This is a genomic window from Streptomyces sp. NPDC020807 (assembly GCF_040641575.1).
In the GTDB taxonomy this organism is placed as follows: domain Bacteria; phylum Actinomycetota; class Actinomycetes; order Streptomycetales; family Streptomycetaceae; genus Streptomyces.
The window spans coordinates 1-55,800 of record NZ_JBFADU010000032.1 but is presented as its reverse complement, the minus strand read 5'-3'; the positions used below and the strand labels follow the sequence as shown (position 1 = coordinate 55,800).

52 protein-coding genes and 1 pseudogene (1 of these 53 only partly in view) are annotated in these 55,800 nt (G+C 73.6%); 28 read left to right on the top strand and 25 right to left on the bottom strand.

Annotated elements, in window-relative coordinates; genetic code table 11:
* Positions 1-245: the 5' portion of an Lrp/AsnC family transcriptional regulator gene (locus tag AB0G79_RS30395; protein ID WP_360812095.1), read on the bottom strand. It extends 220 nt beyond the left edge of the window; only the first 245 of its 465 coding nucleotides appear in the window; its start codon is at positions 243-245; its stop codon lies beyond the left edge, outside the window.
* A gap of 116 nt (positions 246-361) precedes the next feature.
* Here AB0G79_RS30395 and AB0G79_RS30390 point away from each other — a divergent pair, with 116 nt between their 5' ends.
* The 5 genes from AB0G79_RS30390 to AB0G79_RS30370 all read left to right on the top strand — a co-directional run bounded on the left by AB0G79_RS30390 (position 362) and on the right by AB0G79_RS30370 (position 7,172).
* Positions 362-1,438: an asparaginase gene (locus tag AB0G79_RS30390; RefSeq protein WP_360812133.1), complete on the top strand. Its 1,077-nt coding sequence runs from the start codon at positions 362-364 to the stop codon at positions 1,436-1,438.
* A gap of 314 nt (positions 1,439-1,752) precedes the next feature.
* Entirely contained in the window at positions 1,753-3,186 is a 1,434-nt protein-coding gene (aspA, locus tag AB0G79_RS30385; protein WP_360812093.1) for an aspartate ammonia-lyase, read from the top strand.
* Between the two features lie 207 nt (positions 3,187-3,393).
* On the top strand, positions 3,394-5,043 hold the full coding sequence (locus AB0G79_RS30380; RefSeq protein WP_360812091.1) for a GMC oxidoreductase: 1,650 nt from the start codon (positions 3,394-3,396) through the stop codon (positions 5,041-5,043).
* Between the two features lie 89 nt (positions 5,044-5,132).
* Entirely contained in the window at positions 5,133-6,269 is a 1,137-nt protein-coding gene (locus tag AB0G79_RS30375; protein ID WP_360812090.1) for a hypothetical protein, read from the top strand.
* A 15-nt stretch (positions 6,270-6,284) separates the two neighbouring features.
* On the top strand, positions 6,285-7,172 hold the full coding sequence (locus AB0G79_RS30370) for a DUF3592 domain-containing protein (protein WP_360812088.1): 888 nt from the start codon (positions 6,285-6,287) through the stop codon (positions 7,170-7,172).
* Between the two features lie 54 nt (positions 7,173-7,226).
* Here the strand turns inward: AB0G79_RS30370 and AB0G79_RS30365 are convergent, their stop codons facing one another.
* From AB0G79_RS30365 to AB0G79_RS30355, 3 genes are all read right to left on the bottom strand, one after another.
* On the bottom strand, positions 7,227-7,715 hold the full coding sequence (locus AB0G79_RS30365) for a carboxymuconolactone decarboxylase family protein (RefSeq protein WP_360812086.1): 489 nt from the start codon (positions 7,713-7,715) through the stop codon (positions 7,227-7,229).
* On the bottom strand, positions 7,712-8,791 hold the full coding sequence (locus tag AB0G79_RS30360) for a dihydrodipicolinate reductase (protein WP_360812084.1): 1,080 nt from the start codon (positions 8,789-8,791) through the stop codon (positions 7,712-7,714). The genes AB0G79_RS30365 and AB0G79_RS30360 overlap by 4 nt, the downstream gene beginning before the upstream one ends.
* Before the next feature lie 64 nt (positions 8,792-8,855).
* Positions 8,856-9,104, bottom strand: coding sequence for a GNAT family N-acetyltransferase (locus AB0G79_RS30355; protein WP_360812082.1), 249 nt, complete (start codon positions 9,102-9,104; stop codon positions 8,856-8,858).
* Positions 9,105-9,292: 188 nt separating this feature from the next.
* On the opposite strand from AB0G79_RS30355, the gene AB0G79_RS30350 reads away from it, so the two are divergent.
* The gene (locus AB0G79_RS30350) at positions 9,293-10,051 is read left to right on the top strand and encodes a hypothetical protein (RefSeq protein ID WP_360812080.1); all 759 of its coding nucleotides are present in this window, start codon (positions 9,293-9,295) and stop codon (positions 10,049-10,051) included.
* Between the two features lie 61 nt (positions 10,052-10,112).
* Here AB0G79_RS30350 and AB0G79_RS30345 read toward each other — a convergent pair whose 3' ends face one another.
* On the bottom strand, positions 10,113-11,498 hold the full coding sequence (locus tag AB0G79_RS30345; RefSeq protein ID WP_360812078.1) for an NAD(P)/FAD-dependent oxidoreductase: 1,386 nt from the start codon (positions 11,496-11,498) through the stop codon (positions 10,113-10,115).
* Between the two features lie 87 nt (positions 11,499-11,585).
* Here AB0G79_RS30345 and AB0G79_RS30340 point away from each other — a divergent pair, with 87 nt between their 5' ends.
* From AB0G79_RS30340 to AB0G79_RS30320, 5 genes and pseudogenes are all read left to right on the top strand, one after another.
* A complete protein-coding gene (locus AB0G79_RS30340; RefSeq protein ID WP_360812076.1) occupies positions 11,586-13,166 on the top strand; it encodes a TrkA C-terminal domain-containing protein in 1,581 nt (526 codons plus the stop codon).
* 121 nt (positions 13,167-13,287) lie between these two features.
* Positions 13,288-13,998: a DUF2470 domain-containing protein gene (locus AB0G79_RS30335; RefSeq protein ID WP_360812074.1), complete on the top strand. Its 711-nt coding sequence runs from the start codon at positions 13,288-13,290 to the stop codon at positions 13,996-13,998.
* A gap of 110 nt (positions 13,999-14,108) precedes the next feature.
* The gene (locus tag AB0G79_RS30330; RefSeq protein ID WP_360812072.1) at positions 14,109-14,681 is read left to right on the top strand and encodes an NADPH-dependent FMN reductase; all 573 of its coding nucleotides are present in this window, start codon (positions 14,109-14,111) and stop codon (positions 14,679-14,681) included.
* 57 nt (positions 14,682-14,738) lie between these two features.
* Positions 14,739-15,122, top strand: a pseudogene (locus tag AB0G79_RS30325) (hypothetical protein); the annotation flags it as partial.
* Entirely contained in the window at positions 15,108-15,614 is a 507-nt protein-coding gene (locus tag AB0G79_RS30320; protein WP_360812131.1) for an NUDIX domain-containing protein, read from the top strand. The pseudogene AB0G79_RS30325 and the gene AB0G79_RS30320, both read left to right, overlap by 15 nt.
* 12 nt (positions 15,615-15,626) lie before the next feature.
* Here AB0G79_RS30320 and AB0G79_RS30315 read toward each other — a convergent pair whose 3' ends face one another.
* From AB0G79_RS30315 to AB0G79_RS30305, 3 genes are all read right to left on the bottom strand, one after another.
* Complete coding sequence (locus AB0G79_RS30315; protein WP_360812070.1) at positions 15,627-16,859, bottom strand: YncE family protein; 1,233 nt, start codon at positions 16,857-16,859, stop codon at positions 15,627-15,629.
* 182 nt (positions 16,860-17,041) lie between these two features.
* Positions 17,042-17,623 (bottom strand): dienelactone hydrolase family protein, encoded by a 582-nt coding sequence (locus AB0G79_RS30310; RefSeq protein WP_360812068.1) that lies wholly within the window; start codon positions 17,621-17,623, stop codon positions 17,042-17,044.
* A gap of 115 nt (positions 17,624-17,738) precedes the next feature.
* A complete protein-coding gene (locus AB0G79_RS30305; RefSeq protein ID WP_360812066.1) occupies positions 17,739-18,152 on the bottom strand; it encodes a hypothetical protein in 414 nt (137 codons plus the stop codon).
* A 168-nt stretch (positions 18,153-18,320) separates the two neighbouring features.
* On the opposite strand from AB0G79_RS30305, the gene AB0G79_RS30300 reads away from it, so the two are divergent.
* The 5 genes from AB0G79_RS30300 (at position 18,321) to AB0G79_RS30280 (ending at position 23,647) form a co-directional block, all read left to right on the top strand.
* Positions 18,321-19,529: an RNA ligase gene (locus AB0G79_RS30300; protein WP_360812064.1), complete on the top strand. Its 1,209-nt coding sequence runs from the start codon at positions 18,321-18,323 to the stop codon at positions 19,527-19,529.
* 2 nt (positions 19,530-19,531) lie between these two features.
* A complete protein-coding gene (locus tag AB0G79_RS30295) occupies positions 19,532-20,449 on the top strand; it encodes an AAA family ATPase (RefSeq protein WP_360812062.1) in 918 nt (305 codons plus the stop codon).
* 169 nt (positions 20,450-20,618) lie between these two features.
* Positions 20,619-21,341, top strand: a complete 723-nt coding sequence (locus AB0G79_RS30290; RefSeq protein ID WP_360812060.1) for a ribonuclease H — start codon at positions 20,619-20,621, stop codon at positions 21,339-21,341.
* A 284-nt stretch (positions 21,342-21,625) separates the two neighbouring features.
* Entirely contained in the window at positions 21,626-22,309 is a 684-nt protein-coding gene (locus tag AB0G79_RS30285) for a GNAT family protein (protein ID WP_360812058.1), read from the top strand.
* Positions 22,310-22,591: 282 nt separating this feature from the next.
* Complete coding sequence (locus tag AB0G79_RS30280) at positions 22,592-23,647, top strand: enoyl-CoA hydratase/isomerase family protein (protein WP_360812056.1); 1,056 nt, start codon at positions 22,592-22,594, stop codon at positions 23,645-23,647.
* A gap of 46 nt (positions 23,648-23,693) precedes the next feature.
* On the opposite strand, the gene AB0G79_RS30275 is transcribed toward AB0G79_RS30280, so the two are convergent.
* Entirely contained in the window at positions 23,694-24,422 is a 729-nt protein-coding gene (locus AB0G79_RS30275; RefSeq protein WP_360812054.1) for a lysophospholipid acyltransferase family protein, read from the bottom strand.
* Between the two features lie 222 nt (positions 24,423-24,644).
* Between AB0G79_RS30275 and AB0G79_RS30270 the strand changes: the two genes are divergently transcribed.
* Complete coding sequence (locus tag AB0G79_RS30270; protein ID WP_360812052.1) at positions 24,645-25,400, top strand: alpha/beta hydrolase; 756 nt, start codon at positions 24,645-24,647, stop codon at positions 25,398-25,400.
* Here AB0G79_RS30270 and AB0G79_RS30265 read toward each other — a convergent pair.
* The 4 genes from AB0G79_RS30265 to AB0G79_RS30250 all read right to left on the bottom strand — a co-directional run bounded on the left by AB0G79_RS30265 (position 25,389) and on the right by AB0G79_RS30250 (position 30,313).
* On the bottom strand, positions 25,389-26,072 hold the full coding sequence (locus AB0G79_RS30265; protein ID WP_360812050.1) for a dipeptide/oligopeptide/nickel ABC transporter ATP-binding protein: 684 nt from the start codon (positions 26,070-26,072) through the stop codon (positions 25,389-25,391). The genes AB0G79_RS30270 and AB0G79_RS30265 overlap by 12 nt on opposite strands.
* Positions 26,069-26,962, bottom strand: a complete 894-nt coding sequence (locus AB0G79_RS30260) for an ABC transporter ATP-binding protein (protein WP_360812048.1) — start codon at positions 26,960-26,962, stop codon at positions 26,069-26,071. The genes AB0G79_RS30265 and AB0G79_RS30260 overlap by 4 nt, the downstream gene beginning before the upstream one ends.
* Before the next feature lie 64 nt (positions 26,963-27,026).
* Positions 27,027-28,844 carry an ABC transporter permease subunit gene (locus AB0G79_RS30255; RefSeq protein ID WP_360812046.1) on the bottom strand — a complete coding sequence of 606 codons (1,818 nt, stop codon included), beginning with the start codon at positions 28,842-28,844 and terminating at the stop codon, positions 27,027-27,029.
* Complete coding sequence (locus AB0G79_RS30250) at positions 28,841-30,313, bottom strand: ABC transporter substrate-binding protein (RefSeq protein WP_360812044.1); 1,473 nt, start codon at positions 30,311-30,313, stop codon at positions 28,841-28,843. Before AB0G79_RS30250 ends, AB0G79_RS30255 begins: the two co-directional genes overlap by 4 nt.
* 245 nt (positions 30,314-30,558) lie before the next feature.
* Between AB0G79_RS30250 and AB0G79_RS30245 the strand changes: the two genes are divergently transcribed.
* Entirely contained in the window at positions 30,559-31,752 is a 1,194-nt protein-coding gene (locus AB0G79_RS30245) for an MFS transporter (protein ID WP_360812042.1), read from the top strand.
* Positions 31,753-31,807: 55 nt separating this feature from the next.
* Here the strand turns inward: AB0G79_RS30245 and AB0G79_RS30240 are convergent, their stop codons facing one another.
* From AB0G79_RS30240 to cpt, 3 genes are all read right to left on the bottom strand, one after another.
* Positions 31,808-33,430 carry a DUF4139 domain-containing protein gene (locus AB0G79_RS30240; RefSeq protein WP_360812040.1) on the bottom strand — a complete coding sequence of 541 codons (1,623 nt, stop codon included), beginning with the start codon at positions 33,428-33,430 and terminating at the stop codon, positions 31,808-31,810.
* 8 nt (positions 33,431-33,438) lie between these two features.
* The gene (locus tag AB0G79_RS30235) at positions 33,439-35,526 is read right to left on the bottom strand and encodes a DUF4139 domain-containing protein (RefSeq protein ID WP_360812038.1); all 2,088 of its coding nucleotides are present in this window, start codon (positions 35,524-35,526) and stop codon (positions 33,439-33,441) included.
* 114 nt (positions 35,527-35,640) lie between these two features.
* Positions 35,641-36,186 (bottom strand): chloramphenicol phosphotransferase CPT, encoded by a 546-nt coding sequence (gene cpt, locus AB0G79_RS30230; protein WP_360812036.1) that lies wholly within the window; start codon positions 36,184-36,186, stop codon positions 35,641-35,643.
* A gap of 111 nt (positions 36,187-36,297) precedes the next feature.
* Here cpt and AB0G79_RS30225 point away from each other — a divergent pair, with 111 nt between their 5' ends.
* A complete protein-coding gene (locus tag AB0G79_RS30225; RefSeq protein ID WP_360812034.1) occupies positions 36,298-36,858 on the top strand; it encodes a GNAT family N-acetyltransferase in 561 nt (186 codons plus the stop codon).
* Here AB0G79_RS30225 and AB0G79_RS30220 read toward each other — a convergent pair.
* The 3 genes from AB0G79_RS30220 to AB0G79_RS30210 form a co-directional block, all read right to left on the bottom strand.
* Positions 36,855-37,253 (bottom strand): VOC family protein, encoded by a 399-nt coding sequence (locus tag AB0G79_RS30220; RefSeq protein ID WP_360812032.1) that lies wholly within the window; start codon positions 37,251-37,253, stop codon positions 36,855-36,857. The two genes, AB0G79_RS30225 and AB0G79_RS30220, sit on opposite strands and share 4 nt — an antisense overlap.
* A 213-nt stretch (positions 37,254-37,466) precedes the next feature.
* Positions 37,467-37,922: a DUF3291 domain-containing protein gene (locus tag AB0G79_RS30215; protein ID WP_360812030.1), complete on the bottom strand. Its 456-nt coding sequence runs from the start codon at positions 37,920-37,922 to the stop codon at positions 37,467-37,469.
* Positions 37,923-37,954: 32 nt separating this feature from the next.
* Entirely contained in the window at positions 37,955-38,665 is a 711-nt protein-coding gene (locus tag AB0G79_RS30210; RefSeq protein ID WP_360812129.1) for a helix-turn-helix domain-containing protein, read from the bottom strand.
* 79 nt (positions 38,666-38,744) lie between these two features.
* Between AB0G79_RS30210 and AB0G79_RS30205 the strand changes: the two genes are divergently transcribed.
* Positions 38,745-39,392, top strand: coding sequence for an alpha-ketoglutarate-dependent dioxygenase AlkB (locus AB0G79_RS30205; RefSeq protein WP_360812028.1), 648 nt, complete (start codon positions 38,745-38,747; stop codon positions 39,390-39,392).
* A gap of 80 nt (positions 39,393-39,472) precedes the next feature.
* Positions 39,473-40,027, top strand: a complete 555-nt coding sequence (locus AB0G79_RS30200) for a hypothetical protein (protein ID WP_360812026.1) — start codon at positions 39,473-39,475, stop codon at positions 40,025-40,027.
* Between the two features lie 114 nt (positions 40,028-40,141).
* On the opposite strand, the gene thpR is transcribed toward AB0G79_RS30200, so the two are convergent.
* The gene (gene thpR, locus AB0G79_RS30195; protein WP_360812024.1) at positions 40,142-40,696 is read right to left on the bottom strand and encodes an RNA 2',3'-cyclic phosphodiesterase; all 555 of its coding nucleotides are present in this window, start codon (positions 40,694-40,696) and stop codon (positions 40,142-40,144) included.
* A 385-nt stretch (positions 40,697-41,081) separates the two neighbouring features.
* Here thpR and AB0G79_RS30190 point away from each other — a divergent pair, with 385 nt between their 5' ends.
* The 3 genes from AB0G79_RS30190 (at position 41,082) to AB0G79_RS30180 (ending at position 45,479) form a co-directional block, all read left to right on the top strand.
* Positions 41,082-43,484, top strand: a complete 2,403-nt coding sequence (locus AB0G79_RS30190) for a collagenase (protein ID WP_360812022.1) — start codon at positions 41,082-41,084, stop codon at positions 43,482-43,484.
* An 82-nt stretch (positions 43,485-43,566) separates the two neighbouring features.
* Positions 43,567-44,547: a proline racemase family protein gene (locus AB0G79_RS30185; protein ID WP_360812020.1), complete on the top strand. Its 981-nt coding sequence runs from the start codon at positions 43,567-43,569 to the stop codon at positions 44,545-44,547.
* Entirely contained in the window at positions 44,544-45,479 is a 936-nt protein-coding gene (locus AB0G79_RS30180) for an ornithine cyclodeaminase family protein (protein WP_360812018.1), read from the top strand. Before AB0G79_RS30185 ends, AB0G79_RS30180 begins: the two co-directional genes overlap by 4 nt.
* A 117-nt stretch (positions 45,480-45,596) precedes the next feature.
* Here the strand turns inward: AB0G79_RS30180 and AB0G79_RS30175 are convergent, their stop codons facing one another.
* Genes AB0G79_RS30175 through AB0G79_RS30155 form a run of 5 tightly spaced genes read right to left on the bottom strand, consistent with a single transcriptional unit; the run spans position 45,597 to position 51,361 of the window.
* Positions 45,597-46,610, bottom strand: a complete 1,014-nt coding sequence (locus AB0G79_RS30175) for an oligopeptide/dipeptide ABC transporter ATP-binding protein (RefSeq protein WP_360812016.1) — start codon at positions 46,608-46,610, stop codon at positions 45,597-45,599.
* Complete coding sequence (locus AB0G79_RS30170; protein WP_360812014.1) at positions 46,607-47,680, bottom strand: ABC transporter ATP-binding protein; 1,074 nt, start codon at positions 47,678-47,680, stop codon at positions 46,607-46,609. Before AB0G79_RS30170 ends, AB0G79_RS30175 begins: the two co-directional genes overlap by 4 nt.
* Positions 47,680-48,666 (bottom strand): ABC transporter permease, encoded by a 987-nt coding sequence (locus AB0G79_RS30165; RefSeq protein WP_360812012.1) that lies wholly within the window; start codon positions 48,664-48,666, stop codon positions 47,680-47,682. The genes AB0G79_RS30170 and AB0G79_RS30165 overlap by 1 nt, the downstream gene beginning before the upstream one ends.
* Complete coding sequence (locus AB0G79_RS30160) at positions 48,663-49,598, bottom strand: ABC transporter permease (protein WP_360812010.1); 936 nt, start codon at positions 49,596-49,598, stop codon at positions 48,663-48,665. Before AB0G79_RS30160 ends, AB0G79_RS30165 begins: the two co-directional genes overlap by 4 nt.
* Positions 49,599-49,618: 20 nt before the next feature.
* Complete coding sequence (locus AB0G79_RS30155; RefSeq protein WP_360812008.1) at positions 49,619-51,361, bottom strand: ABC transporter substrate-binding protein; 1,743 nt, start codon at positions 51,359-51,361, stop codon at positions 49,619-49,621.
* A 201-nt stretch (positions 51,362-51,562) separates the two neighbouring features.
* Here AB0G79_RS30155 and AB0G79_RS30150 point away from each other — a divergent pair, with 201 nt between their 5' ends.
* The 4 genes from AB0G79_RS30150 to AB0G79_RS30135 all read left to right on the top strand — a co-directional run bounded on the left by AB0G79_RS30150 (position 51,563) and on the right by AB0G79_RS30135 (position 55,647).
* Positions 51,563-52,738: an FAD-binding oxidoreductase gene (locus AB0G79_RS30150; protein WP_360812007.1), complete on the top strand. Its 1,176-nt coding sequence runs from the start codon at positions 51,563-51,565 to the stop codon at positions 52,736-52,738.
* A gap of 97 nt (positions 52,739-52,835) precedes the next feature.
* Positions 52,836-53,153, top strand: coding sequence for a (2Fe-2S)-binding protein (locus tag AB0G79_RS30145; RefSeq protein ID WP_360812005.1), 318 nt, complete (start codon positions 52,836-52,838; stop codon positions 53,151-53,153).
* Positions 53,134-54,621: an NAD(P)/FAD-dependent oxidoreductase gene (locus AB0G79_RS30140; RefSeq protein WP_360812003.1), complete on the top strand. Its 1,488-nt coding sequence runs from the start codon at positions 53,134-53,136 to the stop codon at positions 54,619-54,621. The genes AB0G79_RS30145 and AB0G79_RS30140 overlap by 20 nt, the downstream gene beginning before the upstream one ends.
* Positions 54,622-54,738: 117 nt before the next feature.
* A complete protein-coding gene (locus tag AB0G79_RS30135; protein WP_360812127.1) occupies positions 54,739-55,647 on the top strand; it encodes a dihydrodipicolinate synthase family protein in 909 nt (302 codons plus the stop codon).
* Positions 55,648-55,800 lie beyond the last annotated feature (153 nt).

The following is a 55,800-nucleotide window of genomic DNA, read 5'->3' as shown; positions in this document are numbered from 1 at the left end:
TCGAACGCCTCCACCGTCTCCCGGTCGCGCCGCACCTCGACGGAGACGAGCACCTCGAAGCCCCGGCCCACCGCCTCCGGGTCGATGATCGCCCGGTAGCCCTGGATCACCCCGTCCTGCTCCAGCTGGCGGACCCGCCGCAGACAGGGGGAGGGGCTGAGGCCGACCCGCTGGGCCAGCTCCTGGTTGCTCAGTCGGCCGTCGTTCTGGAGCTCGCGCAAGATATGGAGATCAATTCGGTCCATGGCGCAATTATCCACCAAGGAACAGCTCTGCACGGGCTGGATTGGCAATCGCCTTGCGCGTCTCCTGTCCTATCGTTGCCGGTGTGAGCACAGGCACGGACAAGGGGACGGCAGGCATGCAGCGGACACACGACGGAGGACCGCGCCGGATCGTCGTCATCAGCACCGGCGGCACGATCGCCAGCCGCTGGCAGGGCTCCGGCTACGCGGCCGACGCCTCCGGCAACGACGTCATCGCCACCGCCCCGCTCCCCGAGGGCGTCACCGTCGAGGTCGTCGACCTCTTCAACGTGAACAGCTCCCGGATGACCGCGGCCCACCAGCTCGTCCTCCTCCGGACCGTGCGGGAGACGTTCGCGGACCCCGGCGTCGACGGCATCGTGGTCACCCACGGCACCGACACCCTGGAAGAGACCGCCTTCTTCCTCGACCTCCACCACGCCGACGCCCGTCCGGTCGTCCTCACCGGCGCCCAGCGGCCCTTCGGCACGGGGGACGGCGACGGCCCCGGCAACCTCTACGACGCCCTCCAGGTCGCCGCCTCCGTCCGCGAGCTCGGCGTCCTCGTGGTCTTCGACGGACGCGTCCACGCGGCCCGCGGCACGGTCAAGACCCAGACCCTCGCCTCCGACGCCTTCTCCGACCCCTCCGCCGAGCGCCTCGGCCGCGTCGGCTTCTCCCGCGTCGACATCGAGCGGCTCCCGGAGCGCTCCGCACCGCTGCCGCTGCCCGACGCGGCGCTCACCGCCGACCCGGACGCCACCGGCGCCGCCCCGCTGCCCCGCGTCTCCATCGTCGTCCACCACTCCGACGGCGACCGGTTCCTCTTCGACGCCGCCGTGGCCGCCGGCGCCCGGGGCATCGTCCTGGAGGCGACCGGCGCGGGCAACGCCACCCCGGAGATCGTCGCCGCCGTCGAGGACGCGGTCGCCCAGGGCGTCCTGGTCGCCGTCAGCACCCGCGTCCCCGCCGGTCCGCTCGCCGAGATCTACACCGGCGGCGGAGCCGTCGACCTCGTCGCCGCCGGTGCGCTGCTCACCGGCACGCTCCGCTCCGCCCAGGCGCGCATCGCCGTCCTCGCCGCCCTCCTCGCCGAGGGCGAGGGCGCCGACCCGGCCCGCCGCACGGGTCTGCTCCGCCGCCTCCTCGACGGCCCGGTCCGCACGGAACCGGCCCTCGCCACCCGGGCCTGACGGCCCCACCCCACCACCGGCCCGCGGGCGGAGTGCTTCCCCATTCCCTCCGCCCGCGAGCCGGGACCCACCTCCCGCACGCCGACGCCGTACGGTTCCGCCGCCACCCGCGGCCGGGCCGAGGCGGAGCCGCGTCCTCGGGCGTACGCGAGACCGTACGCGTACGCCTGCCCCTGCGCGTGCCCGCGCCCTCACCCGTACCGGCGCCCCCCCGTACCGGCGCCCCCACCCGTACCCGCGTCCCCACCCGTACCCGTACAGCCGTCAGACCTGTACGGGTCTCCTCCCCACGCCCTCGCACCAGGACGGACCCCATGGCCTCCGCACCCGCCCCCCTCCCCGCCCCCGTCCGCAGCGAGCACGACCTGCTCGGCGACCGGGACGTGCCCGCCGACGCGTACTGGGGCGTGCACACCCTGCGCGCCACCGAGAACTTCGCCATCACCGGCACCCCGATCTCCGTCTACCCGCTCCTGATCGACGCGCTCGCCGCCGTCAAGGAGGCCGCCGCCCGCGCCAACGAGGAGCTCGGCCTGCTGCCCGCAGCGAAGGCCGACGCCATCGCGGGTGCCTGCCGGGAGATCCGTACGGGCAGGCTGCACGACCAGTTCGTCGTGGACGTCGTCCAGGGCGGGGCCGGCACCTCGACCAACATGAACGCCAACGAGGTCGTCGCCAACCGCGCCCTCGAACTCCTCGGCCACGCCAAGGGCGAGTACGCGCACCTCCACCCCAACGAGGACGTCAACCTCGGCCAGTCCACCAACGACGTCTACCCGACCGCGATCCGCATCGCCGCGATCGGCGCCGCCCGCGAACTCCTCAAGGCGATGGCCGTCCTCCAGGACGCCTTCGCCGCCAAGGCGCTGGAGTTCCGCGACGTCGTGAAGATGGGCCGCACCCAGCTCCAGGACGCGGTGCCCATGACCCTGGGCCAGGAGTTCTCCACGTACGCCGTGATGCTGGAGGAGGACCGGGGCCGCCTCGCCGAGGCCGTCGAGCTGATCCACGAGATCAACCTCGGCGCCACCGCCATCGGCACCGGCCTCAACGCGGCCCCCGGTTACGCCGAGACCGCCCGCCGCAAGCTCGCAGAGCTGACCGGCCTGCCGCTCGTCACGTCCGCCAACCTCGTCGAGGCCACGCAGGACTGCGGCGCCTTCGTCCAGCTCTCCGGCGTCCTCAAGCGCATCGCGGTCAAGCTCTCCAAGACCTGCAACGACCTGCGCCTGCTCTCATCGGGTCCGCGCGCCGGTCTCGGCGAGATCAACCTCCCCGCCGTGCAGGCGGGTTCGAGCATCATGCCCGGCAAGGTCAACCCGGTCATCCCCGAGGTCGTCAACCAGGTCGCCTTCGAGGTGATCGGCAACGACATCACCATCACCATGGCCGCCGAGGGCGGACAGCTCCAGCTCAACGCCTTCGAGCCGGTCATCTTCCACGCCCTCTCCAAGAGCCTCCTCTCGCTGCGCGCCGCCTGTCTGACCCTCGCCGAGCGCTGCGTCGACGGCATCACAGCCAACACCGAGGCCCTGCGCGCGGCCGTCGAGAACTCCATCGGCCTCGCCACGGCCCTCAACCCGCACCTCGGCTACACCGCCGCCACGGCCATCGCGCAGGAGGCGCTGGCCACCGGTAGGGGCGTCGCCGAACTGACCCTGGAGAAGGGCCTGTTGCCCGCGCACCGACTCGCCGAGCTGCTCACCCCCGAGCGGCTCACCGGCGCGCCGGGGCCGGCCGTCGGCTGACCCGCGCCTCGGCCGTTCCGGTGCGGTGACGGGCTCACCCCCTCGTGGCCCGTCACCCGCGGCCTGCCCCGCGCATCCTCGCCGCCTACCTGGCGGAGGCGATCACGCGAGCTTCCACGGCGTGAAGTTACCCGTCGGTTTCGCGTGACTTCCTCGGCGGCCGGTCGTAGAACGTGTTCCCATTCACTCGCGAGTGAGGAAGATCACATGAGTGAACTCCCCCTGTCCGCCCAGGGAATGCGTCAGGTCAGCCGTCGTCGGTTCCTCACGGGAACAGGTTCTGTTCTCGGTGCGGCAGCGCTCTCCGGCGCGATCACCACCCCCGCCCGGGCCGAGGTCCCCGGCCTGGACTGCACCCCCATCGTCGACGGAGCCCAGGTCCGCGCCCTCGTCATCGGCACCGGCTACGGCGGCTCGGTCACCGCGCTCCGCCTCGCCCGTGCCGGCGTCGACGTCCACATGATCGAGATGGGCAAGGCCTGGGACACCCCCGGCCCCGACGGCAAGATCTTCGCCAACACCACGACCCCGGACTACCGTTCCTTCTGGCTGCGCACCCGCACGAAGCAGCCCCTGAGCCAGTTCCTCGGCTTCCCGCTCGACAAGGACGTGCCCGTCCACACGGGCATCCTCGACGCCGAGGACTTCGCCGGCATCACCGTCTACCAGGGGCGCGGCGTCGGCGGCGGCTCCCTCGTCAACGGCGGCATGGCCGTCACCCCGCTCCGCGAGCGCTTCCCCGAGATCCTCCCGACCGTCGACCCCGCCGAGATGTACGACACCTACTACCCGCGCGCCAGGACGGGCCTCGGTGTCACCTCGGTGGACGTCAACTGGTGGGAGAACACGGACTGTTACCAGTACGCCAGGGTGGGTCGCAAGCACGCCCAGCGCTCCGGCTTCCCGTTTGTCTTCGTGGACAACGTCTACGACTGGGACTACATGAAGCAGGAGGCCGCCGGGACCGTCCAGAAGTCCGCGCTCGCGGGCGAGGTCATCTACGGCAACAACGTCGGCAAGAAGAGCCTCCAGAAGACCTATCTCGCCCAGGCCGCGGCCACCGGCAGGGTCAGCGTCTCCCCGCTCCACCGGGTGACCTCCGTCAGCCCGGCCGCCGCCGGCGGCTACACGGTCGTCATCGACCAGATCGACACCACCGGCGCGACCCTCGCCACCAAGACGGTCCGCGCCGACCGGGTCTTCTTCGCCGCCGGCAGCGTCGGCACCAGCAAACTCCTCACCCGCCTCAAGGCCACGGGCCACCTGCCGGGGCTCAACGAGCACATCGGCAAGGGCTGGGGCGACAACGGCAACGTCATGTGCGGCCGGGCCAACCACATGTGGGACCCGACCGGCAAGCTCCAGTCCTCCATGCCCACGGCGGGCATCGACAACTGGAACAACGGCGGGGCCTTCGCCGAGGTCGCCCCGCTGCCGACCGGCATCGAGACGTACGCCTCCTTCTACCTCTCCATCACCCGGACCCCGCGCCGCGCCGAGTTCAGCTGGAACCCGAGCACCGGCCGGGTCGACCTGAGCTGGGACCGGGCCTGGAAGCAGACGTCGATCGACATGGCGAAGACGATCTTCGACAAGATCAACAGCAAGGAGGGGACGATCTACCGGACCGACCTCTTCGGCACCTACAAGATCTGGGGCGACCACCTCACCTACCACCCGCTCGGCGGCGCGGTCCTCGACCGGGCCACCGACAACCACGGCCGCCTGCACGGCTACCAGGGGCTGTACGTCATGGACGGCTCCCTGATCCCCGGCAACACCAGTGTCAACCCGTTCGTCACGATCACGGCCCTCGCGGAGCGCAACATCGAGGCCATCATCGCGGAGGACTTCTGAGCCACCCCGGGCCCTGCCTCCCGCTCCCGTGAAGGGAGTTGGGGGCGGGGTCTGTCGTTCCCCCGGCGCGGCCCCGCACAATCGCCCGTATGACGATCACCACGGGCGCGGCTGCGCCCGCGCGCCGCCGCGGGCCCGCCGCGCTCGCCCGGGACCTCCTGACGGGCGGCACGGCCGGCGCCGCGCTCGCCGGAGTCGTCGTCGGCGTGATCACGGAGAGCGTGGCGCTCTTCGTCGCGGGTTTCGCCCTGCCCGCCCTCCACGGCGGGCTGCTCTTCCTCGCCGGTGCGCCGAGGCGGGCCCGTGAGGCCGCCGTCGCGCCCCGCACGGCGCTCGCCGTGATCGAGAGCCTGACGGCGGCCAGGGGCGAGTCGACCGAGGTGCCGGTGCGGTTCGCGCTGACCGTCGTACCGGGCGACGGACCGCCGTTCCGCGTGGACGTCACCCAGGACGTCAACCACGCGTACCTCCCGGACCACCGGCCGGGCGGAACCGTGGTGGTCGAGTACCCGGAGCACCTGCCCTGGCGGCTCCGCGTCGTGGACCGGCCGACGCCTCGGTGGGAGGCGCGCGCGGCCTCGGCCCGCCTCGCCCCGGATCCGGGCGCGGCGGAGGTGGCCGAGCCGCCGGAGAGTCGCGCCGCGGGCCTCGTCCCGATCCTGGGCCTGCTGCTCGGGGCGGCCGCCGTGGTCCTCCCGTTCCGCGCGGACCTCCTCGCCCCGGACGACCCGGCGCAGCCGCCGGCCGCGTCCCCGCGGGCCCCCTCGTCCCCTGGCTCCACCTCGTCCCCCGGCTCCACCTCGTCGACCGTGGTCGTGACGTCGGTGTCCGGGTCGGTGGAACTGGGCCGGGGCAGGTCGTTCCTCGACCAGGGCGAGCTGGAGCGCGCTCTCGCCTCGCTGACCGGGGACGACGGTGGCGGCGACCACGGGAAGCAGGCCCTGACCGTCGTCGTCGGTGAACGCCTGCTCTCGGTCGTGTTCGTGGTTCCGGGCACGCGGACACCGGGCTTCGACCCCCGTGCGCTGCCCCACGACCGACTCCCCGCCCTGGTCGAGGAGGCGTCGACCACGCTCGGCGTCCGCTCCGTCCGGAGCTGGCAGATCACCGCCGAGCGCCTCACCGGCCGCCTCGTCCTGCGGGTCGTGGTGACCGGCTCCGAGGGGACGGCGTCGCTGGAGACGAACGGCCGCGGAGACGTCGTACGGCGCACCCCCGCGCACTGAGAGGAAGGAGTGGGCATGGACGGGGACTGGCACGTCTATCCGGCGGTCTGGTGCGGCGTGTTCGGCCTGCTGGCGCTGATCGGGTACGCGAGGTCGCTGGCCGGTGCCACACGGGCGCAGCGGACGGTCCGGACGATCGGACGGATCGACCGGGTGGACCCGCCCAGGGACGGGAGCTCCCCGAGGAGCGGGATCGGCGTGGTCGTGTCCTTCCAGGACCCGGAGACGGGTGAGGAGTTCACCGTCACCAACGACGGCGATCGCGGAGACCGGATCACCGCCGCGTGGACGGGCCGGGAGATCGGCGTCCACTACCTCAGGGGCAGGCCCCACGCCTTCCGGTTCGACCGGCACCCGTCCGAGGGCGGGCGCGGCCTGGCCTGGCCCGCCTTCGCGCTCTTCCTCGTGTACGCCGGTGTGGTCGTCGTCGCCGCGATCGACCGGGGCTGGCCGTGGGCTCTGGTCGGCTTCTGCGGCCCCTGGGCCCTCTTCGGCGTGTACCACCTGCCCGGGAGCGTGCGCGACAGGAGGCGGCGCATCGCCGCGCTGGACGCACTGGTCGAGGTACGGGCGAGGGTCGTCGCCGTGCTGACGAGCGTCACCGTCGACGAGGGCGAGGGCGGCACCTCCACGAGCGTGGTGCCGGTCGTCGGCTTCACCACCCTCGACGGCAAGGAGGTCACGGCCTTCTGCGAGTCCGGGCTGCCGGACCCCGCCGGTTCTCGCGGCCGGGAGGTCACGCTCCACCACGACCCCGACGATCCGTCGGTCTTCGTCATGGACGTCGGGGCCGAACGCCGCTCGTGGAAGGCGGACATGGCCGTCACCGTCGCCGGTGTGCTCCTCGTCGCGGCGGCGGCCGTGGTGGGCGCGGCGGCGGTGACGGGGGTGGTGGCGCTGTGACGGGGGTGGGGGCACGGTGATGCCGGAGGGGGCGGACCCGCCCCCCCCGGCCGCTCAGTGCGTCGGCAGCTTGCAGACCGTGTCGAGCCCGAGCACCCGGTTGAGCCGCCCGAACGCCAGCCACGAGCCGAGGCTCATCGTCAGCTCGACGATCTCCTCCTGGCTGTACCGGGCGGTCATCCGCGTCCAGAACTCGTCGTCCAGACCGTGGTGGTCGAGCGCGTACCGCTCCGCGTACTCGGCCGCGAGCCGGGTCCGCTCGTCGAAGGCCTCCGAGACCTCCGTCGTCCGCCACTCCTCGACGAGGACGTCGAAGCCCTCCTCGACCTTCTCGCCGTCCCGGTCGGTCCGCCAGTCCAGGCAGAAGCCGCAGCCGTTGATCTGCGCGATCCGCAGCCGGGCGGCCTCGAACTCGCGGAGGCCGAGGGTGGTGTGCGCGTACACGGACAGCGAGAAGTTCGCCGCCGCCGTCCCGATCTCCGGGACCATGTCGCCCCACACGTACCCGATCGGCTCCTGGCCCTCGGGAATGTCGATGATCATCGCGGTCTCCTTCCGAGCTTCCCGACCGCCGGTGTCAGCGGTACGTCCAACGCGTCGTACAGTCCCGGTTCCGCCGCCGCGAGCCACTCGATCGCCCCGACGAGCCGCCCCACGGCCGTGGCGTTGCCGCCGGCCGAGCGGTTCTCGCCCTCGTCGGTCGCCGCCACCGTGACCTCGATCCGGGGGCTGCCCTCGACGATGACCCGGTGCGCCCCGGCGCCGTCCGGCGGCACGGGCCAGTCCGGCGCGCACGAGGGGTGGATGCGGGTGACGTGCTCGATCACGATCCGGGGCTCGCCGCCGACGATCCCCTGGACCTCGAAGCGGATCGCGCCCTGCGTGCCCTCCTCGAAGACGCCCATCGTCCGGGTCTTCACCGTGGACTCCAGCGGGCGGCGCTCCAGCGTCTCGCGGATCTCGTCGACCTCGGCCCCGAGCGCCCGCGCCATCAGGCGTATCTGCCCGCCCCAGACCATGGTCGGCACCGACGGCCACAGCATCGGCGGGTCGTAGTCCAGGGGCTTGCCCATGCCGATCAGCTCGCGGACGGACTCCTCCTGCTCGTACGTCGAGTAGTCGAAGATCTCCTGGCAGCGGATCACGTCGACCGTGGCGGCGAGGCCGCTGACGAGCAGCGGCAGGATGTCGTTGCCCCAGCCCGGGTCGACGCCCGACACGAAGAGTCTGCCGCCGCCCTCGGCGACCGCGGCGAGGATCGGATCGCGGAACTCGGGCGGCGCGTTGCGCTGGTCGTAGAGCGGATAGAGCGCGGGCGTCACCACGACCGCGCCCGTCGCCACCGCCCGGGCGACGTCCGCGAGCGCCCCGTCGGGCCGTGTGTCGCCCGAGGCGGCGTACACGACGGCCCCGGGGCGCGCGCCGAGGACGGCCGCCACGTCGTCGACGGCCGCCACACCGAGGTCGTGCCCGAGCCCCGCGAGCCGGCCCGCGTCACGGCCGACCTTCGCCGGGTCGGACACGAGGACGGCCGCGAGTTCGAGGCCTGGATGGGCGTCCACGGCGCGGATCGCCGCGCGCCCGACATTTCCGGTACCCCACACCACTGTCCGCATCATGCGCGGAGGGTAGCGCCGGGGTGCCGAGGTTCCCAGACCTGCGACGAAATGATCTGACGACCCGTCAGGCGAGCTGCTCCAGGCGAAGGTTCACGAAGGCCACCGTGTCCCCCGGAAGCACGTACCGCTCCACCTCCACGGACCCGCGCGTGAGCGCGAACCGCAGCCCCTCCTCGTTGGAGGCGAGCACCACCGTCTCCACGCCGTGGTCGCCCAGCGTTCGCGCGTGCGCGAGCCCCCGCTCGTACAGCGCCGTCCCGAAACCCCGCCGGCGGAAGGCGGGCAGGGTGCGGGCGATGACCCGCTCGCGCACCTCGTCGGGGGAGGGGACGGCCTTCGGGACTCATCCGGAAAGGAAGCCGGGACGGACGAGCCCGGTCAACCGGGTTCCGGGGCCGCGGGCTGTGCTCCGTACGGGTGGGGCGACGGACGTGAGGGCACCGGCGGCCGTCGAGCGGGTACGGATGGCTGCACTGCCCCCGCCCAGGAGGATGCCGTCCCATGCCCGTACGCAAGGGCGCACCCGCGCTGCGATGCGCCGGAACGCTGTGCGCGGCCCTGCTGCTCGCCGGCTGCGGCGCGAGCCCGACGCCCCAGACCGCGCCCGCCGCCCGACAACCGGCGGCGGCCCCCACCACGGGCGACGCCCGCCCGAAACCCGCACCCGTGCCCCGCATCCCCGGCATCGGCCCGGCGACCCAGGCCCGCGTCCCCGACGGCACCACCCAGGCCTTCGTGGTCACCGGCGCCACCGCCGACAGCAACACGGCCGTCGGCGTCCTGTACGAGCGGGACGCGAAGGGCCGCTGGACGGCGACCGGAGGCCCGTGGCCCGCCCACAACGCCCTCAGGGGCTGGACCCCCGAGCACGAGGCCGGCGACCTGCGCACCCCGATCGGCGTCTTCCGCCTCGGCGACACGGGCGGCCGCCTGCCCGACCCGGGAGCCCGGCTCCCCTACGACGAGGACCCCGAGTTCGCGATCAGCGGCACCGGCTTCTCCGGGGAGTCCCTCGAAGGATCCTTCGACCACGTCATCGCGATCGACTACAACCGCGTCCCCGGCAGGACCCCCCTCGACAAGGAGCGCCCGCTCGGCCCGGAGAAGGGCGGCGGCGTCTGGATCCACGTCGACCACGGCGGCCCGACCCAGGCCTGCGTAGCCCTCGAACGCGACACCCTGCGCACCCTCCTGGTCGCCCTGGACCCGTCCCGCGAACCCGTCGTCGTCATGGGTCCGGCCCCGGAACTGGCGCGCTGAGCGGTTCCGGCCCCCTGCGACGTACGGTCGTGGCAGGGGGCCGGGCCGTTGCCGGCCGCGCTCACTGCTTCCCGCCCGCCCCGACCTCCCCGCCGCGGAACGACGCCGTGTGGAGGCGTACCTGGTCCGGGGTCAGATAGACGTCCGTGTACTCGAAGTCGCGCAGCGTGCCCGCCTTCGAGGCGAGGAAGCCGGTGCGGACGAAGTCGTCGCCCGCGACCGCGTTGAGGAGCCAGTTCGTCATCACGCGGGTCTTGGCCACGTTCGTGCGCAGCGCCGACCAGTGGTAGGCCCTGGCCACGGCCTGGGCCGGCATGCCGTGGAGCTCCACGCCGAGCGGCTTCGACACGCCGTCCATGCCGCCGAGGTCCACGACGAGTCCGAGGTCCTTGTGGACGTACGGCCGCGTCGGTTCGCCGCGCAGGGTCGCCACCACGTTGTCCGCGAGGGCCTTGCCCTGCCGCATCGCGTGCTGGGCCGTCGGAGGGCAGATCGCCCCGTCCTCGCCCTTGGCGAGGTCCGGCACCGCGGCCGCGTCGCCGAGCCCCCACACCCCGTCGAGCCCCGGCACGGTCATCTCGGGGGTGACGGCGAGCCGTCCCCGTACCGTCTCCGCGCCGAGCGTCCCGATCAGGGGGCTCGCCGCCACGCCCGCAGTCCAGATCAGCGTCCGGCTCGGCAGCACCCGGCCGTCGGTGAGCGTCACCGCGTCCTCGGTCACCGAGGCGACCGAGACGCCGAGCGACACCTCGATGCCCCGCCGCGTGAGGATGTCCATGGCGGCCGCGCCGAGCTTGTCGCCGAGTTCGGGCATCAGCTTCGGGGCGATGTCCACCAGGTGCCACTTGATGAGCCGGGGGTCGAGCCGCGGGTACCGCTTGACCGCGTTGTGGGTGAGGAGCTGGAGGCAGGCCGCCGTCTCCGTCCCCGCGTATCCGCCGCCGACGACCACGAACCGCAGGCGCGCCGCCCGTTCCTCCTCGTCGGTGCTCGCGTCCGCCAGGTCCAGCTGGGCGATGACGTGGTCGCGGATGTACGCCGCCTCCGCGAGCGTCTTCATCCCGCGCGCGTACTCGGCCAGACCGGGGATGTCGAAGCTCCGCGTCACACTGCCGGGCGCGAGCACGAGGTGGTCGTACGGCTCCGTCACGTACTCGCCCGAGATCGTCCGCACCACGACCGCACGGGCAGCCGTGTCCACGCCGACGGCCCCGCCCGGCACGATCCGCGTCCGGTGCCTCTCGCTGCGCCGCAGCGACAGGGCGACCGACTGCGGGGTCAGCACCCCGGACGCCACCTGGGGGAGCAGGGGCAGGTAGAGCTGGTACGAGAACGGGGACAGGAGCGTGATGAGCGCCTCCCGGTCCGCCAGGCGCCGTTCGAGCCGCCGCACGCAGGCCACTCCGGCGAAGCCTGCGCCCACCACGAGAATCCTCGGTCGAGTCACGCTGTCCGCCCTTTCCCGGGAGCTGCACGAATGAGCGTGCGCACGCATGAGCGTGCACAAAGCCCTGATATGTGCCTGAGTATGTCCATGTGGCAATTTTTCGCTGACTATCCGTGGTTCACCCTTTTTATCGTCATTGCGGCGGGCTCGCTCTTCGGCATGGTCCGCTTCGGGCCGGTCAAGCTCGGCGCCGCGGGCGTCCTCTTCGTCGGTCTGCTGCTCGGCGCGCTCGACCCGGACATCGGCAAGGCCGTCCCCGCGGGCCTCTCCGTCCTCGGGCTGGCGCTGTACGTGTACACGGTCGGCCTCGAAGCGGGCCCCGCGTTCTTCCGCGAACTGCGCCCGCAGCTCGCCGTGATGCTCGGGGCCGTCGCCGCCCTCGTCGTCACGGCCCTCGCCGTCGGTCTCCTGGGGAACAAGGTCCTCGGCATCAGCGGCCCCTTTCTGGCGGGCGGTTACGCCGGCATCGGCACCACCACGCCCGGTCTGGCCGCCGCCCAGGCGTCCTCCGACGACCCGACCGAGGCGGCGACCGGCTACGCCATCGGCTACCCCCTCGCCGTCGTTCTCACCATCCTTTTCGTCGCCGCCATCGCCGCCGTACGGACCTGGACCGCCCGCCGCGACCCCGGCGCGGGACTCCCGAGGGAGCTCGTCACCCGGACCGTCGACGTCACGCGCCCGTTCCGCTGGGCCGAGGTCCCCGGCGCCGCCGACGGTCGGCTCCTCGCCAGCGTGCACCGGCCCGAGGGCGGTGCTCCCGCGGTCGCCCGCGACATCGACGCGCTCGCCCCCGGCGATCAGCTCGTCCTCGTCGGCGGCCCCGAGGCGGTCGCGGCCGGCGTCGCCGCGCTGGGCGCCGAGGCGCCGACCCATCTCCTCGACCGGCGCGACGTCGTCGACTACCGCCGCATCCTGCTCACCAACCCCGACCTCGCCGGACGCACGGTCTCCGAACTCGGCCTCGGCGAGCGCTTCGGCGCCAAGGCCACCCGCGTCCGCCGCGGCGACCAGGACCTCCTGGCCCACGACGACCTGCTGCTCCAGCTCGACGACCGGGTCCGCGTCGCGATGCCCCGCGCGCGCACCGCCGAGGTGACCGGCTATCTGGGCGACACCGAGGCCAAGGTCAGCGAGGTCAGCGCCGTGAGCATGGGGCTCGGTCTCGCCGCGGGCTTCCTCATCGGCATCCCGAAGCTGACGATCGGCTCCACGGTCCTCTCGCTCGGCACCGCGGCCGGGCCCCTCGTCATGGCGATGGTCCTCGGCCGGATCCGGCGCACCGGGCCCCTCGTGTGGGTGCTCCCGACCCGCGCCAACCTGACCCTCCGGCAGATCGGCCTGCTGATCTTCCTCGCCTGCGTCGGCCTCACCTCGGGCTACGCCTTCCGCCGCGACGCCTTCTCGGTCTTCGGCCTGAAGCTCCTCGCGGTGCTGTTCGTCAGCGCCGTCCTCAGCTACGCCCTGATGGTCCTGGTGGCCCGGCTCCTCGGGCAGAGCCGGGCCAGGACGATGGGGCTCCTCGCGGGGTACGTCGGCAATCCCGCCATCACCGCGTACGCCAACAGCCGGGTCTCCGACAGTCGCGTCAACACCGGCTACGCGACGCTGTTCGCGCTCGCGATCCTCGTCAAGATCGTCTGCATCCAGCTGATCGTGGGGTTGTAGGCGGCGGCCCGCGGGCGTCCCTCCACCGGCGGGGGAGGCGCCCTACCGCCCCGCGGGCGAGTTAGGTTAGGCTGCCCTAAGTTAGCTACGCCTCGTGTCCGCGACCTCTCCTGGAGTACTCATGCGCCGCGTCACCCCCGCCCAGGGCCCCACCCCCGCCGAGCGGATGCGGTCGATCATCACGGTGGCCCACTCCATGACCGTCGTCTCCGACGGCCGGCACCACGACGTCCACAACCTCGACGGAACGGCCGCGATGGGCCGCATCCACCTCCACGAACCCGCCGACGCCTCCGCGCCCGGCGGCGCCGGCGCGGGGACGCCGTCCGTGCCGATCCGCGTCGAGCTCACCGACATCGCCCCCGTGCCCGTACGGGACCGCGTCCGCGCCCGGGTGACGCTCACCGGCCTCGTCGACGCCCCCTACAGCACGGACACCACCGACAGCGTCTGCATGCGGCTGGGGCAGGCGGTCCTCGAGGACGCCGCGGGACGCACCTTCGTGCCCCTGGCCCAGCTGGAGACGGCGGAGACCGACCCCGTCGCCGGCTGCGAGGCCGGCATGCTCCACCATCTCGTCGCCGACCACCCCGATCTGGTCGTCCGTCTGCTCGGCCTCCTCGACCCGACCGCCACCCACGGCCTCCTCCGCGCCCTGCCCCTCGCCCTCGACCGCTACGGCATCACCCTGCGCCTCGAACACCTCGACACGCGGCGGGACGTCCGGCTCCCGTTCGCCCAGCCCATCACCGAGCCCGACCAGCTCGGGCTGCGCATCCACGGCCTGCTCGCCCGGGGCCGCCACGCGTTCCGCAGCCACCTGTCCGCCTGAACCGGGGCCGCGCCACAGCGGTGGCCGCCCCGCGGGTCCCGGGTTACGTTGCCGGGGCGGCACGGGGAGGGACCGCGGGACACCCGATCACGGAAGGCGGCACAGCGCGCATGGGCACCACGTACCAGGTCGGCTACTTCGTCGGCAGTCTGTCGGAGAAGTCCATCAACCGGATCCTCTCCAGGGCGCTCCTCCGCGTCGCGCCCCCCGGCCTGGAGTTCCGGGAGATCCCCATCAAGGACCTCCCGCTCTACAACCACGACTACGACGCCGACTACCCGCGCGAGGGCAAGGCGCTCAAGGACGCCATCGCCTCCGTCGACGCCGTCCTCTTCGTGACGCCCGAGTACAACCGGTCCATCCCCGGCGGCCTCAAGAACGCCATCGACTGGGCCAGCCGCCCGTGGGGCACCAACTCCTTCACCCACAAGCCGTCGGCGGTCATCGGCGCCTCGCCCGGCAAGATCGGCACCGCCGTCGCCCAGCAGAGCCTCCGCTCGGTGCTGAGCTTCTGCAACTCGCCGCAGATGAACGCGCCGGAGGCGTACATCCAGTTCGTCCCGGGACTGTTCACGGAGGACGGCGAGGTCACCGAGCCGACCACCCAGCAGTTCCTGGCCGACTTCATGAGCGACTTCAAGGCCTTCATCGAACGGGTCCTGACGGTCCTGCCCCGGCAGTGAGCCGCCCGCGGCGCCGGTGCCGGCCCGTTGTCAGTGCCCGCGGGCAGGATGACGGGCATGACACCGTTGCTTCTCTCCGACATCGAACGAGCCGTACGCGCCAGTTGGAGCGCCGAGACGTGCACCCCCGAGTACCGGTCGCGCTGGACCGGTGACAACCCGGCCCGGGACCAGTGCGGGGTGACCGCCATGGTGCTCAACGACCTCCTGGGAGGGGACCTGATCCGCGGGGAGGTCCACGTCGACGGCGAGCGCGTGGACTACCACTGGTGGAACCGACTGGGCCCGGGCGTCGAGATCGACCTCACGCGCGAGCAGTTCGGGCCCCGGGAGACGGTCGTCGGAGGCGTCGTCGTCCCCCGCCCGCCGGTGTCCGAGTGGCGCAGACTCCGTGAGGAGTACGCGCTCCTCCGCGACCGGGTGGCCATGGAGCTCGAACGGGTCGAGCGCGTCGACGAGCAGGACCGCGTCGTGGCGGTGGTCGGCCGGGGCGAGGCCGTCCGCCGCGGTTGGCTGCACCGGATCGCCGTGACGGTCTGCCGGGATCCGGAGGGCCGGATCCTCGTGCAACGCCGCTCCGGGAACCTCTCCCGTTTCCCCGGGCACCACGAGATCGCGTCGGGCGGCGCCGTCGCCGTGGGCGAGTCCTACGAGGAGGCCGCGACGCGCGAGCTCGCCGAGGAACTGGGCGTGCGGACGCCGGTCCGCCACGTCGTGACGTTCCTCAACCGCGCTGGCCTCAGCCCGCACTGGCTCGCCGTGCACGAGGCGGTCCTCGGCGACGACCCGACGCCCGACCCGGACGACGTGACGTGGCACGGCTGGCTGTCGGAGTCCGAGCTCCTCGGGATGATGCGGGAGCAGCCGTTCACCCCGGACAGCCACGACACCCTGCGCCGCTACCTCGCCGCCGCGGAGCGGGAGAACGCGTGAAGCGGGAGGCCGTCAGAGGACGGCGATCCCCAGCGGGCGCGAGCCGGCGGGGAGCCGGCGCGTGTCGCCCGACGCGAGGTCGATGACGGTCAGCCCGTCCCAGTAGCCGTCCCGGGTGAAGCCCCCGCTCACGTAGGCCGTCCTCCCGTCGCGGGACACGGCCACGTCCTCGTGCGGCCCCTCCAGCGGATAGATCCGCTCGGCGCCGCCGGGGGTCCGGACGGTGAGCGAGGGGCCCGCGTCCTCCGACGGGTCGATCGGGCCCGTCCCGACCGTCAGGAGCGTCCCGTCGGCCGTCACGGCGGCGCCGTGCTGATGGGTGTTGGCCGTCATCGGCTCGATCGTCGTCCGGCCCGTCCGGGGATCGACGACGGCGAGCCGCTCGCCCTCGAAGGGCAGCAGCAGCCTGCCGTCCGAGGGCCGCACGGCCGTGTAGTGCGGTTTCAGCCACGAACCGAGCCCGCCCTCCGTACCGTACGGAGCCACCTCGATCCGCCGGGGCGCGAGGGACCCGGAGGAGACGACCGTGACGTCGAAGGAGTCGTGGTTCGTCACGTACACCTCGGCACCGTCCCGCGACACGTCCACGTCGAAGGGCCGACGCCCCACCGGCACGGTCTCCGTGACCTCCAGGCTCGTCGTGTCGAGGACCTCCAGCGTGCCGTTCCCGCCGGGCACGTTCACCCCGACGTAGACGCGACGGCCGTCCGGCGCCATCGCGATGCCCATGCCGCCGCCCCGGTACTCGCCCGTGCCCACCGGCCCCGCGTCCGTCCGGTACGGGACGAGGGCGAGGCGCTCACGGCTCGCCGTGTCCACGACGGCCACGCCCTCGGCGGTCGCCACCCAGGCCCTGCCGTCCTTGCCGACGACGAGACCGTACGGAGCGGTCCCCACCTTCACGGATCCGGTGGCCCCGCGCGTCGGGTCCACGAAGGTGACCGTGTCGGAGCCGAAGTCGGTGACGAGCAGCGTGCCGGCGGCGGCGGCCGGGGCGGGGGAGGAGGCGCGCGAGGAGGCGGAGGCCGACGGAGTGCCCTCCGGCGCCGGCGTGACCGTGACGGAGGGAGCGGGAGCGGCAGCCGAGGAGGACGGAACGACCGAGGAGGCGGCGACCGAGGACGGCGACGTCCCGGCCGACGCCGACCCGCCTCCCCCCTGAGCACAGCCGGCCAGCAGGGCCACGGCGATGGCACCCGGCACGAGGACCCGGGCGGGGCGGGAAGCACGGCGGAACGTCGTCATGGCGGACACCTCGGTCTCGGTACGGGACGGACGCGGACGGCACCACCGGGAAGCGGTCTCCGCGACAGTCCCGATCCTCCGCCCGCGGCGCGCCCCGCGCGGTCCGTCGCCCGGCCCCCGGCCGACGCCGGATCGGACGACCCCGGGGTCGACCGATCGGCTGACCCCACGGCCCCGCGGGCTCAGCCGGCGAGGCCGCCCAGGAAGTCGCGAATCCGGGCGAACGACGCCTCCGAGGCGTCCGGCACGAAGGAGGCGGAGCCCCGCTCCACGAAGAGGTGCTCGGCGCCGGGGTACAGGAAGAGCGCACGGTCCTCGGCGCCCGCGACGAGCGCGCGGGCCGCGTCCAGGTCGCCGTCGTCCACGAAGAAGGGGTCGGCGTCCATGGCGTGCACCTGCACGGGGACGCCCTCGGGCCACGCGGGACCGAACGCGTCCTCCGGCACGCAGCCGCTCAGGAGCAGCACACCGAGCGCCCCGGGCCGGGTCTGCGCCAGCCTCTGCGCGGGCACGACGCCGAGCGAGATCCCGGCGTACACCAGCTCCTTCGGCAGCCCGTCGGCCGCCGCCACGCCCCGCTCGGCCAGGACGTCGAACCCGACCTCCTGCGCGTACGCGACGCCGACCTCCAGGTCGTCGAACGTCTCCCCGTCGAACAGGTCGGGCGTGTGCACCGTGTGTCCCGCGCGGCGGAGCTCGTCGGCGAGCGCGACGACCCCGTCCGTCAGTCCGAGAGCGTGGTGGAAGAGCAGTACCTCGGCCATGTCGTCGGTCCCCCGGTCCCGTGCGCGGCCCGCCCCCCTGCGGCACAGGCCCTTCGAGGAACCATCATGGGCGACGGCACCGACAACGGCCGTCCGACCCGGTGAGGGACGAGCGTCAGCGCACCGGGCGCTGCGGCACGACGGCCATGGCGGCCGTCTGCCCCATCGCGGCGGCCTGCGTCATGCCGCCCTGCTGCTGCCCCATGCCGCCCTGCTGAGGCATGCCGCCCTGGTGTCCCATCCCGCCCTGCTGCGGCATCGGCACGACGCCGGCCTGCGGGCCGGGAAGGCCCGGTTGGGGGACGAGGCCCTGCTGCGGGACCGGCAGGCCCGGCTGGCCCATGGGCGCGCCGACACCGGCGTGCGCGACGGCGCCCTGCGGCACGGGCACACCCTGCGGCGGAAGCTGGATCACCCGGCTGAGGTCGCGCAGGACCTCCTCGGCGGCCTGCCGGACGTCACCCGGAACATCCCCCCGTTCCCGTATGAGCTCGGCGTAGATCGGTGCCGTGCCGTCCGCGTGGTTCATGGGGCTCGCTTCCTTCGACTGCGTCGGTTCCGTCATCGACGGGCAGACGGCGAGTCTACGGGGCTCCACCGACACGCCCGGGATCGGGGAGGCCGCGGACCGGGAAAACCGGTGTCCTTCGCCCCGCCCCGCCCGGAGAATGGATCACCTGACCCCAGGGAGGGACCCATGAGCCAGGAGACCCTGACTCTGCACGACCTGATGGCGCCCGAGGAGCTCGACGAGGCGCTCGCCGCCGGCCACATCAGCCGCAGGAGCCACCCGCGGCTGCCGCTGTCGATCTACACCTACACGCGCGCGTGCCAGTACGAACAGCGCTGGAACCGCGCCACCCTCAGCTGCCGCGGTCTCGTCGCGGACGACGAGACCGGACGGATCGTCGCGCTGCCCCTCCCGAAGTTCTTCAACCTCTCCGAGCACGCCTCCGGCCGCCCCTACGCGCCGCCGCTGCCCGACGAGCCCTTCGAGGTGTACGACAAGGTGGACGGCAGCCTCGCCGTCGTCTTCCATTTCGCGGACCGGTGGCGCGCGGCCTCCAAGGGCTCCTTCACCAGCACCCAGGCGACCTGGGCGCAGCGCCGCCTCGACGCCGCCGACACCTCGGGCCTGGTCCCCGGTGTGACGTACCTCGCCGAGGTGATCTACCCCGAGAACCGGATCGTCGTGGACTACGGCGCCCGCCGTGACCTCGTCCTGCTCGCCGCCTTCGGCGCGGACGGGACCGAGACACCGCTCGCCGAGGCCGCCGAGGGCTGGGGCCCGCTCGGCTCCGTCGTGCGGGTCTGGCCGGCCATGACCGTCGACGAGCTCGTCGCCCTCACGGAGTCGAACACGCTCCCCGGCGGCGCCCGCGCGACCGGCATGGACGCCGAGGGCTTCGTCCTGCGCTTCGCCTCCGGCGTCCGCGCCAAGGCGAAGATCGCCGAGTACGTGCGCCTCCACAAGGTCCTCACCGGCGTCACCGAGCGGGACATCTGGCGCGGCCACGGCATCCAGCGCTTCGCCGCCCTGCCCGCCAAGCAGGTGGCGGGCGGCATCGGCTGCTCCGTCGCCGAGGTCGAGGCGCACGGCGGCAAGCCGCTCGACGCCCTCCTCGACCAGGTGCCGGACGAGTTCGACGCCTGGGTGCGCGAGGTGATCGCCGGCCTCGAAGCGGCCGCAGCCCGCCGCGAGCGCGAGCTCGACGAGGCGTACGACCGCCTGGCCCACCTCGCGGGCGACCGCGCCGCGTTCGCCCGCGAGGCGGCGCGGGTGCCCGACCCGGCCCTGCGCGCCCTGCTCTTCCTGCGCCTCGACGGGCGCGACACCCAGCTCCTCGTGTGGCGCCGGCTGCGCCCCGAGGCCACCGACCCCTTCACACACGACGAGGAGAACTGAACGTGCCTGTCGTCCATGTCATGACCGGCCTCCCGGCCTCCGGGAAGACGACGGCCGCCCGGGCCCTCCAGGCCGCCGCCGAGGGACGCGTACGCCGCGTCAACCTCGACGACCTGCGGGCCATGCTGGACGTGCCCGCGCCCGAGCGCGGCCGTTCGTACGAGCACGAGCGGACCGTCCTGGCCATCCAGGACGCCGCCGTGCGCGGCGCTGTCGACGACGGGTTCGACGTCGTGATCGACAACACCCACCTGACCCCGCACATCCCCAAGCGGCTCAAGGCCGCCCTCGTGGGCCGCGAGGTCACCTTCGTCGTCCACGACTTCACCGACGTGTCCGCCGACGAGTGCGTCCGCCGCGACGCGGCCCGCGAGCGGCCCGTCGGAGAGGAGATCATCCGGATCCTCGCCGACAAGCACGCGAAGGCCACCCGCGGCGGCTGGCGCCTCACCGCCGAGTGGCTCGGCGGCCAGGAGGCCGGGACGCCGTACGTTCCCGACCCCGCGCTCCCGTCGGCCGTCCTCTGCGACATCGACGGCACCCTCGCGCTGCGCGGCGACCGGGGACCGTACGACTTCACGCGCTGCGGCCTCGACCTCCTGAACATCCCCGTCCGCGACGCCCTGCGGGCCTTCCGGCACGCCGAGAGCGACCGGATCGTGCTGCTGTCCGGGCGCAGCGAGGACCACCGCGAGCTCACGGAGGCCTGGCTCGCGCGGTACGAGGTGCCCTACGACGAGCTGTGGATGCGTGCCTCCGGCGACGGCCGCGGCGACGACCTCGTGAAGGCGGAGCTCTTCGACGCGCACGTCCGCCACCGGTACGCGGTCCGCGTCTCCCTGGACGACCGGGACCGCGTCGTGGCCCTGTGGCGCCGCATGGGCCTGCCGACCTGGCAGGTCAACTACGGCAACTTCTGACGGCGCGCTGCTCCGGCCCCGCGCGGCTCGCACAGCTCGCGCGGTTCGCACAGCTCGCGCGGCGCGTGTGGCGGGTAGGCCTCCGTGGCCGGAAACCGCAGGTCGGCTCGGTGCGACCGGCGGCGGGAGGTGGCTTCGCCCACCCCCGCCGCCGTGTCAGGATCGTGGGATGGTGGAAAAGATCATCGCCGCGTGCGACGGCGCGTCCAAGGGAAACCCCGGCCCCGCTGCCTGGGCCTGGGTCATCGGCGGCGCCGACGGAGCGGTCGACCGCTGGGAGGCCGGCCCGCTGGGCCGCGCGACCAACAACGTCGCCGAACTCACGGCCCTGGAACGACTGCTCGAAACCCTCGACCCCGCCGTACCCGCCGAGGTCCGCATGGACTCGCAGTACGCGATGAAGGCCGTCACGACCTGGCTGCCCGGATGGCGGCGCAAGGGCTGGAAGACGGCCGCGGGCACCCCCGTGGCCAACAAGGACCTCGTCGTCCGCATCGACGCCCTCCTTACCGGCCGGGACATCGACTTCGTCTACACCCCGGCCCACCAGGTCGACGGCGACCCCCTCAACGACGCCGCCGACCGCGCGGCCAGCCACTCCGCCCGTACGCAGGAACCCCTCGGTTCCGCCACGGGATCGCCCCTCCCGCCGCCGGAGCCCGCCTCGCGCGCCTCCGCGCCCCGCAAGCGCGCCTCCGCGCCCTCGGGGCGCGCCACCGCCCCCGGGGCGTCGTCGGCCCGCTCCTCCGGCTCGTCGAGCGGTCGCGCTCGCCCGAACGGCGGCACCCTCAAGGCGAGATTCCCGGGCCGCTGCCGCTGTGGGAAGTCCTACGACAAGGGCGAGACCATCGCGAAGAACTCCGACGGCTGGGGCCATCCCACCTGCGCCTGAGCACCCACGGCGTCCGACTGGCGGGCGGCTCCGTCCGTCCCCTGAGACCGCCGAACCCGGGCGCGAGACAGGCTTCACCCGCGCGTGCGCCCGGGTTCGTTCGGGGTTCTGTTCTCGGAGCGGTTGTGGCTGCATACTGTCCTCCTCGCACCGGTGCCGAACCGTTTTACCTGCTTGTTTGTCGCTCTTGACGCCACAGGCACCGGCGAGAACCCCCTCCCTGCTGCCGCTGCGGTTCCTTCCGCAGTGGAAGCTTCCCCTGCCCGTGAAAGACCCGAGGTTCCGTGCCAGTACCTGTTCTCCTGACCGGGCGCTCCGTGCGCCTGGAGCCGCTGGCGATGCGGCACGCCGAAGCCCTCGCGCGGGCCGGCGGGGCGGACCGATCGGCCTACGCCTTCACCCCCGTGCCCGACGGCCTGGAATCGGCCCTCGACTACATCGCCCGCGCCCTCGCCGACCAGGCGGCAGGCAGATGCCTGCCCTTCGCCCTGGTCAGTACGGCCGACGAACGCGTCATCGGCTCGACCCGCTTCCTCGAACTCGACTACTGGCGCGGGCCGCTGGTCTGGCCGCCGGTGCCCGGCATGCCCCACGGCGATCCGCTGACCGCCGTCCCGGACGCCGCCGAGATCGGCAACACCTGGATCGGCGGCGAGGCCAGAGGCACCGGCATCAACACCGAGGCCAAGCTCCTGATGCTGCGGCACGCCTTCGAACACTGGGGCGTCCGCCGGATCACCCTGCGCGCCGACGCCCGCAACACCCGGTCCCGGATCGCGATCGAACGGCTCGGCGCCACCTGCGAAGGTGTCCGCCGCGCCCATTCCCGCGGTCTCGACGGCGCGGTCCGTGACACGGCGTTCTACTCGATCCTCGACGAGGAATGGCCCGCGGTCAGGGACATCATCGAGCTCCGCCTGGCGACCCCTCGCCAGGTCCGGATCCCGCAGGACCTGCTTCCCGCCTGAAACCGCCCGCCGGGGACGCCGCGCGCCGGGTGCGTGCCGTCCCCGGCGGTGGTTCCATGGAAGTGACGGGAAGGACTCGGCGTGAGGACGCGGAGTAGCGGTCTCTCGGGACCGCGCACCGCGCAATCAGGATCCGCGAGAAGCGGATGAGTCCTTCCCGCCCCGCCCCCTCCCTCTCCCTCTCCCTCCCTCTTTCCTTCCCTCTTCCTCTCCGCAGGTCGGCCGCGCGGCGGGCCGGGTACGGTGGCCCGGACAGCGCCGCAGCCAAGGGGAAGGGAACGAGTGATCGTGGAGACCGGAACGCCCGACGTACTCCTCCGCACGGAGGGCCGGGCCGGGTTCGTCACCCTGAACCGCCCGCGCGCCATCAACGCGCTCACCCACCCCATGGTCCTCGCCGTCGACCGCGCCCTCACCGCGTGGGAGGACGACCCGGCCGTCACCACCGTCGTCATCGAGGGCGCGGGGGAGCGCGGGTTGTGCGCCGGCGGGGACATCCGCGCCATCCACGACGACGCCCGCGCCGCCGGCACCGCCTCCGCCGCCTTCTGGCGGGACGAGTACCGCCTCAACGCGCGCATCGCCCGCTACCCCAAGCCGTACGTGGCCCTCATGGACGGCATCGTCATGGGCGGTGGCGTCGGCGTCTCCGCGCACGGCTCCGTCCGCGTCGTCACCGAACGGTCCCGGGTCGCCATGCCGGAGACCGGGATCGGCTTCGTCCCCGACGTCGGCGGTACGTACCTCCTCGGCCGGGCTCCCGGCGAACTCGGCACCCACCTCGCCCTCACCGGCGGGCACGTCGGAGCCGCCGACGCCCTGCTCGTCGGGCTCGCCGACCACACCGTGGCCTCGGCCGAACTCCCCGCCCTCGTCCGCGACCTGGCCGAGCTTCCGGCCGCCGAGGCCGTCGCCCGCCACGCCGTGACGCCGACGCACGGCGTCCTCGCCGAGCAGCGGGAGTGGATCGACGCCTGCTACGCCGCCGCGACGGTCGAGGAGATCGTCGAGCGCCTCTTCGACACCGGCGCCCCCGCCGCCAAGGAGGCGGCCACCACGCTCCTCGCGAAGTCCCCGACGGCGCTCAAGGCCACCCTGGCGACCCTGCGGCGCTCCCGGGCCCTCGCGACCCTCGAAGAGGTCCTGGACCTCGAGTACCGGGTCTCCTGCGCGGCCCTGTCCACCGCCGACCTGGTCGAGGGGATCCGCGCGCAGGTCGTCGACAAGGACCGCGACCCGCACTGGACCCCGCGCACGCTCGCCGAGGTCACGGACGAGGACGTGGCCCGGTACTTCGCCGTGCCCGCCGGCGGCGACCTGGGGCTCGGCGGCCGCTAGGACCTGTCCGGCGGACCGCCCCCTGAGAGGCGGCTCGCCGCGGGCGTCAGGCGCGACGGCGCCGGAGGGACCAGCGGCGGCCCCGGCGCGTGGTGGCGAAGGGCGCCCGCCCGTCCGGGAGGGCGGCGGGTTCGCCCAGCGCCCCGGCCGCCGTCCGCCAGGCGGCGGTGACGGCGCCGTGGGCCATCGCGGTCGCCTCGGCGACGTCCTCGGGCAGCCGGATCGGCGCACCGATGTGGACGTGCAGGCCGGGCCGCCGGACCGGGGCCGTCAGGACCCCGGCGAGCTGCTTCGTCCGCCCGCCGGAGATGATCCGGCGGGCACCGGCCTGCCCGATCGGGACCACCGGCGCCCCGGTCGCCCGAGCGAGCCGCGCGAGTCCGGTGCGGAAGTCCTCCGGCGGGGTCTCGGCGGCGTCCCGGCGGACCGGGAGGCGTCCCTCCGCGTACAGCATCACGTTCCGGCCCGAGGCCAGCGCGACCGCCGCCTGGTCGAGGGCGGCGGAGGCCCGGGGCGTGTTCCGGAACACGGGCACGTACCCGTCGCGCACCAGCACCCGGTTGAGGACCGGCACTCGCCAGAGTCCCGCGGTCGCCAGGAGCACCGGTTCGACGGCCCACCGCCTGCGCAGTGCGGCCAGGACGAGCGCCGAGTCGGCCGACGAGGTGTGGTTCACGACGATGATGCTGCCGGGCTCGACCCGCGCCTCGGGGTCGGTCGTGACGGTGAGCCGCCCGAAGAACGGGACGAGGTTCGCGGAGATGCGGCTGAGCACGGTAAAGCCCCCTGATCCGAGGACGACGCGGTGACATGACCATCGTCTCGGGGCGGGGAGCGGGCCACATGAGCACGCGTACTCAACCGCGGGTGCGTAGTCGCACGGGCCGTTGTCAGTGGTGACTCCTAGAGTGGCTGAACGACTGCGTCACCACATCACCGAACGACTGAGTCACCGAACGACTGAATCACCGAACGAACCGGCACGGGGGAGCACGTCATGCGGGAACTGTTCTTGGAGGACGAGCGGGCGTACGTGCGCTGGATCGACCTGCCCGGCGACGGCCCGGTGCGGGTCTTCGTCCACGGACTCGGGTGCACGGCCGCCTCGGACTTCGCGCACGTCGCCACCCACCCGGCGCTCGGCGGAGGCCGCGCCCTCCTCGTCGACCTGCTCGGCTTCGGTCTGAGCGACCGGCCGGCGGACTTCGACTACCGCGTGGAGTCCCAGGCCGCCGTGGTCGCCCGGATCATCGACCATCTCGGGCTCACCTCCGTCGACCTGATCGGCCATTCGATGGGCGGCGCCGTCGCCATCCGGCTCGCCGCGGACCGGCCGGAGCTGTTCCGGCGGCTGGTCGTCGCCGAGCCCAATCTGTACGCGGGGGGAGGCGCGTTCAGCTCGCCGGTGGCCGCCCAGGACGAAGAGGCCTTCGTGACGGCCGGGTTCGCCCGCATGGTCGCCGAGTGCGACCGCCCCGACTACGCGGCCCGGCTGCGCCTCGCCGATCCCCGCGCGGTGCACCGCAGCGCGGTCGCGCTCGTGGAGGGGTGCGAACCCGCCCCCGGTGACCTCCTCGTCGCGCTCACGACGGTCCGGTCCTTCCTCGTGGGGGAGTGGACCCTGCCGGACGCCGAAGCGGCGCGGATGGCCGCGCTCGGCATATCCGTGACCGAGATCCCGGGCGCCGGGCACAACATGATGCTCGACAACCCGGACGGCTTCGCCGAGGCCCTCGCGGCCTCACTGGTCTGAGGCGACGAGTCGCCCGTCGCGCAGGGTCAGGACCCGGTCGCAGACGTGCCGCACGGTCGGCAGGTCGTGGGAGACGAACAGGGAACCGATGCCCAGGGAGTCCTGAAGGTCCATCAGCAGATTGAGGACGCCCGCTCTGACCGACGGGTCGAGCGCCGAGGTGGGCTCGTCGAGGACGAGCAGCTCGGGCCGGGTGGCCAGGGCGCGCGCGATCCCCACGCGCTGGCACTGGCCGCCGGACAGCTCGTGCGGCAGCCGCGCCCCGAGCGCGCCGTCGAGGCCCACGAGACCGAGGAGCTCCTCGACGCGCGCCGGCCCGTCGGCGGCGGACCACAGGCCGTGGACCCTCAGGGGTTCGGCGATCTGGTCGCGGACGCGGCGCCGCGGGGAGAGGGCGCCGTAGGGGTCCTGGAAGACGGGCTGGAAGCGCGGCCGCAGGGCCCGCAGCCGGCGCTCGGGCAGCGACGTCAGCTCGACGCCGTCGAACCGGACGGAGCCGGAGTCGGGTCGCAGCAGCCGCAGGACGGCGGCGGCCGTCGTCGACTTGCCGCAGCCGGACGGGCCGACGAGTCCGACGGTCTCCCCGGCGGCGACCGTGAACGTCGCCCCGTCCAGGACGGTACGGCCGCCCCGGCGGACGACGAGGTCGCGGACGTCGAGCAGGGCGTTCACGCGGCCGCCTCCACCGGGTGGTGGCAGGCGACGAGACGCCCGTCGACCGGTCGCGGGGAGGGCGCCTCGTCCCGGCAGCCGGAGGCGACCCGGGGGCAGCGCGGGGCGAACGCGCAGCCGGGTTCCGCGGCGGCCGGACCCGGAGCGCCCGGGTCCGGAGCGTGTCCGACGAGGACGGGCAGCCGGGAGCGGTGCGGCAGCGCGGCCGTCGGCAGCGCGCGTACCAGGCCCTGGGTGTACGGAGCGAGCGGGCGGTCGAGCACGGGCGCGGCGCGGCCGGACTCGACGAGCCCCCCGGCGTACAGGACGGCCACGCGGTCGGCGTGCCGCCGTACCGCTTCGAGGTCGTGGCTGACGAGGAGCAGCCCGGCCCCGGCCGCCGCGCACCGCTCCCGCAACAGGCCGAGGACCTGCTCGCGCCGCGCCGGGTCGAGCGCGGTGGTCGGCTCGTCGGCGACGACCAGACGGGCCCCGTTGACCAGGGCCATCGCGATGACCGCGCGCTGGCGCATCCCGCCCGAGAGCGCGTGGGGGTACGCCGACACGGCCTCCTCGGGAAGGCCGACCTCGGCGAGCGCGCGCCGGGCGACGTCCCGCGCCTCGTGCCGTCCCGGCCGGTGGGGCCGGGGCGCCACGGAGCGCACGGCGAGGGCGAGTTGGGTGTCCACCCGGTGGACGGGGGAGAGCGCCGACATGGCGTCCTGCGGGACCCAGGCGAGGCGGCGCCCGAGGTCGCCGGGGGCGACGGGCGCGCCGTGCAGCAGCACCCGGCCGGTCACGACGGCCCCGCGCGGCGCCAGGCCGAGGACCGCCCGCGCGGTCAGCGTCTTCCCCGCGCCGGACTCGCCGACCAGGGCGAACACCTCGCCGGAGCCCACCTCGAAACTCACCCCGCGCACGGCGGGAGGGCCGCCGGAGAATGCGACCGACACGTCCTCGACGCGGAGGAGCGGCTCACGCGGCCCGGGTACCGGCGGCGAGGGAACGGGAGACACGGAGACGGACCTTCCTGAGGAGGGGGACGGACGGCACGGGGCGAGCGGCGCGGGCACCTCGGCGCGCGCCCCGGCGGGGTGAGGCCTGGGAGAGACAGACGGCGAGCGCGCCGAGCAGCGCCAGGGCCGCGGCGGGCGCGAGCGCGGCGACGGGAGCCCGCTCGACGTAGTCGGCCGACTCGTCGAGCAGGAGCCCCCACTCCGGCGACGGCGGCGGGGCGCCGAGCCCGAGGAAACCGAGCGAGGCCAGGGCGAGGGCCACGCCGGGCAGACGCAGCACGGCGTGCCGGGCGACCGGGCCCGCGACCGAGGGCAGGACGTGCCGGGTCCACACCCACCACGCCGGCGCGCCGATCGCCCGTTGCGCCACGAGGAACCCGGAGGCGCGCACCTCCTGCGTGAGCGCCGCCGCGTGCGCGGCGAGCGGGGGCCAGGCGCCCAGGGTCACGGCCAGCGCCGCCACCGCCGTCCCCGGCCCCGTGACGGCGGCGACCAGGAGGCCGATGAGGACGGGCGGCAGGGCGTTCGCCACGTCGGCGAACCCGGCCGCCACACCCGGCAGCACGCCGAGCGCGAGCGCGGTCACCCAGCTCAGGAACGTCACGGCGGCGGCCGTGCCGACCGTCGCCGCCGCTCCGTGCCCCAGCCGGGCCAGGACGTCGCGGCCGAGCGCGTCCGCCCCGAGGGGATGGGCCGCCGAAGGACCGGCGAGGCGCGCCGACACGTCGACGGCGTACGGATCACCCGCCAGCCCCCAGCCGATGACCCCGGCCAGCACGCCGACCAGCGCCCACGGCACGAACGGCGGCACCCTCGACGGTCTCGGCGGCGGCAGCGCGAGCCCGGACTCGCGCAGCGCGGGCCCGAGCATCAGACGGCGGACGGCCCCGGCCGCAGCGCCCGCCAGGAGTCCCAGGCCGAGCAGCGCGAGGACGCAGGCCTGGAGCAGCGGCAGGTCCTGCGAGGTCGCCGCGCCGAGAGCCGCCCGGCCGATGCCGGGGACGGCGAAGACCGTCTCGACGGCGACGGCCCCGCCCGTGAGGCCGACGACCACGAGGCCGAACTGCCCGGCGAGCGCGGGCAGTACCCGCCGCAGCGCGGCCAGGGTGATCCGGGCCCGTCCGGTCCCGGCGCCGCGCCACAGCTCCGCCCACCGCTCCTGGAGGACGGCGGGCAGGGCGTCGGCGACGAGCCGCCCGAGCAGCGCGCCCGCCGGGACGCCCAGGGCGAGCGCGGGCAGGACGAGGTGTTCAGGACCCGCCCAGCCGGAGGTGGGAAGCCACCCGAGCCACACGCCGACGGCGATCAACAGCCCCAGCGAGAGCAGGAACTCGGGGACGGACGCCAGGACCGCCGCCACCGTGCCGGTCGTGGCCCGGCCCCCGAGCAGGACGGGCAGCGCGAGGACCGTGCCGACGAGGAGGGCGACGAGCAGCGCCGCGCCCATGAGCGTCAGCGACACCCCGAGACCGGCGAGCACCGAGGGGAGGACGTCCGTGCCCGACACCCAGGAGACGCCCAGGTCGCCGCGGAGCACCTCGGCGGCCCAGTCGCCGAGCCGTTCCCCGGGGCCGGCGTCGAGCCCGAGGTCGGCGCGGATGGCGCCCAAGGCCTCGGCCGTCGGCTCCTGTTCGGCCGACCGGGCCCGCAGCACGGCGAGCGCCGGGTCCTTGCCGGAGAGCCAGGGCAGCAGGCCGACGGCCACCAGGACGGCGAGGAGAGCGCCGCCGCGCGCGACCGCCGCGGCCGTACGGGAGCCCGGTGCGGGAGCCCTCACCGTACGAAGGTGTCGACGGTGACGAGCTCGCGCTCGCGCGGATCGTGCGCGGCGTCCACGACGCGGGTCGAACCGCCCTGGACCACCCGCTCGTGGAGCATCGGCACGGCGGCGTCCGTGGCGAGCACGGCGGCCTCGGCCGCGACGACCGCCCGGCGGCGGGACTCGCCCGCCGGGGCGGCCGAGGCGGCGGCGAGCGCCTTGTCGACAGCGGGATCGGCGAGCTGGGAGAGGTTGAAGGATCCGTCGCCGGCGAAGTCGCTGTAGAGGTACGCGGCCGGGTCGCCGGAGTCGAGGACCGTGGCCCGGGACAGGACGAAGGCGTCGAACTTCCCGGCTAGGGCGTCCGCCTCGATGGCGGAGTAGGACCGGACGTCGAGGGTGACGGTGAACCCGGCCGCGCGCAGCTGCTGCTGGAGGAGTTGCGCGACCTCGGGCAGCTCGGCCCGGTCGGTGAAGGTGCCGATGGTGATCCGGGCGCCCTTCGGGGCGGCGGCGGGGGAGCGGCGCACCGGCTGGCGGAGCTCGGCGGCCCAGGGGAGTGCGGGACCGAGGAGTCCCTCGGCGACGTCGGCCCGGTTCTCGTACACGCCGGTCACCAGGGCGCGCGCGTCGACGGCGGCACGGGCCGCGGCGCGGAGGGCGGGGTCGGCGAAGGGGCCCTTCCGGGTGTTGAGGTAGAGGGTGTTGGTGCGCGGCATCGGGACCTCGGTGACGAGCCCGGGGGCGAGGAGTCCTGCCTGGGAGACGGGGACCGCCTCGACGATGTCGGCCTCGCCGCTGCGCAGGGCGGCGGCCCGGGCCGTGCCGTCGGGGACGTACCGGACGTCGATTCCCGCCGCCTTGGCCCTGCCGCCCCAGTAGTTGTCGTACCGGTCGAGGGTGGCGGAGGCGGTGCCGTCCGCGCGGACGAGGACGAAGGGCCCGGTCCCGGCGCCGACCGGGTTCACGGTCGCGCCCGTGTAGGCCTTCGCCGCGAGGACCGACAGCTGCGGGGAGCTGAGCCGCTGGGGGACGAGGGGGTCGTCGGCGGCCGTGGTGACGGTGACGGTGCGCGGGTCCGTGGCACGGACCGAGAGGTCGACGCCGTCCAGGATGCGGGGCTTCGGCGAGGCCTGCGCGGCGGCGGTCAGGGAGCGGACGACGTCGCCGGCGGTGAGCGGGCTGCCGTCGTGGAAGGTGACGCCCTCGCGCACCGCGAAGGTCCAGGTCCGCCCGTTCTGCCGCCAGCCGGTGGCGAGTGCGGGGACGGCGTTGCCGTCGCGGTCGAGCCGCACGAGCGTCTCGGCGGTCGACCACCGCGACAGCTTGAAGGCGTCGTCGGAGAGCGGGGAGAGGCCGGAACGAGGGGGCTGCATCATCGCGACCCGTATCCGCCCGTCCGCGCCGTTCGCACCGTCCGAGGCGCTCCCGCTCCCGCCCGCGGCGAAGCAGCCGCTGAGCAGGGAGCCGACGACGGCAGTGGTCACGACGGAGAGCACGCCGCGGCGGCTGGGGAGGTGGCGGCGGGGGCTTTCGGGCAGGCGAAACACAGGAAGGTCCTCGGAGAAAGTGACGTGCGGTGACGTGCGGGAAGCCCCGACCATAGCATCATGACAATCGTTTTCATTAAAGAGATTGCTCGCCCCTGCCCCGGACCCCCCGCCCCGGACCCGCCGCGCCGAGGCCGCCCCCTGCCTGGCCGACGCCTCCGCGCGGGGATACGGTCGGCGCCATGCAAGGTGATCGCCGAGGCTGGCTGCCGTGTCTGCTCGCCGGGGCCGTGTTCGTCGTGTGCATGGCCGGCACCACGCTGCCGACCCCGCTCTACCCCCTCTACCAGGAGGAGTTCGGCTTCTCCGAACTGACCGTCACCATCGTCTACGCGGTCTACGCCTTCGGAGTCATCGGCGTCCTCCTCCTCGCCGGCAACGCCTCGGACACCATCGGCCGACGCCCCACCCTCCTCTGCGGCCTCGGCTTCTCCGCCGCGAGCGCCCTGTGCTTCCTGTCCGCCGACGCGCTGGGCTGGCTGTACGCGGGCCGTCTGCTCTCCGGACTGTCGGTGGGCCTCTTCACCGGAGCCGCCACCGCGTACGTCATGGAACTCGCCCCGGAGGGCGGGCGCGCCCGGGCGACGTTCGTGGCGACCGCCGCCAACATGGGCGGCCTGGGCTGCGGCCCCCTGCTCGCGGGCCTGCTCGCCGAATACGCCCCCGACCCCCTGGTCCTCCCCTTCGCGGTGCACCTGGCCCTGGTCGTCCTCAGCGCCCTCGTCCTGCTGCGCCTCCCCGAGACCGTCCCGAACCGACGCGGCCTCACCGCCGTCCGACCCCAGCGCCCCGCCCTCCCCGCCCGGGTCCGCGCCGTCTTCGTCCCGGCTGCCGTCGCCTCCTTCGTCGGCTTCGCCCTCTTCGGCGTCTTCACCTCCGTCAGCCCCGCGTTCCTCGCCCGCTACCTCCACGTGGACAACCACGCCGTCACCGGCCTGATCGTGGCGCTCGCCTTCTTCGCCTCCACCGCCGGACAGCTGGCCGTCGGCCGCCTCGGCGTGGCCCGCTCGCTCGTCCTGGGCTGCGCGGTCCTCTTCGCCGGCCTCGCGCTCCTCGCGGCCGCCCTCTACACGGACCTCCTCGTCCTCGTCGTCCTCTCCGCAGTCGTCGGGGGCACCGGCCAGGGCCTCGCCTTCCGTGCGGCCCTGACCTCCGTGGCCGCCGCCGCACCCGAGGACCGGCGCGCGGCCGTCATCTCGACCCTCTTCGTCGTCGCCTACACCGGCATCTCGATCCCGGTGATCGGCGTCGGCCTCCTCGCCGACCCCCTCGGCCTCGAAGGCGCAGGCCTGGTCTTCATCGCCTGCATGCTGACGATGGTCGCCTCGGCCGCCGCCTACCTCCTCCGACGGGGAACAGCGGCCAGGACCCCCTGAGGAGCCCCTCGGGACAGCCTCGGGGCCCCACTCAGGGGAAGGCTCCGGCGAAGGCTCAGAGGCCGGTGACCTTCGACGTCGCCGTCATCTCGTAGACCAGGGTCACCGTCCGGCGGCCGCCCGGGGGCAGGGTCACGTTCCACCGGGCGATCCCGTCGGCGTCGAGCGCGTCGGGCTCCGGCGAGCAGCCCTCCTTGCGCAGACGGACCTCCACCGCCGACACCTCGGAGACCGGTATCCGCTCCCGCACGGCGACCACCTGGTCGCCGTGCTCGCCCGGCGCCGAGAACCGGGACAGGTGCAGCCGGACCGTGCGGGTGACCACCGTCCGCTGCGCGAGCCCCGTCGTCTCGCGCGACTCCTTCGACTCCCGCACCACCCGGTAGTCGTCGCGACTCCCGAAGGCCAGCTCGAAGGGGGCGCCGACGGCGGTGAACTCCATCGACCCCCGGCCGATGAACCCGCCCCCGCGCACCAGGTCCACGGGGCCGGCGAGGAGGACGTGGCCCGATCGGTTGTCACCGCGCACCACCTGGGTGACCAGCGGGGACACCTCGGGCGATGAGGCGTACTCGCTGCGGGCCGGGGCGGTGAACGCGGACACCGGCACCCGGTGGGCGCGACCGTCACCGCGGACCGACACCGGTTCGGGGGACCGCAGCACGCGCACCTCGCCGCCGTCGTCCACGGCCGGCAGGCCGAGGACCGGCGCGGGCCCGAGGCCGGCGATCTCCTCCTCGCGCAGCTCGACGTCGACCGTGCGGCGCTCCGCCGCGGACCGCTCCGTGACCGTCAGCCGGTCCTCGGTCAGGCGTGGCGGTTCGGTCGCCCGCGCCGAACGGGCCGTCGACAGCGTCAGCCGCGCGCCGGACCAGTCCTCACCGGTCCGCTGCCAGACGATCGCCTCCGACTCCAGCGTGAGGGAGCCGCCTTCGAGGACGGCCCGGTAGGCGGGTCGCCACAGGGCGCACGGAGTGAGGTGCGTCAGACGCAGCCGGGCCGGTCCCGCGACCGCGCTCTCCACGGTCAGCTCGACGTGCCCGACGAGCTCGGCCGGCTCCTCGTCGGTGAGGCTGACGGCGTGACGGGCGGCCCGCAGCTCGGCCTCCACGGCCTCCACTTCGGCCTCGGTGGCCCGGAGCCGCTCGGCGTGGGTGTCGCGCTCCGCGTCGACGCGGTCCAGCTCGCGGGACCAGCGGTCCCGCTCCGTCTCCCCGAAGCCGGCGCCTTCGCCGATCTCCCGCAGCAGGTCGGCCGCGAGGCGACCGAGCAGGTCGAGGCGGGCACGGAGCCGGTGGCGCCGCCGTTCCAGCTCAGCCTGCCGGTCGTCGAGCGCTCGGATCCGGAGCCGAAGCCCGGAGTCCTCGTCCTCCGACGGCTCAGGCCCGCGCGGTGTCCAGGCCCGCACGATCCGTGCGTCGAGGACGGTCACCGAACCCGTGCCGGTCAGCTCGGCGTGGAGCGTGTGGTCGACGGCCAGCGCGCTGACCGGGCCGAGACGCAGCCGCTGGACTCCGGCCGCCAGGTCGAGCCCGGTGACGCGCTCGACCTGCGCGCGGTCCTCCAGGACGGTGACGGCGGTGACGGGCAGGGGGACGACGGCATCGCCGACGACGGGCTTGCCGGCGACGGGATCGCCGGCGGCGGCCGCGGTGAGCGGCTTCGGTTCCGTGGACATGGCGGGTCTCAACTCCTGCGGTTTCCGCCGACCAGGGCCTTGCCGGTCGGGATGCGGATCTCGTAGCCGCCGTCGAGGGCGGAGGTGGCGCCCGCGTCGAGCCGCACCCGCCAGACGCGGGTGCCCGGGGCCTGACGACCGGCCGCGGCGCCGCTGTCCGGCTCCGTCCAGTCGGCCCGCTCCTCGATGCGGACGTCGGCGTCGGAGGTGACCGGGACGCGCTCCAGGACCTCGACGGTGACCGGCTTCGCCAGCCGGTTGGCCAGCTCCACGTGGACGCGGTGGTCGAGCACGGTGATGTTGTTCCGCAGGCCCGCGACCGACTCCCGCAGCTGCGTGCGACGGCTCACCCGAATTCCCTCGGCGGGCCCGAGCCCCACCCTGCGCACGGCGCCCGGCGCGAGCGTGGGCAGCGAGGCGGTCAGGAGGAAGTCGTCGTCGACGGACACCTCCACAGGCCCTGCGAGCAGGGCCTGTTCGGTGGCGTTGGACAGCAGGAGCGACGCGTAGACGGTCTGCTCCACGGACGGCACGCACACGTACTCGGTGCGCAGACCGACCGCGATCTCGCCGACGGTGACGCTGTGCCAGGTGCCGTCCGAGGGGATGTCGGCGCGGGCGGCGGCGTCGAAACGGTGGTCGAAGGATCCGGCCGACGCCCGGGGACGCACGGTCCGTCCGGGCAGCGGCAACGAGGCCACCGCCTCGGCACGGCGACGGTACTCGGTCGCCACCGGGTCGAGGGTCACGTCGGGGAACAGCCGCCCGCGACGGCCGGCCCGGTCGTCGGGACCGGACAGGACGAGCGCGCCGTAGTCGAGTTCGGCGAGGCTCGGCTCCGGCGGCCCGGCCACCGGAGCCGGAGGCGGCGGAGCCGGAGGCGGCGGTGCCGGGAGCCCGCCCGGCGGCGCCGGTGCCGACGGGGCGAGACGGGCCATGGGCGCGGGTGGCGGTGCGACCGGGGACTGCGGCGCCCCGCCGCCGTACGGCGCGGAGGCGGCGAAGTCGGGCACCCCGGTGAAGGCCGGCGGCCCCGACGGGGCCACCGCGGGCGCGGGCGCCGGCGGTGGCGGTGGCGGCGCCGCCACGGCGACGGGCGCGGAGCCAGGGGCCGAACCCGCCATCGGGGAACCGCGGAACGCGGGCCGGGGCCCCGCGGAGTCGTAACCGGCGAACAGCTCGGCGAGCCCCGCCGGGGGCTCGCGCCAGCCGGAGGGCGCGGGGGCCTCCTGGCGGCGCCCGATCCGCAGCGACCTGAGGCGCGGCAGGTCGGTGCGGCGCTGGAGGTCGGCGCTGCTGAGGGCGACCCGGACGCCCGTCCAGTCCTCGCCGGTCCGCTGTGCCACGGAGGCGCGCAGCACGAGCCGACCGGTCTCGTCCCCCTGCCGGTGGTCGAGCCGGTAGGACGGCACCCACACGGCGCCCGGGACGCCGTACTCCACCTCCACCGTGACCTCGGCGTCCCGGTCGACGGGCCCGCCGTGGTCCGCGGCCAGGGTCAGCACGGCGCTGACGGTCGTGTCGACGTGCGCCGACGGCGCGTCCGTGGAGGCACGCGCGAGCCGGTCGAAGGCGAGGTCGAGCTCGTGGTCGACGACCGTGACCGCCTTCTCCAGCTCGACGAGCCGGGCGTGGAGCCCGGCGAGGCGCTCGTCGACGAAGTCCGCGAGATCGAGCCAGGCGTCGACCGGCGTCCGGCGATGAGGGTCCTCACGCTTGCGCGCGGGCGGTACCGGGTGGAGCGCCGTGACCTCCTTGATCAGACGCGTCTGCCGCTCGACCCGCGCCCGCGCGGCGGCCTGCTCGTCGCTCAGCCGGTCGACCTCGCGCCGCAACAGGTCACCGTCGCCCGCGAGCCCCGCGCGCACCGGCTCGGCCTCGACCTCCACCCGCGCCTCGGTCACCCGCAGCCCGGGCAGTCCCAGGACCCGCGCCCGCAGCGACCCGGGATCGAGTGAACGAGGCAGCCCCGTCACCCGTACCCGCCGATCGCCCGGCACCGTGCCCCGCGCGATCCGCCGACACAAGGCGCCCTGCGCGTACACGACGACGGAATCGAGGGAAGACCCCCACCGCCGTACCACCTCGGCCGTCATGCACCCCACCCCCCACGCTTCACTTGATCGGAGCCTACGCCGGGTCGGGTCCGCGCGTCTTCAGGGAACGTCCCTAGTGGATCCCCCGGGGGTCCGCCTGGTCACAGGGCCCGGCTACCCGGCCTGGGTGAGGACGCGCGCGGCGATGACCTTGGCGATGTCCAGCGACTCGGCCCGTGTCGTGTCCACCTCCAGGTCGTACGTCACTCCCTCGTGGACCAGCTCCGCCTGCGTCGCCGCCATTCCCACGGCACGGTCGCCCCGTGCGAGCTCACGGCCCGCGGCGACGGCGCCGTCGCACCGGACGCCGACCCACAGGGCCGGCAGGTCGCCGAGGGCCTTCCGCCAGCGCTCCTGGGAGGCGTCGCCGCCGAGGAAGACGTCGTCGATGACGATCCGGGCACCCGCGCGGGCCATCGTGGCGACACCCTCGCGCCACGCGGCCTCCAGCTCCAGGAAGTCCGTACCGATGCTGATGCCGCCGTCGTCGGCGATGGCGATCCCGGCGTCCGACGCCCGCATTCGGGCGGGCAGCGCGTCGACGAACGCGTCGCAGCCGAAGGCGAGCCAGGGGTCCGGCAGTACGGACTGGAGGCACCGCACGATGCCGGACTTCCCGGAGCTCGAACCGCCGTTGAGGATGATCATCTTGGTGGACATCGAGCCAGGCTAGACGGTCCGGAGCGCGGGGGCCCGGGCAATTCGGTCGCCGTGTCGTCCGGCGGCCCCTACGCTCGTCGTGTCCTCATCCGTCTCCGTCGAGGAGCCCCGATGATCACCTGGCGCCGGCTCGGCGAACCCGACTTCCCGTTGCTCGGGCGATGGCTGGCCGCGCCGCACGTCGCCCGCTGGTGGAACCACGAGACCTCCCCGGAGGCCGTCGCCCGCGACTTCGGCGCGGCGGCCCGCGGGGAGGAGCCCTCGGAGGACCTGCTCGTCATGCTCGACGGCGTACCCCTCGGCCTGGTGCAGCGCTGCCGCCTGGCCGACTACCCGGAATCCCTCGACGAGTTGACGGCCGTGGCCGACGTGCCGGAGGGTGCGGTCACCATCGACTACCTGATCGGTGACGCGCACCTCACGGGCCGAGGTCACGGCGTCCGCATGATCGCGGACGTCGTCGCGGCGACCTGGAACGACTGTCCGGAGGCGAGCGCGGTCGTCGTGCCCGTCCACACGGGCAACCGGCCCTCCTGGCGCGCCCTGGAGAAGGCGGGACTCCGCCGCGTGGCCGAGATCCCGCTCAAGCCGGACAACCCGATCGACGACCGCTCCCACTACCTCTACCGCGTCGACCGGCCGGGCACCGCCCCCGGCGATTCGCGTCCCTAGCGGACGTACGGGCGGGTCAGGATCTCCATGTTGTGGCCGTCCGGGTCCAGGAAGTACGCGCCGCGGCCGCCGAAGAGGTTGTTCACCTTGCCGGGCGAGGAGTGGTAGGGGTCCGCGTAGTACGTGACGCCGGCCGCCTCCAGGCGGTCGATCATTCCGTCGAACCGCTCCTCCGGCACGAGGAACGCGTAGTGCTGCGACTGGATCGGCTCGTTGCGCTTCTCGTAGTAGTCGAGCGTGACGCCGTTCCCGAGGTCGAGCGGCACGAACGGGCCGAACAGGGCGCCGACCTCCAGTTCCAGGATGCCGGCGAGGAACTCGGCGGACACCCGCCGGTCGCGCGCGTAGACGACGGTGTGGTTCAGCTCGATGTGTGGTGTCTGGTTCTCGGTCATGCGGATGAGATCTCCTGTCTCCGGTCCGGGTTTCGCGTGAAGCGGGAAAAGCGCGGAAGCGGAGAGGGAAAGGCGGGCTCCTGGCCCGCCTCGGAGTCATGCCGAGGCCGGGACACTCACTCGTGAATGGCTCAAGGCCGACCCGGTAGTCACGTGAGCGAATCTAATGACCATGAGCGCCCCGGGCAACAGCGTTTTCGGCCGTCCCGGTCGTCAGAGCGCCTCGGCCGGCTCGTACGGGGACGTGAACGTGAACGCCCGCGGTGACGACCCGTTGGCACGGAGCTCGTCGAGCCGGGCGAGGGACTCCTCGACGGTCGGGAGGTGGCCCGCCGGTACCCACCACAGCACCATGTCCGCCCGCACGTGCCGCGCGAACCACTCCCGGCGCCGGCGCATCGCCTCCAGGTGGCCGCTGCGGTAGGTGAACTCCCACAGCGACTCCCTGCTCTCCCACACCGAGAGGTTGACGATCACGTTCTCGCCCGCCGGGCGCAGGCCGGTCGCGTCGCTCGCGCCGTCGCCGACGAGCCGCCAGACGAAGCCGGGTGCGGCGTCGGCGGCGGCGTTGACCGGGTCGAGCAGCTCGACGAAGGGTGCGGTGCGGGGGTCGTCGAGGGGGTGGAGGAGCGTGGCGATGTTGAGCTGCGCCAGGTGGAAGGTGGTCATGGGTTCATCCCAGCATGTGCGGGATTTCTATGTCAATGAAGATTGTTTTTAGAAGGTTCGACCGGTTCGATCACCACGCAGCACTCTCCCGGCCGCGTCTCCATCCGGGCCCGCACCGGACCGTCCGTGCCGATCAGTCCCTCGACGAGGGCGAGGTTCATGCCGCAGACGAGCGGCGGAAATCGCTCGGCGACCGCGTGGAACGGGCAGTTGCGCATCCGGACGGCCGGGGTGGCCCCGCCCGCGACCCCGTCTGGCGGGGCGTCCGTACCGGCGGGGGCCTCCCGGTACGGCTCGTAACCCCGCCCCCTCAGCAGCGCCATGACCTCGTCGAGTCCGCCGCACGGAGCCGCCGCGCCGCGCAGGCTCTCGCCGCGCCGGCGCGCCGCCGCACGGAGCTCGGTGTCGAGCCCCGCCTCCTCGGCCGTCTCGGCGAGCAGCTCCGCGGCGGTGCGGTAGTCCCGGCCCGGCAGGGAGACGGCGCGCTCGGTGCGGGCGCGCGTGTACACCTTGGCCGGGCGGCCCGCCCCGGGGCCCGAGCGCCCCGTCAGGCGACGGCTTCCGCTCTCCAGGAGTCCCGCCTCGGTCAGCTTGTCCAGGTGGTGCGCGGCCAGCGTGCGCGCCACCTCGGTCGCCTCGGCGGCTTCGTTGCGGCCGACCTCGCGGCCCTGGGCCACCACGTACTCGTACAGCCGGCGGCGTACCGGATCCTGCAGTGCCGCGATCGCGTCGATGTCGTCCATGGCGTCCATGGCGCCATTCTAGGAACATCAGGAGGGCGTTAATCGGTCACATGTTCGATCCTGTGTCTATGCTGGAACCATGACCGCCGCACCGCCGGACCTGCCCGGCTTCCAGGGCTCCCTGTTCGACCAGGGCGCCGACATGCGGCCCGGTCCCCTGCGCGGCCTCCGGCGTACGGAGCTCGGGCGCGGCGCCTGGGTCGACCACCTCCCCGGCTGGTTCCTCGGCGCCGACGCGCTGTTCGAGGAGCTGGTGGCGGAGGTGCCCTGGCACGCCGAGGAGCGGAAGATGTACGACCACGTCGTCGCCGTCCCCCGTCTCCTCGCGTACTACCGTGAGGGCGCCCCGCTCCCGCACCCCGCCCTCGTCGCGGCGCGCGAGGCCCTCGACCGGCACTACGCCCCCGAACTCGGCGAGCCGTTCGTCTCCGCCGGGCTCTGCCTCTACCGCGACGGGCGCGACAGCGTCGCCTGGCACGGCGACCGGATCGGGCGCTCCGCCACGCACGACACGATGGTCGCGATCCTCTCCCTCGGCGACCCGCGCGACCTCGCGCTCCGTCCGCGCGGCGGCGGCCCCGTCGCGCTCCGGCTGCCCCTCGGTCACGGCGACCTCGTCGTGATGGGCGGCTCGTGCCAGCGGACCTGGGAGCACGCGATCCCGAAGACGAGCCGCGCGGTCGGTCCCCGGATCAGCGTGCAGTTCCGGCCGCGAGGAGTGGGCTGAGAGACGGGAGACCGCTCCTCGCCGGACCGGCTCCGCCGCGGCCTCCTGATACCGTCCGTCCCCACGCTGACAGGAGATTCATGGCCCCCACCGCGCCCCCGCTGGAGGACGATCCCGCCTTTCGCTCGTGGCTCCGCCGCGTCGCCGTCCTCCTGGGGGAGGACTGGAACCCCGACCCGGGCCACCGGCCCTCCCTGCCCGACGGGACCGCCGACTTCCTCACCGGGGTCTTCATCCGCAACGGCGCCGTGCCGGAGGACCACCTCGTCCCCCTCCTCGCCGAGCACCGCAAGGAGGTCGCCCTCGGCGTCGTGGACGCGCTCCTCGCCCAGGTCCGCCGCGACACCGGCCGCGCCCTCCGCGTGGCGGTGACGTACGACCCTCCGGGGGAGTGGGGCGAACCGCTGGGGCGGCTGACGGTCGGGCACGAGGCGGTGTGGGGCGTCCACCCGGTGGATCTCGCGGTCGGCGCGGCCGAGGGGGTGCAGTGCCTGCTCGCCGACCGCGACCGGGTGCTCTGGCCCGTCTGCCCGGACCACCGCGTCGTTCCGCACCCCGCCCGCGACCCCTCCGGCGCCGCCGTCTGGATCTGCGCCGTCACCCGGCACGTGACGGGGTCCATCCCGCACGCGTGACCGCATCGCCTTCCGGCCGAAGGCCGATCGCGCGTGAGTAACCTCGACGGTCGGAAACCTCGACGGTCGGAAACCTCGACGGTCGGAAACCTCGACGGTCGGCACCCTCGCCCGTCAGGAGCCCTCGAACGGCCAGGAGGCGATGTCGCGGTAGCGGATCGGCGCCGGGCCGCGGCCGTAGTTGCTGCCCACCAGGTGGAGGCGTTCGGTCGGCCAGGGCCGGCCCGAGAACGTCGAGAGCCGCTCGGCGACCGTCAGCACGCTCGTCGGGTCGTCGCGCCGGGCCCGGGCCAGGGTCAGGTGGGGGCGGAGGGTGCGCTCCTGGAAGGCGATGCCGCACTCCCTGACCAGCGCCCGAACCTCGGTGGCGAGCTCCCGCAGGCCGTCGACGTCTCCGTCGATCCCGCTCCACAGCACCCGGTCGTCGAACTGCCCGCCGCCGCGCAGAGCCAGTTCGAGCGGCTTCCGGGTGGCGGCCAGGCGCGCGAGCGGAGCCCGTAGCAGAGGCGGGGCCGTCACCGGGAGCTCGCCGAGGAACGCCAGGGTGATGTGCCAGTCCTCGATGCGGTTCCACCGCATACGGGGGTACGCGGCGTACGCCGGGCCCAGCTCCTGGGCCAGTTCGTCCTTCGCCTCGTCGGGCGGGGCGAGCGCGATGAACACGCGCACGGTGTCGGCGCCAGTCGCGCCCGCCGTCCCAGTCGCGCCCGCCGTCCCAGTCGCGCCAGTCGTCCCCGTCGCTCCCGGCGTACCCGTCGGCTCAGTCATCTCTTCCGTACCCCGCGTACCCCGCTCGGCTGTCTCCTGTGGGGGAGCCTATGCCGTCGGTCCACCCCTGTTTCTCGTGGGGCGCATGGGCCGCTGACCTGCCTGGATCGGAACTGCTCGGAACTGGTCCTGTTCAAGGCCTTGTCAGTGCAATTTCACATTACTATGTTACAGCGCACACGGTGTGACGATCCACGGTCACACGCCGTCCACACCGGGGCCTGGCCAGCTCCGATCCCCGCAGCTCCCCCCAACCGCAGGAGTTCCGTTGTTCCTCCACCGACGTGTGCGTTCTTCCCTGCTTGCCTCAGCCATCGCGGTCACCCTCCTCGCCTCCGCCGGCCAGACCGCCGTCTCCGCCGCCACCGACAGCCAGGCCGCCGAGAACCAGACCGCTGACGACCGGGCCGCCGGCAACAAGGCCGCCGCAGGCCCGGAGGTCGAGGGCGACCACGCCCACGGCGAGAACCCCTTCGACGAGGTCGAGCGCTTCGCCAGCGCGAGCGCGGCCGCCGCCGAGCAGTCCGGCTCCCTGCCCGCCCCCGGCGGTCTCGAGGCCGGCCGCATACCCGGCCTGGTCACGACCGGCTCCGGCGCCGCCGGAGACACCGGCACCGAGGCCACCGACGGCGCCGACGCCGACACCGCGGTCACCGCCGCGGGCGTGCCCTGCACGCTGACCGGCGTCACCGGCCTGGGCCCCGAGCAGTTCGCCGACTTCCTCGCCGACCCCGCGGTCACCGCCGACGGCTGTCTCCGGAACATCCTCTGGACCTGGGACGCCCGCCTCGCGCCCGTCATGTCCGACGCCCACGTCCAGGCCGTCGCCCGCCGCATCACGAGCCTCGCCCCCTCCCACAACGGCACCAACTCCTCGCACCTGGAGGAGATGTTCACGTACCTGCACGCCGTCATCTACCACGACTTCTCGCGCACCGAGATCGACACCACCGACGCGACGACCACCGCCGCGATCACCCAGGCCGTCACCGCCTTCGGCAACGCCGCCCGCACCTTCGACGTCACCAAGGCCAACGCGACCACCCTCCGCGAGGCCCTCTACGCCGCCAGCGGCCCCGGACTGCGCCACAGCCAGCTCGGCCTGATCAAGCGCGTCCTCGCGACCATGGACCCGTCGCACCCCGCGACCAACCTCGACGCCTCCTGGGCCGGGGCCGCGCTCGCCGCGCTCTCCACCAACTACCTCGGCGTCTACACCGGCAACAACGACTCCGCCTTCCACGCGGCCGTCGCCGCCGACCCCTCCTACCGCGCCGCCTTCCGCGCCTTCGCGGGCTACGGCCACCTGAAGGGCACCGTCAACGACTGGGTCGCCCGCGACGCCCTCAACGAGTACGGCCGCTTCGGCCAGGTCGACGTCCTCAAGTCGGGGATCGTCGCCGACCTCGGCCCCGTCCTCAACCTGGCCATCAGCACCTTCGGCAGCGACACCCCGCAGTGGGGCAAGGTCGTCGGGTGGCTCAACTTCTTCGAGGTGTGCAAGCCGTACGGCGTCTGCAAGTCGGACATCGCGGCGCGGATCCTGCCGTACACCTACTCGTACGACAACGGGGCCATCAAGGTCCGCACGGCCCTCGACCGGGCCACCGTCGACCAGCTCTACTACGCGAGCAAGCAGGTCAAGGCCCAGTTCCACCGCGTCATCGGCACCGAGCAGCCCCTCGCCGGGGACACCAACTCCACCCTGAACATCGTCCTGTACGCGACCCGCGCCGGCTACGAGATCTACCACCCGATCCTCACGGGCTACGACACCAACAACGGCGGCATCTACATCGAGAACGGCGCCACGTTCTACACGTACCAGCGCCGCGTCCCGCAGGACTCCAGCCTCACCCTCGAAGAGCTCTTCCGCCACGAGTACGTCCACTACCTCAACGGCCGGTTCGCCGTCCCCGGCACCTTCGGCCAGGGTCCCTGGTACACCGGCGACCGCACCACCGCCATGGACGAGGGCACCGCCGAGTTCTTCGACGGCTCCACGCGTGACAACGGCATCGCCGTCCGCAAGTCCCTCGTCCGCGGCATCATCGACGACACCTCGCGCGGCGGCCCCCGCATGAGCGTCAACCAGCTCCTGCGCGCCACCTACAGCGGTGACGGCTTCCGCTTCTACAACTACGCGGGCACCTTCTTCGAGTTCCTCTGGACCGAGCGCCCCTCGCTGCTCCGCGAGATGTACACCCACCTGCGGAACAACGACGTCGCCGGCTACGACGCCTGGCGCACCCGCCTCGGCTCCGACGCCGGACTGCAGCAGTCCTACGACCGCTTCCTCGACGCGCAGATCGCCAAGGTCGACACCCTCTACGTGCCCAACACCACCTACACGCAGAACGGTTACCTGCGCGACTCGGAGGTCGGCGCCGTCCGCACCGCCTTCGCCAACGCCACCCAGAACACCCCCGACTGCTTCGAGGCCGGCGAGTACGGCAAGCGCCGCTTCGTCTGTACGGGCCGGATCACCGCCAACCTCGCCGACGCGAACAGCGCCGACAAGGTCTTCAAGGACATGTCCGAGACGGTCGACTACTTCATCCTCGACCGCGCCGGTGCCGTGTCCAACAACCTCGCCGACATGAACTGTTCCTTCGGTGCCGTCGACATCTGGCCCAGCCGGGTCGCCGGCACCTCCAACTACACCTGCGAGGGCCCGCTCCGCAGCTGACCCGCCCCCTGTCCGGGTCGGCCCCTCGACACGGGGGAGGGGCCGACCCGGCTTCACCGTTCCCTACTGAAGGAAGTCCTTCGTGAGCACCACGCCATCCACCGCCCGCGCCCTGCCGCGTACCGTCCGCACCACCGACTACCACGCCGCGGGTGAACCCTTCCGGATCGTCGACGAGGGCCTGCCCCCGATCCCCGGCGACACCGTCGCGGAACGGCGTGCCCTCGCGCTCCGGCGCGGCCCCCTCGACGACGTCCGCCGTCTCCTGGTCCAGGAGCCGCGCGGACATTCCGGCATGTACGGCGGCTTCATCGTCCCGGCCGACGACGACGGCGCCCACTTCGGCGTGCTGTTCTGGCACAAGGACGGCTACTCCACCGCCTGCGGTCACGGCACCATGGCCCTCGGCGCCTGGGCCGTCGACACCGGACGCGTCGTCGCGCCCGACGACGGCGACGTCGCCGTCCGCATCGACGTCCCCTCCGGCCGCGTCACCGCCACCGTCCACCGCGCCGGAGGCCGTACCACCGGCGTCACCTTCCGCAACGTGCCCACCAGCGTCGTCGCGCGCAAGATCGCCGTCACGACCTCCTTCGGCACGGTCGAGGTCGACATCGCCGACTCCGGCGCCGTCTACGTCACCGTCCCCGCGCGGGACCTCGGCCTCGACACCTCCAAGGCCTCCCTGCCCGAACTCGTCCGCGCCGGACGCGAGATCCGCGCCGCGTTCCCCGAGCACGACGTCTACGGCGTCATCCTCTACGACGAGCTCCCCGACACCCCCGCGGGCCCGCACCAGCGCAACGTCACCGTCTTCGCCGACGGCCAGATCGACCGCTCGCCCTGCGGCTCCGGCACCTCCGCCCGGCTCGCCCTGCTCGGCGAGGACGGCCGCCTCGACGGCGGAGCCGTCCTCACCCACGAGTCCGTCGCCGACACCGTCTTCCACGGACGGCTGCTGGAAGGCGGCGTCACCGAGGTCACCGGCTCCACCCACCACACCGGCAGCCACACCTTCGTCCTCGACGCCCACGACGACCTGGGCACGGGATTCCTCCTGTGACCGAGGTGCTCCACATCAACGCGTCGGCCATGACCCGCGTCCTCACCCCGGGCGCGACCGCCACGGTCCTCGCCGAGGTCCTGCTCTCCGGCTTCGACCCCGAGGCCGCTCCGCACCGGACCTCCGTCCACGTCCCGGCCGGTGAACTCCTCCTCATGCCCGCGGCCTTCGGCCCCCTCGCCGGAGTGAAGATCGCGGGCGTCGCCCCCGGCAACGCGGCCCTCGGCCTGCCCCGCATCACCGGCTCCTACCTGCTCCTCGACGGGGCGAACCTCCAGCCCCTCGCCCTGCTGGACGGCGCCGCCCTCACCGAGCTGCGGACCCCCGCCGTCTCCGCCCTGGCCGTCCACCACCTCACGCCGGAAGGCCAACCCCTGCGCATGGTGCTCTTCGGCACCGGCCCGCAGGCCTACGGGCACCTGGAGGCCGTCCTCGCGGTCCGCCAGGTCTCCGAGGTGGTCGTCGTCGGACGCAACGAGGTCGGTGCGCGGGCCCTCGCCGGGTACGCGCGCACGCTCGGCGTCGAGGCCCGCGCGGGCCTGCCCGAGGACGTCGCCAAGGCGGACCTCGTCGTCTGCTGCACGACGGCCCGGGAGCCGCTCTTCGACGGCCGCCTCGTAGCCCCCGGCGCCACCGTCGTCGCCGTCGGCTCGCACGAGCCGGACGCCCGGGAGACCGACACCGCGCTCGTCTCCCGCGCCGACGTGTACGTGGAGTCGCGCGCCGCCGCCCTCCGCGAGGCCGGCGACCTGCTCGTCCCGATCGCGGAGGGGGCGATCGGCGCCGACCACGTCGCGGGCACGCTCGCGGACCTGGTCCGCGGCCGTCGCGCGCCCTCGGCGGACCGTCCGATGTTCTTCAAGAGCGTCGGCATGGCCTGGGAGGACCTGGCCGTCGCCGGAGCCCTCTACCAGGCCGTTCGCAAGGCCTGAGCACGACCGGTCCGGGCCCCACCGGTCCGGGCCCCAGCGGTCCGAGCATCACCGGTCCGAGGACCACGCAGAACGCCCCGGCCCCGCTTCGGCGGGACCGGGGCGTTCCACGTGTGCTCAGCCGGCCTCGGGGAAGTGGCAGGCGACCTGCCGCGCCTCACCCGGCGAGGCGATCCGCAGCAGCGGCGCCTCCGTCCGGCAGATGTCCTGCGCCTTCGGACAGCGCGGGTGGAAGGTGCAGCCCGGCGGCGGAGCGGCCGGGCTCGGGGGGTCCCCGAGGAGCGTGATCCGCTCCCGTGCCCGCTCCGCCGCCGGGTCGGGCAGCGGTACGGCGGAGAGCAGCGCGCGCGTGTAGGGATGGGCGGGAGCCGCGTACACCCGCTCCTTCACGCCGATCTCCACGATCCGGCCGAGGTACATGACGGCGACCCGGTCGCAGACCCGCTTGACCACCGACAGGTCGTGGGCGATGAAGAGGTACGCGAGCCCCAGCTCGCGCTGGAGCCGTTCCATCAGGTTGACGATCTGGGCCTGGACGGAGACGTCGAGCGCGGAGACCGGCTCGTCCGCGACGACGAGCTTCGGGTTCGTGGCGAGGGACCGCGCGATGCCGATGCGCTGGGCCTGGCCGCCGGAGAACTCGTGCGGATAGCGGTCGATGTGCTCGGGGATGAGACCGACGAGGTCCATCAGTTCGACGGCCCGCTTGCGGGCGTCGGCCGCCGAACTGCCCTGCACCATCAGCGGGTCGGAGATGATCCTGGCCACGGTCTGGCGCGGGTTGAGGGAGGAGTGCGGGTCCTGGAAGACCATCTGGAGGTCGCGGCGGAGCGGCTTGAGCTCGCGCTGGGACAGATGGCTGATGTCCCGGCCGCCGAAGGTGACGGAGCCGGCGGTCGGCTCCAGGAGCCGCACGATCATGCGACCGGTCGTCGACTTGCCGCAGCCGGACTCGCCGACGAGGCCGAGGGTCTCCCCGGCCGCGACGTCGAAGCCGACGCCGTCGACGGCCTTGACCGGCGCGGAGCGGGACCGACCGGGGAAGGTCATCGTCAGGTCGCGGACCCGGAGCAGCGGCGCGGGCGGGGCTTCCGTCGCCGGGCCCGTGGTCTCGGTGGTGGTCGTGGTCATGAGGCGGCGCCTTCGTGGGCGGGGGAAGCGGGCGAAGCGGGGGCGGGGAGGGAGGCGGGGAACGACGGGAAGTGGCAGGCGGCCGGGTGCCCGGCCGGACCGTCGAGCCGCGGCCGTTCGGTGGCGCATCGGGCGCGTTCCTCCTCGGTGCCGGCGGCGGCCCGCGCGCAGCGGGGGGCGAACGCGCAGCCGGGCGCCGGGTCGAGCAGGGACGGCGGGCTGCCGGGGATCGCCCGGAGCGGCGCGTCGTCGTCATCGTCGAGCCGGGGCAGCGAGTCGAGCAGACCCCGGGTGTAGGGGTGGGCGGGAGCGGCGAAGAGGCCGTCCACCGGCGCCTGTTCGGCGGCCCTTCCCCCGTACATGACGAGGACGTCGTGGGCGACCCGGGCGACCACGCCGAGATCGTGCGTGATCATGACGACGGCGAGTCCGCGCTCCTGCTGGATCCTCGCGATCAGGTCGAGGATCTGCGCCTGGACGGTGACGTCGAGCGCGGTCGTCGGCTCGTCCGCGATCAGGAGGTCGGGCTCGCAGGACAGGGCCATGGCGATCATGACGCGCTGGCGCATGCCGCCGGAGAACTGGTGCGGGTACTCCCCGGCCCTGCGGCGGGGTTCGGGGATGCCGACCTCGCCGAGGGCCTCGACGGCCCGCTCGCGGGCCACCGCGCGGCTGGAGCCGAAGTGGACCCGGTGGTGCTCGGCGATCTGCTCGCCGACGGTGTAGTACGGGTGCAGGCTGGACAGCGGATCCTGGAAGATCATCGCCATCTTCCGGCCGCGCAGGGTGTTGAGCTCGCGTTCGGGCAGGCCGACCAGCTCCCGCCCGCCGAGGGTCACGGAGCCCGTGACCTCGGCGGACGTGTGCAGGCCCATGACGGCCATCGAGGTCACGGACTTGCCGGAGCCGGACTCGCCGACGATGCCGAGGGTGCGGCCGGGCAGCACGTCGAACGCGAGGGAGTCGACGGCGCGGACGGGCCCGCGCTTCGTCGGGAAGGTGACCGTGAGGTCCCGTACGGACAGCAGGGGCTCGGGGAGCTCCCGTTCGGTCGACAGCGGCTCGGCCATCAGTACCTCACTCGCGGGTCGACGACGGCGTACAGCAGGTCGACGACCAGGTTGGCGACGACGATGAAGGTGGCGGCGAGCAGCGTGACGCCGAGGATCACCGGCTGGTCGCCGGAGGACAGGGCGCCGTAGAAGAGCCGTCCCACGCCGGGGAGTCCGAAGAGCGACTCGGTGATGACGGCGCCCGCGAGCAGGCCGCCGAGGTCCATGCCGAAGATGGTCAGGATCGGTGTCATGCCGGCGCGCAGTCCGTGCTTGACGACGACCTTGCGACGCGGGAGTCCCTTGGCGCGGGCGGTGCGGATGTACGGCTCCGCCATCGACTCGATCATCGAACTGCGGCTCTGCCGCGCGTACATGGCGGCGTACAGGATCGCGAGCGCGAGCCACGGCAGGATCAGGTTGGTCGCCCAGGCGACCGGGTCCTCGCCGAAGGAGACGTACTGCGGGTACGGGAGGAGTCCGGTGACCCGGATGAGTCCGTAGATCAGCAGCACCGAGGTGAAGTAGACGGGCAGGGAGGCGGCGGCGACCGCGCCGACCATCAGCGTCCTGTCGGTGAGGCTGTCCTTGTGCAGGGCGGCGGTGACGCCCGCGGTGAGGCCGAGGAGCAGCCAGAGCACGGCGGCGCCGAGCGCGAGGGACGCCGAGACGGGCAGTCGGTCGACGAGCAGGTCCCAGACGCTCTCGCTGTTCTCGTACGAGTAGCCGAGGCACGGGAAGTCGCAGGTCAGGGCGTACTCGCCGGTGCCCATCGTGCGGCCGGTGAAGATGCCGGTGACGAAGTCGGCGAACTGCTTCCACAGCGGCGCGTCGAGGCCCATGTTGGCCCGGATAGCCTCCAGGCGGTCAGTGCTGCACGACTTGCCGCAGGCGGCGGCCGCCGGGTCGGAGGGCAGGACGTAGAAGATGGTGAAGGTGACGGCGGCGATGGCGAGGAGGACGCCGAGGACGCCCAGGAGCCGGCGCCCGAGGTAGAGGGTCACGAGCCGCTTCCTCTCGGGTCGAGGATGTCGCGCAGCGCGTCGCCGAGGAGGGTGAACGCGAGCACGGTGAGGAAGAGGCACAGGCTCGGCACGACGAAGTACATCGGGTCCGTGTCGTAGTAGGCGACGCTCTCGGCGATCATCTGCCCCCAGGACGGGGTGGGCGGACGGACGCCGACGCCCAGGTAGCTGAGGGCCGCCTCGGTGGCGATCATCCCGGGGATGATCAGCGTGGTGTACGCGATGACGGGTCCCGCGACGCCGGGGAGGATGTCGCGGGCGAGGATCCGCCAGGGCCCCGAGCCGCCGACGCGGGCGGCGTCGACGTACTCGCGGTGCTTGAGCGACAGCGTCTGGCCGCGGACGATCCGGGCGATGCCCGGCCAGCCGAAGAGGCCGATGACGAGGGTCATGAGGAGGATCCGGTTGACGTCCCGGGCCACCGACATCATGGCCATCATGAAGATGAGGGAGGGGAAGGACATCGTGAGGTCCATCAGGCGGGAGAGCACGGTGTCCACGCGCCCGCCGAAGTAGCCGGCGGCGATGCCGGCCGCCGTCCCGGCGAGGACGACGATCGCCGTCGCCGAGAAGGCGATGACCAGGGAGACCTGCGCGCCGTGGACGACACGGGCGAACAGGTCGCGGCCGGTGACGGGCTCGACGCCGAGCCAGTGCTCGGCCGAGACGCCGCCGAGCGGACCGATCGGCTGGCCGCCGAGGTACGGGTCGACGGCGCTCTTGTCGAACTCCTCGGGCCCCCAGCCGCCGAGCCCGCCGATGAGCGGCGCGGCGACCGTCATCAGGAGGAAGACGGCGACGACGAGGAGGGAGAACTTCACGGAGGGGCGGCGACGCAGCTCGGCGCGGGCGAGCTGCCAGGGGCCGCTCCCCGCCCGGACGGGCGGGGGAGCGGTCGTGGTGGTGGTCATGGTCGTGGGTGTCCCGGTCGTCAGCGCGTGCTCTTCGACGGGTCCTTGAGACCGATCGTCGCGTAGTCGATCTGGCCGGAGAAGCCGGTGTGGCCGTAGGCGCCGGCGATGTTGGTGCCGACGAGGAGCGGCTTGCGGCGGACCAGGGCGGGCGCGGCAGGGGCCTCGGTGAGGATCTTCGCGTCGAGCTCCTGCCACGCCTTGTTGGCCTGCGCGGCGTCGGTCATGGCGGCGATCTCGTCCATCCGCTTCATCGTGGCGTCGTCACGGAAGAGGGAGTGGTTGCCCGAGTTGCCCTTCTCCTTGATGTAGCGGCCGTCGAAGAGGAAGGGGAGGAAGGTCGAGCCCGAGGGGAAGTCGGGACACCAGCCGCTGTAGACGATGTCGGTGCGGTTCTTGGTGTCGCCGATGGTGTCGTAGAAGGCACCGGGGTCGACGGTCTCGATGGTGACCTTGATCCCGGCGCGGCCGAGGGACTGCTGGATCGCCTCGCCGACGGCCTTGTCGTTGGCGGAGACGGTGACGCTGGTGGAGAAGCCCCCGGGCTTGCCGGCCTCCTTGAGGAGCTGCTTGGCCTTCTCGACGTCGCCGGAGAGCGGGATCTTGAGGGTGTCGGCCTGCTTGCCGCCGGAGAGCAGGGCGGGCATGTACGCGGTGGCCGGGTCGGTGACCGCCGGGCCGCCGGCGGCGGTCATGACGGCCTCCCGGTCCAGGGCGTGGTTGACGGCCTGGCGGACCTTCGGGTTGTCGAAGGGTGCGCGGCCGGTGTGCATCTGGACCATCTCGGTGCAGTTCTGCGACTCGGCGAGCAGGCGCGCCTTCACGTCGGGCTTGGTGAGCACCTTCGAGGCGGACTCGGGTCGCATCGCGGCCCAGGAGACGGCGGAGGCGTCGGTGCCGCCGGAGGCGATGATCCGGTCGTCGATCTGGCCGCCCTTGAGGCCCATGGTCACGACGATGCGGTCCGGGTAGGCCTTGCGGACGGTGTCGGTCGCGGGGCTCCAGTGGGAGTTGCGGACGAGGACGAGCTGCTTGTCGCGGGCGTACGTCTCGACCTTGTACGGACCCGAGGAGAAGGGCCGGTTGTCGTACTGGGGTCCCTTGTCCCGCGCCTTGGGCACGGGGCTGAAGGTCGGCAGCGTGACCGCGTACGGGAACTCGGCGAAGGGGACGCGCAGCTCGAAGACGATGGTGCGGTCGTCCGGGGTCTTCACGGAGTCGAGGTGCTTGCCCTTGGCCGGGCCCTGGTAGCCCTCGGCGCCGACGAGGTAGCGGGCCGCGTAGTCGGGGCCGCCGGGGAGGTCGGGGGAGAAGGAGCGCTCGACGTTGTACTTGACGTCCTGCGCGGTGATCGGAGTGCCGTCCTCGTACTTCAGGCCCGGCTTGAGCTTGAAGGTCCAGGTCTTGGCGCCGTTGGAGGAGACGCCGAGGTCCTCGGCGAGGTCGGTGGTGAGCTCTCCGCCCTTCGCGCCCGGCTCCGCCTTGTACGTGAGCAGGGTGCGGTAGATCAGGCGGGTGCCGAAGTCCATGTCGGGCATGACCCAGTTGCGGGCGGGGTCGAGATGGGTGAAGTCCTGGTTGGAGAGGACGTGCAGCGTGCCGCCCTTCTGCGGGGTGCCGCCGATGGCCGTGCCGTTGTTGGCGACCGCGGGGTTCTTGCGTTCCGTGGGGGAGCCGGACTTCTTGCCGTCGGAACAGCCGGTGGCGCCGAGGGCCAGGGCCGTGACGAGGGCCGTGGCCAGGGTGCACGTGCGCTTGTTCATGTGGGTCACTCCGATAGTGCAGGTCGGACAGCGGAGAGCTGGAATGTGACCGGTAACATAGTAATGTGAAATTGTACTGACAAGACGCAGCGGACTCCGTTACCCATCCGTGTCCGGAGGGTGCGCGGGCGGGTGATCGCGGAGTGGAAAGCTCCACTTCAAGGTCTTGGCATCTCCAGTGCAATGTGAAATATTACTGATGTGCCCACGAGAAAACCCTCGGATGTCATCGTCGTCGGCGCCGGCGTCGTCGGCGCGGCCTGCGCCTACTACGCCGCCCAAGCCGGCCTCTCCGTCACCGTCGTCGACCGCGGCCCCGTCGCGGGCGGCACGACGGGAGCCGGCGAAGGAAACCTCCTGGTCTCCGACAAGGAACCGGGACCCGAACTCGAGCTCGCCCGGCTCGCCGCCACCGAGTGGCGCGGACTGGCGGACCTGCTCCCGTCGCAGGTCGAGTACGAGGCCAAGGGCGGCCTCGTCGTCGCCTCGGGCGAGCTCGGGATGCAGGCCCTGCGGGAGTTCGCGGCCCGTCAGGAGAAGGCGGGCGTCACCACCCAGGAGGTCCCCGGGGACCGGCTCCATGATCTGGAGCCCCACCTCGCTCCTGGCCTCGCGGGAGGCTTCCTCTATCCGCAGGACGCCCAGGTGATGCCCGCCCAGGCCGCCGCCCAGCTGTTGCGGGCCGCCGGCGCCCGCGTCCGGCTGCGGCTGGGGGAGGAGGTCACCGGCGTGCTCACCGGCGACGCCGGCGAGATCCGCGGTGTGCGGACCGCGGCCGGTGACCTCCACGCCCCGTACGTCGTCAACGCCGCGGGGACCTGGGGAGGAGCGCTCGCCGAACTGGCGGGCGTCCCCCTTCCCGTGCTGCCCCGGCGCGGCTTCGTCCTCGTCACCGAGCCCCTGCCCCGCGTCGTCCTGCACAAGGTCTACGCCGCCGACTACGTGGCCGACGTGGCCAGTGGCTCGGCCGCGCTCCAGACCTCGGCGGTCGTCGAGGGCACCCCGGCCGGCCCCGTCCTCATCGGCGCCAGCCGCGAGCGCGTCGGCTTCGACCGGACCCTGTCCACCGAGGTCCTGCGCCGCCTCGCGCTCGGCGCCACCGCCCTCTTCCCGGTCCTCGGCACGGTCCGGGCCATCCGGACCTACCTGGGCTTCCGCCCGTACCTGCCGGACCACCTGCCGGCGATCGGGCCCGACCCCCGCGTCCCCGGGCTGCTGCACGCCTGCGGGCACGAGGGCGCCGGAATCGGACTCGCGCCCGTCACGGGACAGATCATCGCCGCCTGCGTCACCGGCGCCGAACCGCCCCTGGACATCACCCCGTTCCGCGCCGACCGGTTCAGCGAGGCCGACGCGCTCGCGGCCCGGGCCCACTGAACCCGGGGCCGTCGGGCCCGGACCCACTGAGCCGGGGGCCGTGGAGCCAGGGCTCACGCCGTACCGTCACCGTCACGCCGTCATGAGAGGAGGGCCCGTGGCCCGCCGCACCCCCGCCGACCTGGTCGGGGCCCAGCCCGACCCGCCGTTCGAGATCACCTTCGACGGCCGGAGCGTCACCGCCCTGCCCGGTCAGTCCGTCGCCGCCGCCCTCTGGGGCGCCGGCATCCTCGCCTGGCGCACCACCCGCGAGGGGGGCCGCCCCCGCGGCGCGTTCTGCGGCATCGGCCAGTGCTACGACTGCCTCGCCACCGTCAACGGCGAACCCAACCGGCGCGCCTGCCTGGTCCCCGCCCGTCCCGGCGACGCGATCACCACCCAGGAAGGCAACGGCCATGACCGCCTCGCCGTCTGACCCGCAGCGGCGGCGCGGACCGCGCGAGCCGTACGACCTCGCCGTCATCGGCGCGGGCTCCGCCGGCCTCTCCGGCGCCGTCACCGCCGCCGAACTCGGCCTCTCCGTCGCCCTCCTCGACGCCTCCACCCAGTCCGGCGGTCAGTTCTACCGCCACCCGGCACCCGCCATCGGAGCCGTACGCCCCGAAGCCCTGCACCACGACTGGTCCGCCTTCTCCGACCTCCGCACGCGCCTCGCCGCGAGCGACGTCACGCACCTGGGCGGCCACCACGTGTGGTCCACGGAGCGCGAGGCCGACGGCACCTGGACCGTGCACGCCGTCACCGGCCCCGACGGCACCGCCGAGCGGCCGGTACGCCTCCGGGCCAAGGCGCTGCTCCTCGCCACCGGCGCGTACGAGCGCCAGCTCCCGTTCCCCGGCTGGACCCTCCCCGGGGTCGTCGGCGCCGGCGGCGCCCAGGCCATGCTCAAGTCCGGCCTCGTGCTCCCCGGCCGGCGCGTCGTCGTGGCCGGCAGCGGACCCCTCCTGCTCGCCGTCGCCTCCTCGCTCTCCGCCGCCGGAGCCCGCGTCCCGGCCGTCGTCGAGGCAGCCGGATACCTGCGGTACGCCCGCAGCCCCCGCGCCCTCGTCACCAACCCGGCCAAGGCCGTCGAGGCCCTGGTCCACGGGGCCGGACTCCTCCGGCACGGCGTCCGGGTCCTGGCCCGCAGCGCCGTCACCCAGGTGCACGGCACCGACCGGGTCGAGGCCGTCACCGTCAGCCGCCTCGACCGCGACTGGCGGCCGGTGCCCGGCACGGGCCGGCGCATCCCCTGCGACGCGCTCGCCGTCGGGCACGGCCTCGTGCCGCAGATCGAACTGGCCACCGCCCTCGGCTGCGCCACCCGGCCGCTGGCCGACGGGACCCTCGGCCTCGTCCTGGACGAGCTCCAGGAGAGCTCCGTGGCCGGGCTCTGGGCCGCGGGCGAGACCGGCGGCGTGGGAGGTGCCGGTCTCGCCCGCACCGAGGGCGAACTCGCGGGCCGCGCCATCGCCGCGCGGCTCGGCGGACGGCGCACCCCCGGCGGCAGGCTCGCCGAACTCCGGCGCCGCCGCGACCGGATGCGCGCCTTCGCCGACGTCATGGCGGCCGCCCACGCCCCCGGCCCCGGCTGGGACGCGTGGCTGGAGGACGACACCGACGTCTGCCGCTGCGAGGAGGTGACCGCGGGGCGTGTGCGCGAGGCGGTCACCGACCTCGGGGCGCGCGACGCCCGGACCGTCAAGCTCCTCACCCGGGCCGGCATGGGCTGGTGCCAGGGGCGGATGTGCGGGGCCGCCGTGTCCTGCCTCGCCGCACGCGGCGGCGACCCCGTCGAACCCCCCGCCGAGCGGCGCCCGTTCGCCGTGCCCGTCTCGCTCGCGACGCTCGCCGGTCTCGACGAGCCGGACGAGGCGCGGGAAGCGGACCGGGCGGGCGAGTAGCCCGCTCAGGACCGCTCAGGACCCGCTCCAAGGACTTACCGGGGAAGAGGCCCACAAGGCCTCTTCCTTCTCCTCCTCGATAAAATGTCACACACCACAGAAAGGCTGGTCCTCGACATGACCGCCACCACCTGGAACACCGACCGCCCCTGGCGCGGCATCATGGTCGCCACCACCCTCCCCTTCAAGGAGGACCTGACGGTCGACTACGACGCCTATGCCGAGCACGTCGCCTGGCTGATCGCCAACGGTTGCGACGGCGTCGTCCCCAACGGCTCCCTCGGTGAGTACCAGACCCTCACCGACGCCGAGCGCGCCCAGGTCGTCCGTACCGCCGTCGCCGCCGCCGGTGACGGTGCCCGTGTCATGCCCGGCGTCGCCGCCTACGGCTCCGCCGAGTCGCGCCGCTGGGCCGAGCAGGCCGCCGAGGCCGGTGCCGGCTCCGTCCTGCTCCTGCCCCCGAACGCCTACCGCGCCGACGCCGACGCCGTCCGTGCCCACTACGCCGAGGTCGCCGGCGTGGGCATCCCGATCGTCGCGTACAACAACCCGATCGACACCAAGGTCGACCTCACCCCCCAGATCCTGGCGAACCTCCACGCCGACGGCTCCATCGTCGCCGTCAAGGAGTTCAGCGGCGACGTCCGCCGCGCCTACGAGATCGCCGAGCTCGCCCCCGAGCTCGACCTCCTCATCGGCGCCGACGACGTCCTCTTGGAGCTGGCCGTCGCCGGCGCGGTCGGCTGGATCGCCGGCTACCCGAACGCCTTCCCGACCACCTGCGCCGAGCTCTACCACGCGGCCGTCGCGGGCGACCTGGAGACGGCCCTGCCGCTCTACAAGTCCCTGCACTCCCTGCTCCGCTGGGACTCCAAGACCGAGTTCGTCCAGTCCATCAAGCTCTCCATGGACATCGCCGGACGCCAGGGCGGCCCGACCCGCGCCCCGCGCTTCCCGCTCACCGGCGCGATCGAGTCCGGCGTCCGCGTCGCCACCGAGAAGGCCGTGGCCGAGGGCCACCGCTGACGGACGGACCCAGGGACGGCCCGCCCCGCGGGCCCGTCACCCCCCCGATTCACCGAAAGGACGTCCGTGCGTACGCGTCATGTCTTCCACGCCGTCGATTCGCACACCGAGGGCATGCCCACGCGCGTGATCACCGGTGGTGTCGGGGTGATC

Excerpts from the sequence above, each read along its gene's own strand:
- AB0G79_RS30390 (WP_360812133.1), top strand. The coding sequence starts at position 362 with ATGCAGCGGACACACGACGGAGGACCGCGCCGGATCGTCGTCATCAGC.
- aspA (WP_360812093.1), top strand. The coding sequence starts at position 1,753 with ATGGCCTCCGCACCCGCCCCCCTCCCCGCCCCCGTCCGCAGCGAGCAC.
- AB0G79_RS30380 (WP_360812091.1), top strand. The coding sequence starts at position 3,394 with ATGAGTGAACTCCCCCTGTCCGCCCAGGGAATGCGTCAGGTCAGCCGT.
- AB0G79_RS30375 (WP_360812090.1), top strand. The coding sequence starts at position 5,133 with ATGACGATCACCACGGGCGCGGCTGCGCCCGCGCGCCGCCGCGGGCCC.
- AB0G79_RS30370 (WP_360812088.1), top strand. The coding sequence starts at position 6,285 with ATGGACGGGGACTGGCACGTCTATCCGGCGGTCTGGTGCGGCGTGTTC.
- AB0G79_RS30365 (WP_360812086.1), bottom strand. The coding sequence starts at position 7,715 with ATGATCATCGACATTCCCGAGGGCCAGGAGCCGATCGGGTACGTGTGG.
- AB0G79_RS30360 (WP_360812084.1), bottom strand. The coding sequence starts at position 8,791 with ATGATGCGGACAGTGGTGTGGGGTACCGGAAATGTCGGGCGCGCGGCG.
- AB0G79_RS30350 (WP_360812080.1), top strand. The coding sequence starts at position 9,293 with ATGCCCGTACGCAAGGGCGCACCCGCGCTGCGATGCGCCGGAACGCTG.
- AB0G79_RS30340 (WP_360812076.1), top strand. The coding sequence starts at position 11,586 with ATGTGGCAATTTTTCGCTGACTATCCGTGGTTCACCCTTTTTATCGTC.
- AB0G79_RS30335 (WP_360812074.1), top strand. The coding sequence starts at position 13,288 with ATGCGCCGCGTCACCCCCGCCCAGGGCCCCACCCCCGCCGAGCGGATG.
- AB0G79_RS30330 (WP_360812072.1), top strand. The coding sequence starts at position 14,109 with ATGGGCACCACGTACCAGGTCGGCTACTTCGTCGGCAGTCTGTCGGAG.
- AB0G79_RS30320 (WP_360812131.1), top strand. The coding sequence starts at position 15,108 with ATGGAGCTCGAACGGGTCGAGCGCGTCGACGAGCAGGACCGCGTCGTG.
- AB0G79_RS30315 (WP_360812070.1), bottom strand. The coding sequence starts at position 16,859 with ATGACGACGTTCCGCCGTGCTTCCCGCCCCGCCCGGGTCCTCGTGCCG.
- AB0G79_RS30310 (WP_360812068.1), bottom strand. The coding sequence starts at position 17,623 with ATGGCCGAGGTACTGCTCTTCCACCACGCTCTCGGACTGACGGACGGG.
- AB0G79_RS30305 (WP_360812066.1), bottom strand. The coding sequence starts at position 18,152 with ATGAACCACGCGGACGGCACGGCACCGATCTACGCCGAGCTCATACGG.
- AB0G79_RS30300 (WP_360812064.1), top strand. The coding sequence starts at position 18,321 with ATGAGCCAGGAGACCCTGACTCTGCACGACCTGATGGCGCCCGAGGAG.
- AB0G79_RS30290 (WP_360812060.1), top strand. The coding sequence starts at position 20,619 with ATGGTGGAAAAGATCATCGCCGCGTGCGACGGCGCGTCCAAGGGAAAC.
- AB0G79_RS30270 (WP_360812052.1), top strand. The coding sequence starts at position 24,645 with ATGCGGGAACTGTTCTTGGAGGACGAGCGGGCGTACGTGCGCTGGATC.
- AB0G79_RS30245 (WP_360812042.1), top strand. The coding sequence starts at position 30,559 with ATGCAAGGTGATCGCCGAGGCTGGCTGCCGTGTCTGCTCGCCGGGGCC.
- AB0G79_RS30240 (WP_360812040.1), bottom strand. The coding sequence starts at position 33,430 with ATGTCCACGGAACCGAAGCCGCTCACCGCGGCCGCCGCCGGCGATCCC.
- AB0G79_RS30235 (WP_360812038.1), bottom strand. The coding sequence starts at position 35,526 with ATGACGGCCGAGGTGGTACGGCGGTGGGGGTCTTCCCTCGATTCCGTC.
- cpt (WP_360812036.1), bottom strand. The coding sequence starts at position 36,186 with ATGTCCACCAAGATGATCATCCTCAACGGCGGTTCGAGCTCCGGGAAG.
- AB0G79_RS30225 (WP_360812034.1), top strand. The coding sequence starts at position 36,298 with ATGATCACCTGGCGCCGGCTCGGCGAACCCGACTTCCCGTTGCTCGGG.
- AB0G79_RS30220 (WP_360812032.1), bottom strand. The coding sequence starts at position 37,253 with ATGACCGAGAACCAGACACCACACATCGAGCTGAACCACACCGTCGTC.
- AB0G79_RS30215 (WP_360812030.1), bottom strand. The coding sequence starts at position 37,922 with ATGACCACCTTCCACCTGGCGCAGCTCAACATCGCCACGCTCCTCCAC.
- AB0G79_RS30210 (WP_360812129.1), bottom strand. The coding sequence starts at position 38,665 with ATGGACGACATCGACGCGATCGCGGCACTGCAGGATCCGGTACGCCGC.
- AB0G79_RS30205 (WP_360812028.1), top strand. The coding sequence starts at position 38,745 with ATGACCGCCGCACCGCCGGACCTGCCCGGCTTCCAGGGCTCCCTGTTC.
- AB0G79_RS30200 (WP_360812026.1), top strand. The coding sequence starts at position 39,473 with ATGGCCCCCACCGCGCCCCCGCTGGAGGACGATCCCGCCTTTCGCTCG.
- AB0G79_RS30175 (WP_360812016.1), bottom strand. The coding sequence starts at position 46,610 with ATGACCACGACCACCACCGAGACCACGGGCCCGGCGACGGAAGCCCCG.
- AB0G79_RS30170 (WP_360812014.1), bottom strand. The coding sequence starts at position 47,680 with ATGGCCGAGCCGCTGTCGACCGAACGGGAGCTCCCCGAGCCCCTGCTG.
- AB0G79_RS30160 (WP_360812010.1), bottom strand. The coding sequence starts at position 49,598 with ATGACCACCACCACGACCGCTCCCCCGCCCGTCCGGGCGGGGAGCGGC.
- AB0G79_RS30155 (WP_360812008.1), bottom strand. The coding sequence starts at position 51,361 with ATGAACAAGCGCACGTGCACCCTGGCCACGGCCCTCGTCACGGCCCTG.
- AB0G79_RS30140 (WP_360812003.1), top strand. The coding sequence starts at position 53,134 with ATGACCGCCTCGCCGTCTGACCCGCAGCGGCGGCGCGGACCGCGCGAG.
- AB0G79_RS30135 (WP_360812127.1), top strand. The coding sequence starts at position 54,739 with ATGACCGCCACCACCTGGAACACCGACCGCCCCTGGCGCGGCATCATG.